This window comes from Novosphingobium sp. KA1, from assembly GCF_017309955.1.
Classification (GTDB): Bacteria; Pseudomonadota; Alphaproteobacteria; order Sphingomonadales; family Sphingomonadaceae; genus Novosphingobium.
The window spans coordinates 3,657,987-3,714,431 of the sequence record NZ_CP021247.1 but is presented as its reverse complement, the minus strand read 5'-3'; the positions used below and the strand labels follow the sequence as shown (position 1 = coordinate 3,714,431).

The 56,445-nt window shown below is 67.0% G+C and carries 51 protein-coding genes (2 of these 51 running past the window's edge); 18 read left to right on the top strand and 33 right to left on the bottom strand.

Features of this window, described 5'->3' with window-relative positions; genetic code table 11:
• Positions 1–574, top strand: the 3' portion of a protein-coding gene (locus CA833_RS17765) for a sulfite exporter TauE/SafE family protein (RefSeq protein ID WP_207078813.1). The gene continues 206 nt to the left of window position 1, outside the view; the window shows 574 of its 780 coding nt (coding positions 207–780); its start codon lies off the left edge, out of view; the stop codon is at positions 572–574.
• 63 nt (positions 575–637) lie between these two features.
• Here CA833_RS17765 and CA833_RS27190 read toward each other — a convergent pair whose 3' ends face one another.
• Entirely contained in the window at positions 638–769 is a 132-nt protein-coding gene (locus CA833_RS27190; RefSeq protein WP_255535844.1) for a hypothetical protein, read from the bottom strand.
• A gap of 19 nt (positions 770–788) precedes the next feature.
• Positions 789–1,424: a hypothetical protein gene (locus CA833_RS17760; RefSeq protein WP_207078812.1), complete on the bottom strand. Its 636-nt coding sequence runs from the start codon at positions 1,422–1,424 to the stop codon at positions 789–791.
• A gap of 206 nt (positions 1,425–1,630) precedes the next feature.
• Between CA833_RS17760 and CA833_RS17755 the strand changes: the two genes are divergently transcribed.
• On the top strand, positions 1,631–2,317 hold the full coding sequence (locus tag CA833_RS17755) for a pentapeptide repeat-containing protein (protein WP_207078811.1): 687 nt from the start codon (positions 1,631–1,633) through the stop codon (positions 2,315–2,317).
• Between the two features lie 30 nt (positions 2,318–2,347).
• Here the strand turns inward: CA833_RS17755 and CA833_RS17750 are convergent, their stop codons facing one another.
• The 11 genes from CA833_RS17750 to CA833_RS17700 form a co-directional block, all read right to left on the bottom strand.
• Complete coding sequence (locus tag CA833_RS17750) at positions 2,348–3,028, bottom strand: Fe2+-dependent dioxygenase (RefSeq protein WP_142632895.1); 681 nt, start codon at positions 3,026–3,028, stop codon at positions 2,348–2,350.
• A gap of 114 nt (positions 3,029–3,142) precedes the next feature.
• Entirely contained in the window at positions 3,143–5,512 is a 2,370-nt protein-coding gene (locus CA833_RS17745; protein WP_207078810.1) for a TonB-dependent siderophore receptor, read from the bottom strand.
• A gap of 356 nt (positions 5,513–5,868) precedes the next feature.
• On the bottom strand, positions 5,869–8,088 hold the full coding sequence (locus CA833_RS17740) for a TonB-dependent receptor (RefSeq protein WP_207078809.1): 2,220 nt from the start codon (positions 8,086–8,088) through the stop codon (positions 5,869–5,871).
• A gap of 153 nt (positions 8,089–8,241) precedes the next feature.
• Complete coding sequence (locus CA833_RS17735) at positions 8,242–8,946, bottom strand: glutamine amidotransferase (protein WP_142632901.1); 705 nt, start codon at positions 8,944–8,946, stop codon at positions 8,242–8,244.
• A gap of 17 nt (positions 8,947–8,963) precedes the next feature.
• Positions 8,964–9,137 (bottom strand): YezD family protein, encoded by a 174-nt coding sequence (locus tag CA833_RS17730; RefSeq protein WP_207078808.1) that lies wholly within the window; start codon positions 9,135–9,137, stop codon positions 8,964–8,966.
• Positions 9,138–9,148: 11 nt separating this feature from the next.
• Positions 9,149–10,102 (bottom strand): sulfate/molybdate ABC transporter ATP-binding protein, encoded by a 954-nt coding sequence (locus CA833_RS17725; protein WP_242526182.1) that lies wholly within the window; start codon positions 10,100–10,102, stop codon positions 9,149–9,151.
• Entirely contained in the window at positions 10,099–10,938 is an 840-nt protein-coding gene (cysW, locus tag CA833_RS17720; protein ID WP_207078806.1) for a sulfate ABC transporter permease subunit CysW, read from the bottom strand. The genes CA833_RS17725 and cysW overlap by 4 nt, the downstream gene beginning before the upstream one ends.
• Positions 10,935–11,786, bottom strand: coding sequence for a sulfate ABC transporter permease subunit CysT (gene cysT / locus CA833_RS17715; protein ID WP_207078805.1), 852 nt, complete (start codon positions 11,784–11,786; stop codon positions 10,935–10,937). The genes cysW and cysT overlap by 4 nt, the downstream gene beginning before the upstream one ends.
• A 56-nt stretch (positions 11,787–11,842) precedes the next feature.
• Positions 11,843–12,895: a sulfate ABC transporter substrate-binding protein gene (locus CA833_RS17710; RefSeq protein WP_207078804.1), complete on the bottom strand. Its 1,053-nt coding sequence runs from the start codon at positions 12,893–12,895 to the stop codon at positions 11,843–11,845.
• Positions 12,896–13,093: 198 nt separating this feature from the next.
• Positions 13,094–14,059 (bottom strand): FAD:protein FMN transferase, encoded by a 966-nt coding sequence (locus CA833_RS17705; protein ID WP_242526181.1) that lies wholly within the window; start codon positions 14,057–14,059, stop codon positions 13,094–13,096.
• Positions 14,059–14,703 (bottom strand): PepSY-associated TM helix domain-containing protein, encoded by a 645-nt coding sequence (locus CA833_RS17700; protein ID WP_242526180.1) that lies wholly within the window; start codon positions 14,701–14,703, stop codon positions 14,059–14,061. Before CA833_RS17700 ends, CA833_RS17705 begins: the two co-directional genes overlap by 1 nt.
• A 490-nt stretch (positions 14,704–15,193) precedes the next feature.
• On the opposite strand from CA833_RS17700, the gene CA833_RS17695 reads away from it, so the two are divergent.
• Both CA833_RS17695 and CA833_RS17690 read left to right on the top strand, forming a co-directional pair.
• The gene (locus tag CA833_RS17695; protein WP_242526401.1) at positions 15,194–15,895 is read left to right on the top strand and encodes an energy transducer TonB; all 702 of its coding nucleotides are present in this window, start codon (positions 15,194–15,196) and stop codon (positions 15,893–15,895) included.
• Positions 15,896–15,952: 57 nt separating this feature from the next.
• The gene (locus tag CA833_RS17690) at positions 15,953–17,023 is read left to right on the top strand and encodes an alpha-hydroxy acid oxidase (protein ID WP_242526179.1); all 1,071 of its coding nucleotides are present in this window, start codon (positions 15,953–15,955) and stop codon (positions 17,021–17,023) included.
• Between the two features lie 42 nt (positions 17,024–17,065).
• Here the strand turns inward: CA833_RS17690 and CA833_RS17685 are convergent, their stop codons facing one another.
• The 6 genes from CA833_RS17685 to CA833_RS17660 form a co-directional block, all read right to left on the bottom strand.
• Complete coding sequence (locus CA833_RS17685) at positions 17,066–18,448, bottom strand: amino acid permease (protein WP_207078803.1); 1,383 nt, start codon at positions 18,446–18,448, stop codon at positions 17,066–17,068.
• A gap of 131 nt (positions 18,449–18,579) precedes the next feature.
• The gene (locus CA833_RS17680) at positions 18,580–19,365 is read right to left on the bottom strand and encodes an SDR family oxidoreductase (RefSeq protein WP_207078802.1); all 786 of its coding nucleotides are present in this window, start codon (positions 19,363–19,365) and stop codon (positions 18,580–18,582) included.
• A 15-nt stretch (positions 19,366–19,380) separates the two neighbouring features.
• Positions 19,381–20,163 (bottom strand): SDR family NAD(P)-dependent oxidoreductase, encoded by a 783-nt coding sequence (locus CA833_RS17675; protein ID WP_207078801.1) that lies wholly within the window; start codon positions 20,161–20,163, stop codon positions 19,381–19,383.
• Complete coding sequence (locus CA833_RS17670; RefSeq protein ID WP_207078800.1) at positions 20,160–20,966, bottom strand: NAD(P)-dependent oxidoreductase; 807 nt, start codon at positions 20,964–20,966, stop codon at positions 20,160–20,162. The genes CA833_RS17675 and CA833_RS17670 overlap by 4 nt, the downstream gene beginning before the upstream one ends.
• Positions 20,959–21,741: a carboxymuconolactone decarboxylase family protein gene (locus tag CA833_RS17665; RefSeq protein ID WP_207078799.1), complete on the bottom strand. Its 783-nt coding sequence runs from the start codon at positions 21,739–21,741 to the stop codon at positions 20,959–20,961. Before CA833_RS17665 ends, CA833_RS17670 begins: the two co-directional genes overlap by 8 nt.
• Positions 21,742–21,752: 11 nt before the next feature.
• Positions 21,753–23,225, bottom strand: a complete 1,473-nt coding sequence (locus CA833_RS17660) for an aldehyde dehydrogenase (protein WP_207078798.1) — start codon at positions 23,223–23,225, stop codon at positions 21,753–21,755.
• Between the two features lie 157 nt (positions 23,226–23,382).
• Between CA833_RS17660 and CA833_RS17655 the strand changes: the two genes are divergently transcribed.
• The 4 genes from CA833_RS17655 to CA833_RS17640 all read left to right on the top strand — a co-directional run bounded on the left by CA833_RS17655 (position 23,383) and on the right by CA833_RS17640 (position 27,151).
• Positions 23,383–24,090, top strand: a complete 708-nt coding sequence (locus CA833_RS17655) for a FadR/GntR family transcriptional regulator (protein ID WP_207078797.1) — start codon at positions 23,383–23,385, stop codon at positions 24,088–24,090.
• Positions 24,091–24,266: 176 nt separating this feature from the next.
• Positions 24,267–24,578 carry a hypothetical protein gene (locus tag CA833_RS17650; protein ID WP_242526178.1) on the top strand — a complete coding sequence of 104 codons (312 nt, stop codon included), beginning with the start codon at positions 24,267–24,269 and terminating at the stop codon, positions 24,576–24,578.
• Positions 24,579–25,021: 443 nt separating this feature from the next.
• On the top strand, positions 25,022–25,867 hold the full coding sequence (locus CA833_RS17645) for a hypothetical protein (protein ID WP_242526177.1): 846 nt from the start codon (positions 25,022–25,024) through the stop codon (positions 25,865–25,867).
• Positions 25,868–26,140: 273 nt separating this feature from the next.
• Positions 26,141–27,151, top strand: coding sequence for an endonuclease/exonuclease/phosphatase family protein (locus CA833_RS17640; protein WP_207078796.1), 1,011 nt, complete (start codon positions 26,141–26,143; stop codon positions 27,149–27,151).
• Positions 27,152–27,153: 2 nt separating this feature from the next.
• Here the strand turns inward: CA833_RS17640 and CA833_RS17635 are convergent, their stop codons facing one another.
• Both CA833_RS17635 and CA833_RS17630 read right to left on the bottom strand, forming a co-directional pair.
• Complete coding sequence (locus CA833_RS17635) at positions 27,154–28,281, bottom strand: aminotransferase class V-fold PLP-dependent enzyme (protein ID WP_207078795.1); 1,128 nt, start codon at positions 28,279–28,281, stop codon at positions 27,154–27,156.
• On the bottom strand, positions 28,278–29,021 hold the full coding sequence (locus CA833_RS17630) for a tryptophan 2,3-dioxygenase family protein (protein WP_207078794.1): 744 nt from the start codon (positions 29,019–29,021) through the stop codon (positions 28,278–28,280). The genes CA833_RS17635 and CA833_RS17630 overlap by 4 nt, the downstream gene beginning before the upstream one ends.
• 138 nt (positions 29,022–29,159) lie before the next feature.
• On the opposite strand from CA833_RS17630, the gene CA833_RS17625 reads away from it, so the two are divergent.
• Positions 29,160–29,621: an Lrp/AsnC family transcriptional regulator gene (locus CA833_RS17625; RefSeq protein ID WP_142632939.1), complete on the top strand. Its 462-nt coding sequence runs from the start codon at positions 29,160–29,162 to the stop codon at positions 29,619–29,621.
• Here the strand turns inward: CA833_RS17625 and CA833_RS17620 are convergent, their stop codons facing one another.
• The 8 genes from CA833_RS17620 to CA833_RS17585 all read right to left on the bottom strand — a co-directional run bounded on the left by CA833_RS17620 (position 29,622) and on the right by CA833_RS17585 (position 41,514).
• Positions 29,622–30,593 carry a glutathione S-transferase family protein gene (locus tag CA833_RS17620; RefSeq protein ID WP_207078793.1) on the bottom strand — a complete coding sequence of 324 codons (972 nt, stop codon included), beginning with the start codon at positions 30,591–30,593 and terminating at the stop codon, positions 29,622–29,624. It lies immediately after the preceding gene.
• Positions 30,594–30,941: 348 nt separating this feature from the next.
• On the bottom strand, positions 30,942–34,148 hold the full coding sequence (locus tag CA833_RS17615) for an autotransporter outer membrane beta-barrel domain-containing protein (protein ID WP_207078792.1): 3,207 nt from the start codon (positions 34,146–34,148) through the stop codon (positions 30,942–30,944).
• A gap of 974 nt (positions 34,149–35,122) precedes the next feature.
• Entirely contained in the window at positions 35,123–37,531 is a 2,409-nt protein-coding gene (locus CA833_RS17610) for a TonB-dependent receptor (protein ID WP_207078791.1), read from the bottom strand.
• Positions 37,532–37,535: 4 nt separating this feature from the next.
• Complete coding sequence (locus tag CA833_RS17605; RefSeq protein ID WP_242526176.1) at positions 37,536–38,477, bottom strand: FecR domain-containing protein; 942 nt, start codon at positions 38,475–38,477, stop codon at positions 37,536–37,538.
• A gap of 38 nt (positions 38,478–38,515) precedes the next feature.
• Entirely contained in the window at positions 38,516–39,040 is a 525-nt protein-coding gene (locus tag CA833_RS17600) for an RNA polymerase sigma factor (RefSeq protein ID WP_142632949.1), read from the bottom strand.
• A gap of 148 nt (positions 39,041–39,188) precedes the next feature.
• A complete protein-coding gene (locus CA833_RS17595; protein WP_207078790.1) occupies positions 39,189–39,593 on the bottom strand; it encodes a DoxX family protein in 405 nt (134 codons plus the stop codon).
• Positions 39,594–39,905: 312 nt separating this feature from the next.
• Positions 39,906–40,370 carry a helix-turn-helix domain-containing protein gene (locus CA833_RS17590; protein ID WP_207078789.1) on the bottom strand — a complete coding sequence of 155 codons (465 nt, stop codon included), beginning with the start codon at positions 40,368–40,370 and terminating at the stop codon, positions 39,906–39,908.
• A gap of 214 nt (positions 40,371–40,584) precedes the next feature.
• On the bottom strand, positions 40,585–41,514 hold the full coding sequence (locus CA833_RS17585; protein WP_207078788.1) for a LysR family transcriptional regulator: 930 nt from the start codon (positions 41,512–41,514) through the stop codon (positions 40,585–40,587).
• A 149-nt stretch (positions 41,515–41,663) separates the two neighbouring features.
• Here CA833_RS17585 and CA833_RS17580 point away from each other — a divergent pair, with 149 nt between their 5' ends.
• The 6 genes from CA833_RS17580 (at position 41,664) to CA833_RS17555 (ending at position 48,280) form a co-directional block, all read left to right on the top strand.
• On the top strand, positions 41,664–42,362 hold the full coding sequence (locus CA833_RS17580; protein ID WP_207078787.1) for a pirin family protein: 699 nt from the start codon (positions 41,664–41,666) through the stop codon (positions 42,360–42,362).
• A 70-nt stretch (positions 42,363–42,432) separates the two neighbouring features.
• Positions 42,433–43,329 carry a pirin family protein gene (locus tag CA833_RS17575; protein ID WP_142632958.1) on the top strand — a complete coding sequence of 299 codons (897 nt, stop codon included), beginning with the start codon at positions 42,433–42,435 and terminating at the stop codon, positions 43,327–43,329.
• Positions 43,330–43,340: 11 nt separating this feature from the next.
• Positions 43,341–43,724 carry an OsmC family protein gene (locus tag CA833_RS17570; protein WP_207078786.1) on the top strand — a complete coding sequence of 128 codons (384 nt, stop codon included), beginning with the start codon at positions 43,341–43,343 and terminating at the stop codon, positions 43,722–43,724.
• A gap of 324 nt (positions 43,725–44,048) precedes the next feature.
• Positions 44,049–45,383 (top strand): dicarboxylate/amino acid:cation symporter, encoded by a 1,335-nt coding sequence (locus tag CA833_RS17565; protein WP_207078785.1) that lies wholly within the window; start codon positions 44,049–44,051, stop codon positions 45,381–45,383.
• A 180-nt stretch (positions 45,384–45,563) separates the two neighbouring features.
• Positions 45,564–47,195: an NAD-dependent malic enzyme gene (locus CA833_RS17560; protein ID WP_207078784.1), complete on the top strand. Its 1,632-nt coding sequence runs from the start codon at positions 45,564–45,566 to the stop codon at positions 47,193–47,195.
• A 5-nt stretch (positions 47,196–47,200) separates the two neighbouring features.
• Positions 47,201–48,280 (top strand): oxidoreductase, encoded by a 1,080-nt coding sequence (locus CA833_RS17555; protein WP_207078783.1) that lies wholly within the window; start codon positions 47,201–47,203, stop codon positions 48,278–48,280.
• A 254-nt stretch (positions 48,281–48,534) separates the two neighbouring features.
• Here the strand turns inward: CA833_RS17555 and hutU are convergent, their stop codons facing one another.
• Genes hutU through hutI form a run of 4 tightly spaced genes read right to left on the bottom strand, consistent with a single transcriptional unit; the run spans position 48,535 to position 53,758 of the window.
• Positions 48,535–50,199: a urocanate hydratase gene (gene hutU, locus CA833_RS17550; protein WP_207078782.1), complete on the bottom strand. Its 1,665-nt coding sequence runs from the start codon at positions 50,197–50,199 to the stop codon at positions 48,535–48,537.
• A 16-nt stretch (positions 50,200–50,215) separates the two neighbouring features.
• On the bottom strand, positions 50,216–51,016 hold the full coding sequence (hutG, locus tag CA833_RS17545) for an N-formylglutamate deformylase (protein WP_207078781.1): 801 nt from the start codon (positions 51,014–51,016) through the stop codon (positions 50,216–50,218).
• Between the two features lie 13 nt (positions 51,017–51,029).
• Complete coding sequence (hutH, locus tag CA833_RS17540; protein ID WP_207078780.1) at positions 51,030–52,559, bottom strand: histidine ammonia-lyase; 1,530 nt, start codon at positions 52,557–52,559, stop codon at positions 51,030–51,032.
• On the bottom strand, positions 52,556–53,758 hold the full coding sequence (hutI, locus tag CA833_RS17535) for an imidazolonepropionase (RefSeq protein WP_207078779.1): 1,203 nt from the start codon (positions 53,756–53,758) through the stop codon (positions 52,556–52,558). Before hutI ends, hutH begins: the two co-directional genes overlap by 4 nt.
• Positions 53,759–53,853: 95 nt before the next feature.
• On the opposite strand from hutI, the gene CA833_RS17530 reads away from it, so the two are divergent.
• From CA833_RS17530 to CA833_RS17520, 3 genes are all read left to right on the top strand, one after another.
• The gene (locus CA833_RS17530) at positions 53,854–55,245 is read left to right on the top strand and encodes a formimidoylglutamate deiminase (RefSeq protein WP_207078778.1); all 1,392 of its coding nucleotides are present in this window, start codon (positions 53,854–53,856) and stop codon (positions 55,243–55,245) included.
• A complete protein-coding gene (locus CA833_RS17525) occupies positions 55,236–55,943 on the top strand; it encodes a UTRA domain-containing protein (RefSeq protein WP_207080163.1) in 708 nt (235 codons plus the stop codon). The genes CA833_RS17530 and CA833_RS17525 overlap by 10 nt, the downstream gene beginning before the upstream one ends.
• A 109-nt stretch (positions 55,944–56,052) precedes the next feature.
• On the top strand, positions 56,053–56,445 hold the beginning of the coding sequence (locus CA833_RS17520) for a tryptophan halogenase family protein (RefSeq protein ID WP_207078777.1). 1,143 nt of this gene lie beyond the right edge of the window; 393 of the gene's 1,536 nt are visible here — the first part of the coding sequence; it begins with the start codon at positions 56,053–56,055; the stop codon falls past the right edge of the window.

The window sequence follows — 56,445 nt, the reverse complement described above, 5'->3', positions numbered from 1 at the left end:
TGCGGGCACGGTAAAATGGCGCTGCGGCGGGTTATACGCGGTGGCGGGCGTGCTCGGTGCCTTTGCCGGATCGACGCTGGGCAAGGCGATCGACGGGCAGAAGCTGCTCTTCGCCTTTGCCCTGCTGATGGTGGTCGTCGGCGTCCTGATGCTGCGGGGGCGCGGCAATCGCGGTGTTCCCGGCGCTCAGTGCAACCGCGAAAATGCCCCCAAAGTCCTTGCATTCGGCCTTGGAACCGGAGCCTTTTCGGGCTTCTTCGGGATCGGTGGAGGTTTCCTGATCGTACCGGGGCTGGTCGCCTCTACCCGCATGCCGATGATCAACGCGGTGGGTACCAGTCTTGTCGCGGTGACGGCCTTCGGACTGACGACGGCGTTCAACTATGCGCTGTCCGGCCTCGTTGACTGGACGCTGGCGGCGGTGTTCATTGCCGGAGGCGTGCTGGGCGGTCTTGGCGGTACCGTGCTCGCCAGGCGCCTGTCGGGCAGCGGGGCGCTTACAGTGGTGTTTTCCGCGCTGATCTTTGTCGTGGCGGCCTACACGCTCTATCGCAGCGGTGGCTGGGCAGGGTGACGGTGCCGGGGTTTGCGGAACCGGGTCTTGGTTAGGCCAGAACGGCGGACGCCGGATTTCCCCTCAGGCGATTTTCCGGCTTCGCGCCCTTACCATGGCGGCGCGCCTGGTGGTGACGGCCATGCGTCCGAACATCAGCAGGACCATCGCGGTGCCGGTGATGAGAGCTTCGAGCGTCAGCAGATCTGCTTGCATGGCGTGCCCCTCGGTCAGATCAGGAGCGACGAGCTCCCGATTCCCTGAAAATGCTATCATTGCGTGACGTCGTTTCACAGGTAATTCGTTCAGCGGCAGGACCGGCGTCCGTGTCATTTCCGGACATGTCGCCGCGGCGCGCCAGTGCATCGACGAGGACATCCCCCAGCGATCGGTAGAATCCGCATAGCGCTCGGATCGTCGTTTCATCGAGCTGGCAGGGGCCGTTGCCGGCCCATGTTTCCGGCAGGTCGGCGGCACGGCACAGATCCTGGCGGAGGCGCTCCTTGCAGAACGTCCCGAACGGGCGCCGCAGCGCCGCGGCGGCCCGCTGCGCGGCGATCAGCCGAGGTTCGGCGCCGAGGTCCAGTCCGAACAGCCGTTCGGCCGTGCGCAGCCGGCGCAAGGTGCTCGTCTCGCGCAGGGCTTTGGGGGCTTCGGGCTGCGGAACCCCGGCAGCGGAGAGAATGTCGGCAATAAGATGGCTCAGGAAGCCATCGAGTTCGCGCAGGCGATTGCTGTTCAGGCGCGCCAGTACCGCAGAGCCCTGCCGGGAGACCGTGCCGGGCAGGGCTGCATGCGCGGTCCAGAACGCGCAGCCGGTCGACAGGGTTCGATGCGATGTGGAAATCGCGTCAGAAGACGCGGCAGGCACGGCCTGGCGGGATGGCGGGGAGGGTCGCAATCGCTCGATGTCGGTGACGCCTTGTGAATTCGCCAAAGTCTGTGGGACACGGAAAGCATCCTGCCGGCTTGGCCTGCGCCTAACACAGCATTATCCGGTGGGCTAGGCGGCCGGGACAAGTTCCGCACTGCATCGGGGGCGTTGTGTCGCTACGGCGCGGTGTTCATAGAGGCGGGATGAACGATCCGGCGGAAAGCAGCGCAACGATTTGTGGCCTCGAGATCAGGCGGGCCGATCTCGCAGAGCCTGCCGGCGGGCGTGTGCTGGTGGAGTGCACGCTGGATGAAGGCGATTTCCATGATCTCGACTTGAGCGAGGTGGTGTTCAAGCGCTGCTCGCTGCGCCGTGCCCGCTTCGACGGGGCGCGGCTTGGCGGGGCCCAGTTTCTCCAGTGCCGCGGCGGGGAAGCCTCGTTTGTCGGGGCCGACCTCGACGAAGCCGTCGTGACGGGCGGCGATTTCAACAATGCCTCGTTCCGGCGTGCGAAGCTCACTTCGGCGCGTTTGCAGCGCTGCAAGCTGACGGGCGCGGACTTCACCGATGCCGGCATGCTGGGCGTCGTGCTGGAGGAGGCGCTGCTGGCTTATGCCCGTCTGCCCGGCATGGCGTTCCGCAAAAGCACGTTCCGGCAGGTCGATTTTTCCGAGGCCGATCTGCGCAAGTGCGATTTCCGGATGGCGGTGTTCGAGGATTCCTCGCTGCGCAATGCCTCGCTCGACGGCTGCCGCTTCGAGCAGGCCGACTTGCGCGGCGCTGACCTTGGCGGCGTGGAACTGATGGACGCGCGGTTGTTTCGCGGTGCGGTCATTTCGCGTGTGCAGGCCGCCGAGTTATTGTCGCAGCTGGGACTTCGGGTTCTGTGAGCAAGCGGCCTGCCGATGCCGGCTGGGTTTTCAGGTCACCGACCACTGTCGCAGCAGGTTGTGGTAGACCTGTGTCAGCGTATCGATGGACCCATGTTCGGGATGGTCGGTTGCCACCGACTGGATGGCGCCGTCGAGTTCGAGCAGCAGCCGCCGTCGTTCGGGGGAGGCGACAAAGCTCTGGGTCCAGAAGAACGAGACGAAGCGCACGCCGCGCGTGACCGGGGTGACGCGGTGCAGGCTGCTGCCGGGGTAGACGATCATGTGGCCGGCCGGCAACTTGACCGTGTGGGTGCCGAACATGTCTTCGATCACCAGTTCGCCGCCGTCGTATTCGTCGGGATCGCTGAGGAAGAGGGTGCTAGAGACATCGCTGCGCAGATGCTCGCCGGTGCCGGGGATCGGGAAAATCGCGTTGTCGACGTGATTGCCGTAGTGGCCGCGTCCGTCATAGCGCGAGAAGCGCGGTTGCAGCACACGCTGGGGCAGGGCGGCGGCGATGAACAGCGGGGTCTGGTAAAGACGCGTCTGCACGCGCTCGGCCAGTTCCCTGGCCAGCGGATGGTCCAGCGGGAGCTGTTCGTTGTCCTTGACGCGGGCAGCGCGGTGCCCGGCCGTGGCGCGCCCGTCCGCCCAGTCCGCCGTTTCGAGGGCGGCGCGCAGTTCGCGCACTTCTTCGGGGCGGAACAGTTCCGGAATTTCGATGACCATGCAGCGTCTCTTGCCCAATAATCAGGGCCTGACAATGATCGCGGTCAAGAATTGCCGCGAAAGAAACCCGGCGGACGCACTGGAGAGGGCATCCGCCGGGCCGTTGGGAGAAGGTTACATCTTCGCGGTCAGGGTCAGCACCGCCGAACGCGCATCGCCCGGGGTCGCCCAGCCGTTGTTGCGGACGCGCTGGAAGTAGAGCTTGTCGCCGATGTTCTTGACGTTGAGCTGCGCCGAGAGGTTCGGCGTGAACTCGTACGAGAGATAGGCGTTGTGGATCAGGTAGTCGTCCGAGCGATAGACGACCGCCGAGGTCGCCGTGGGGGTATTGAGCGCGAACGAGCCCTGGTAGGTGGCGCTATAACCGATCGTCAGGCCGAATGGCAGGCGATAGGTGGTGAACAGGCTGGCCGAGTTCTTCGGCGTCTGAGTCAGGTCCGAACCGCCGCCGGGGTTGGGAACGGCCACCGTGTTGGTGCAGGTGCCCTGGCCGGGATTGGCAAGGCAGAAGTCCGACACCGACTGCACCAGCTTGCTCTTGAGGTAGGTGTAGTTGGCGGTGACCGACCAGTTCGGCGTGATCTTGCCGGTTGCCCCGAGGGCAATGCCGTCAACGCGCGAATGCCCGTCAAGCTGCTGGTCGACTACCGTCGGGTCGTTCGAGGCGACGGCGTACTTGTCGCGCTCGTTGCGGAAGGCCGAGGCGGTGAGCAGCAGTCCGCCGTCGAACAGTTCGGCCTTGGCGCCGATCTCGTAGTTCGTCGCGGTTTCCGGGGAAATGTTGCAGGTTGCCGCCGTGCACGAGCCGTTGACCGAGGCCTTCGACGGGGTGCGCGAGTTGCCGTAGGCGGCATAGAGGCTGACGGTCTCGACCGGCTTGTAGACAAGGCCGACGCGGTAGGAGAACAGCGTGTCGGCGTTCTTGAACTGCGTGCCCGGGGTCACTTCTCCCAGCGTTGCGGGCACCGCCGAGATCGTGTCGCTGCGATAGGTGCCGCTGTTGCGCTCGATGCGGGCGCCGGCGTTCAGTTCGAACTTGCCCAGCTTCATCGTGTCGAACAGGTAGGCGGCGACATTGGTCTGCTCGCCCATCTGGTGGGCCGTGCGGATGAAGTTCAGCGCGCCGGTGTAGACGTTGCTGCCATAGGTGAAGCCCGCAGGGCCGGTGATGACGGCATTCGGGTTGTCGATATTCATCAGCGGGTAGGCGGTGTAATAGGCGGTGCCGTCCGCATTGCGCAGCGAGCTGCCCGAGAACAGGTCGTACTTTTCCCAGGTTGCGGCGGCGCCGACGTCGACGGTGTGCTCGATCGCGCCGGTGTTGAACTTCGCCGTCAGGTCGACCTGATCGAACAGCAGCTGGTTGCCGCTGTCACGCGTGTTGCCGCGCGGGCCGGAGGGCAGGTAGTAACCGGCCGGAACCGTGGCGGGGCAGGCGGCACCCGCGGGCGTGACGCCGCTCGACAGGCAATAGGTGCCCTGGGGCGGATCGACGCGCGAGAACTGCGTCACGTCCTGCCAGCGCGCCAGGTTGCGGATCGACACCGCGTCGCTGAAATCATGCTCGAAGGTTGCGGTCAGCTGGTCGACGTTGATCTTCTGTTTGTCGACGTTGCGATAGCCGAAGTAGTCGCTGCGATGCACGCCCGGCACCATGCCGGCGTTCGTGGCGGTCTGGTAATAGGGCAGGCCGTACTGCGGAATATTGGTGTCCTCCTGGTGGAGGTACTGGAGCGTCAGGCGGGTCGGGCCGTCGATGCCGATGGTGACCGAGGGGGCGAGGCCCCAGCGCTTGTAGTCCTCGACATCGCGGCCGGGCACGTCGTTGCGGTGCCACATCGCATTGAGGCGGACGGCGACGAGGTCGTTGACGCGCTTGTTGAGGTCGGCGGTGGCGCGATAATAATTGTCGGTGCCAACCCCGCCGGTGACAATCATCTCGTCATCCGCCTTGGGGCGCTTGGTGACGAGATTGATGTTGCCGCCCACCGAGCCTGCGCCGGACATTACCGAGTTCGCGCCGTTGGTCACTTCGATCTGTTCGAGGTTGAACGGGTCGGAACGGGTGTACTGGGCGCTGTCGCGCACGCCGTCGACGGTGATGTCGTTGTTGGCGCTGTAGCCGCGGAAATTGATGCTGTCGCCATAACCGCCGCCGCCTTCGCCGGCACCGAAGGTGATGCCCGGGACGGTCGAGAGGACATCGCGCAGGGTCAGCAGGTTCTGCTGTTCGATCACTTCCTTGCCAAGCACGGTGATCGTCTGCGGCGTATCTCGGACCGGGCGCGTGCGCTTGGGGGACTCCAGCGTGCGGCCGGGCTGCGTGTCGATCGCGGTATCGCTGACGGTCACGCCGCCAAGCACCTGCCCGTTATCGGATGGCGCCGTATCGGCGTGGGCCAGCGCGGGCACCAATGCGGGCGCAAGGCAGGTAAGCGCCAGAAATGAGCGGCGCGCAGCCGCCGGCGAAGGCTTCTTGGACATGATTCCCCTCGTGGTGTTCGAAGTTCCCTGAGGGCGTGCTGTTAATGAGAGTCATTCTCATTCGCAAGATGAGATTGCAGGGATGAGGCTGAAATATTTCAGGACGGGAGGGCCGCTATGCGGCGTGGACTCATCCCGGCCCGGCGGCGACGCTTGCGGCACCAGCACGGCGATCCAGCGGACCAGGATGCCGCGGCGGCGGGTGTCGATGATGGGCCGCTACCACGGCGGTTTTCCGTGCGGCACGGAGGGGCGGCTGCGGCAGGCTTGTTCCAAGCTGTCCAGCACGTCAGGTGTTGATCGGCACGAGGGGGCGCTGCGGATGGTACGCCCTCTCGTGCCTTATCGTGCCAGTCTCAGTACTTGACGCCGAGCGTCACGCCGTAGGTGGCGGGCGCTGCCCAGACGCTGCCGATGCCGAGCGATGCGTAGTTGACCGCTGAACGGTAGCGATGGTCGGTCACGTTCTCGCCGAACACGGCGACCGAGTATTTCTCGCTGGCGTCGGTCCATTCCGCGCGCAGGCCCAGCAGGGCATAGCCCTTCTGCCTGAACTGTTCGGCGATGCCGAAATAGAACGAGGACGTGTAGTAGAGATTGCTCGACAGGTTGAGCCGGCCTTCCGCCAGGTCGATGCCGTAGGAGGCGGCGATGTTGCCGGTGAATTCCGGCGTGCGCTGCATCTTGAAGCCGCTGGCGTTGGTGGTGGTCTCGAACAGGAAGCCGCTATCGCCGAACTGGTAGTAGGGCGCGTTGGGGAACGACTTGTAGCGCGCATGGGTCCATGCCGCACCGGCCGAGACGGTGAAATCCGAAGTCACGCGGGCGCTGACCTGGCCTTCGATGCCGTAGATCTCGGAACTGGCGGCATTGGTGATCCGTGCGGTCCCGGCCTGGAAGCTGGAGACCTGCAGGTTCTTGTAGTCGTAATAGAAGCCCGAGAGTTCGGCGGTGATGCTGTTCCGGGCGTACTTGTAGCCCAGCTCATAGGCATTGATCGTCTCCGGCTTCACCTGCCGGTAGGAATAGCCGCCGACATTGAGCAGCCCCGCCTTGTAGCCCTGGGTGAACGAGGCATAGAGGCTGGAGGAATCGTCCGGCTTGAAGCGGATCACGAAGCGCGGGGTGACCCGGTCGTTGGTGAGCTTGGGTACGTAGAACCTGGTGTAGAGCGGCACATCGGCGGGGAAGGGCACGGCATTGCCGTTCGCATCCTCGTAGACCGAGGCGGTCAATGCGCGTTCGAAGAAGGCCTGATCGACCCAGTCGTGGCTATAGCGCGCGCCGGCGGTGACGAAGAGCTGCGGGGTGATCTCGTAGGTCGCGTCGCCGAATACGGCGATCGCCTGCGAGAGCGTGCCGGATTCGCCGTTCTTGACGAAGGGAGCGGTGCCCAGCTTCGCCTCGGTCGGCCAGGAATCGCGGTTGCGGAAGTAGTAGACGCCGGTGGTCCATTGCAGGCGCGAGCCGGCCTTGGAGTTGAGCAGCAGTTCCTGCGTGAAGGTCTTGCTGTTGGAGCCGATGCCGATGGTGAAGATCGGCAGTGCGGTAGCGTCAAGATCCTGCACGCTGTTCACCCGCTCGTTGCGCAGCTGCGTGTAGGAGGTGAGGTTGGCGAATCCGAGGTCGGCCTTGATCGTGCCCTGGACCACATCGGTGTTGGTTTTTGCGCCGATGCCGTCGCCCGGCTGAAGCGCCACTTCGTTTGGCTTGGTCGCGTAATAGCCGGTCGGCGTGTATTGATAGACCCAGCGGGTGCCGTCGCCATCGACGAAGGCATTGTGCATCAGCGCGGAGGGATCGTCGCTCTGCGAATGGGTATAGCGCAGCACTGCGCTGACGTCGGGCGAGATTTCTACTTTCAGGCCGGTGCGGACCGACCAGCGGTTATACTTGCCGATCTGGTCGTTGCCGTCGACGATGTTGGTCTGGAAGCCGTCGCCGCGCCGGTAGAGGCCCTCGACGTCGAGCGCGACGCCCTTGGCGAGCGCGCCGGTGGCATAGGCCTGTGCTTCCACGGTGTCGAAGCGGCCATAGGAAACGCGCATCTCGCCGCCCGGCGTCTCGCTGGGATCGGCCGTGGTGACGAGGATCGCGCCGCCGGTGGTGTTGCGCCCGAACAGCGTGCCTTGCGGCCCCTTGAGGACCTGTACGGACTGTACCTTGAGCAGCTGGAAGTCGGTGGCGGCGGCGCTTGGCAGGAAGAAGCCGTCGACATACGTGGCGACGTTGGGGCCGCCGCCCGAAGTGGCGATGGCGGTGCCGACACCGCGAATGGTCGGCTGGGTGTAGACGCCGGACTTGTCGAAGCGCAGCGCCGGCACGACCTTGGCCATGTCGGACAACTGGCGCACACCGGCATCGTCGAGCGTCTTGTCACTCAGCGTGGTGATGGTGATCGGCACGTCGAGCGAGCGTTCGGAACGGCGCTGCGCGGTGACGACGATCTCGCCGACCGGTGATTGTTCGGCGGCTGCGGGCGCCTTCGCCGTATCCTGCGCCAGAGCCGGGTTGGTCAGCAGCGTGCTGGCAAGCACGCCCATTGATGCTGCGCAGCGCAGCATGACAGTCGACATGTAGTCCTCCCTCGATCGTCCTGACCGGCCTTCTCGGTTCGGGCCGGACCGCGACAATCGCACCCAAATGCTTGAGAACGAAGTTCCCTTGCCGCCATATCGTCATGGCGGTGTTGGGGGGAGGAGTGTGGGGAGCGCGCGGGAAGTGCGGGGTTAGCGCAGGCCTTTCAGCCACTCGCCGATCATCGCCCGTCCGGCAGCGACGGCAACGGGACCGTGTTCGGCATGGGCGGCGCGCAGCGCGGTTTCGCTGCCGCCCGCCTCGACGACGGCTTCGGGCCATTGCTCCATCCAGGCGTCGAAGCGCGGGTCCATGCCCATCTCGGCGTGGAACTGGAGTGCGAGGATATTGCTGCCGCGCCGGAAGGCCTGATGGTCGTAGACATGGCTGGATGCCAACAACTCGACATTGCCCGGCAGGGTGAAGGTATCGCCGTGCCAGTGCAGCACCGGGACCCCGGCGATATGGCGTAGCGGGCTGTCCACGATATGGTCATGCACGCGGACGGGGTGGAAGCCCACTTCCTTGGAAGGGCCCGGATAGACGTCCGCACCCATGGCCGCGGCGATCATCTGCGCGCCGAAGCAGACGCCGAGCGTCGGCCGGTCCGCTTCGAGGCGGCGGGCAAGGCGGCGCATCTGGCAGGCAATCCAGGGATGCGCCTCCTGCTCGTAGACCCCCATGGGCCCGCCCATCATGATCAGCAGGTCGGGCTCGGCCAGATCGAGCGAGGCAAAGGCCGGGTCGGTCACATCGATGCGATCGACCAGGTAGCCGTGATCCTCGATCGGCTGGCGAAACCCGGCCACACCTTCGTGCGGCACATGGCGGATGATCAGGGCGTTCTTTTGCGGCATGGGGAAAGGGCTGGGGCCTACTGGAAGCGTTTCTTCTCGGTGACGTCGATCTGCACCACGCGGCCGTCGTGCACGGTCAGCGCGATATTGCCGTATCGCAGGTTCTCGAGCGCGTCACGCACGGTGGCGATGTTGTCCTCCAACTGGCGCTGGGCGGCGGAGGTCGGTTCGGGAGGGGGACTGCTGGTCATCGGAAAGCTCCTCAGCTTGCGAAAGTGAGCGAACGGCGAGCGGCGATAAATACCGTTTCGCCGATGGCGGGAGGCTGGCGATCGCTCGAAAGGTCGAGTTCGACGATCGTGTCATTGCCGGCGAGGCGCCCTTCCACGCGCCACACCGCGCCCTTGCGGAACACGTTGTCGACCGCGATCGCCTCTCCCCCTTCGGTGACGATATCGAGATCGTGTGGGCGCACATGGCGGCCATCGGGAAAGCGGTTGGTTTCGCCTACGAAATGCGAGACGAAAGCGGTTGCCGGCTTCATGTAGACTTCCTCCGGCGTGCCGATCTGGTCGATCCGGCCGTGGTCCATCACCACCACCCGGTCGGCGAGTTCGAGCGCCTCTTCCTGGTCGTGGGTGACAAAGATCGAGGTCAGGCCCATCTGCTTGTGGAGATCGCGCAGCCAGCGGCGCAGATCCTTGCGGACCTTGGCGTCGAGGGCACCGAAGGGTTCATCGAGCAATAGCAGGCTCGGTTCGATGGCGAGTGCGCGGGCCAGTGCCACGCGCTGGCGCTGGCCGCCCGAAAGCTGTCCGGGATAGCGTCCACCGAGCCCTTCGAGCTGGACGATGCGCAGCAATTCCTCGGCGCGGGCCTTGATCTCGGACTTCGACGGGCGGTGCCTGCCCTTGCGCACATTGAGGCCGAAGGCGACGTTGTCGGCCACGGTCATGTGTTTGAAGAGCGCATATTGCTGGAACACGAAGCCGACGTTGCGCTTGCCGACCGGGATGTCGGAGACGTCCTCGCCGTCGAAGAAGACATGGCCCTCATCCTGGAATTCGAGGCCCGCGATGATGCGCAGCAGCGTGGTCTTGCCCGAGCCCGAGGGGCCGAGCAGGGCGATGAACTCGCCGGGCTGGATCTCGAGGTCGATGCCGTGGAGCGCGGCGTAGTCGCCAAAGCGCTTGGTGATGTTTTCAACGCGGATCAATGTCTTGCTCCCGAGTGGAGATCGAAGCGCCATTCCAGCACGGTCTTGAGGACGAGCGTGACGAGGGCGAGCGCGGCCAAGAGCGAGGCGACCGCGAAAGCTCCGACAAAATCGTATTCGTTGTAGAGAATCTCGACATGGAGCGGCATCGTGTTGGTCTCGCCCCGGATATGCCCGGAGACGACCGAGACCGCGCCGAATTCGCCCATGGCGCGCGCGTTGCACAGGAGCACGCCGTAGAGCAGGCCCCAGCGGATGTTGGGCAGGGTGACGTGCCAGAAGGTCTGCCAGCCACTGGCGCCGAGCGAGACGGCGGCTTCCTCGTCATCCTTGCCCTGTTCCATCATCAGCGGGATCAGTTCGCGGGCGACAAAGGGGAAAGTGATGAACACGGTCGCCAGCACGATGCCGGGCACCGCGAAGATGATCTTGAGGCCGTGTTCCGCCAGCCACGGCCCCAGCAGGCCCTGCGCGCCGAACAGCAGCACGAAGATCAGGCCCGAGACCACCGGCGAGACCGAAAGCGGCAGGTCGATCAGTGTCAGCAGCAGGTTCTTGCCGGGGAAGCTGAACTTGGTGATCGCCCAGCTTGCGGTGATGCCGAAGACCAGGTTGAGCGGCACGCTGATGGCGGCGATGAACAGGGTCAGCCGGATCGCCGCCAGTGCGTCGGGGTTGGAGACGGCGTCGAGGAAGGGCGCGATGCCCTGCTTCAGCGCCTCGCTGAACACGGCGATGAGCGGCAGCAGCAGGAAGAAGGCAAGGAATGCCAGTGCCAGCAGGATCAGCACGATCTGCGTGGCGCGGCTTTCGGTTCCGACGGAGCGCTGTGTCATGCGCCGAGCCTCCTGCGCCGGGCCGACTGCAAGGCATTGAGCGCGAACAGCACGGCAAAGGAAATCAGCATCATCACCATGGCGATCGCGGTGGCGCCGTCATAGGCGTATTGTTCAAGCTGGGTGACGATCAGCAGCGGGGCGATCTCGGTCTTGCCGGGCATGTTGCCCGAGATGAAGATGACCGAGCCATATTCACCCACGCCGCGGGCAAAGGCCATGGCGGCGCCTGTGAACAGGGCAGGCATGATCGCCGGGAAGATCACCCGGAAGAAGGTCTGGAAGCGGTTGGCGCCGAGCGTTGCCGAGGCTTCCTCGACGTCCTTGCCGAGGTCCGCCAGCACCGGTTCGACCGAACGGACCACGAAGGGCAGGCCGATGAAGACCAGCGCCACGGTGATGCCGGTGGCGGTGAAGGCCACCTTGATGCCCAGCGGATCGAGATATTGTCCGACCCAGCCGCTCGGTGCGTAAAGCGCGGTGAGCGCGATGCCGGCAACTGCGGTGGGCAGCGCGAAGGGCAGGTCCACCAGTGCGCCGACCACGCCCTTGCCGGGAAACCGGTAACGCACCAGCACCCAGGCGACGAGCAGGCCGAACACGGCATTGACCAGCGCGGCGGTGGCGGCGGTGCCGAAGCTCAGCCGGTAGGCGGCCAGCGCGCGGGGGGAGAAGCCGACTTCGAGGAAGGCGTGCCAGCCCATGCCCGCCGATTTCAGGAACAGCGTCGAAAGCGGGATCAGCACGATCAGCGAGAGCCAGGCGATGCTGAACCCGAAAGTCAGCCCGAAGCCGGGCAGTACCGATGGCGTGCGCCATCGGTACTTGCGCGAAGCGATTGAAGTCATCTGCAGTGGCCTGCTCGATTGGGGGCGCGCCGGTGCGGGAGCCCGGCGCCGCCGGTTTACTTCTTGGTGTAGATCCGGTCGAAGGCGCCCCCGTCGTCGAAGTACGCTTTCTGGGCCTTGGTCCATCCGCCGAAGTCCTTGTCGATGGTCACCAGGTCGATCTTGGGGAACTGGCTGGCGAATTGCGCGGCGATCTTGGGATCGCTCGGCCGGTAGAAGTTGCGGGCGATGGCGACCTGCGCCTCGGGCGAGTAGAGATATTCAAGGTAAGCCTTTGAAACCTCTTCGGTTCCGTGACGCTTGGCATTGGCGGCCACCACCGCGACCGGCGGCTCGGCGAGGATCGAGATCGACGGATTGACGATTTCGAACTTGCCTGCACCCAGCTTCTTCTCGGCCAGCAGCGCCTCGTTTTCCCAGGCCAGCAACACGTCGCCGATCCCGCGTTCGACGAAGGTCGTCGTCGCGCCGCGGGCGCCGCTGTCGAGCACCGGGACATGGGTGAAGAGCTGCTTCACGTAAGCCTCGCCGGCCGCTTCCGAACCGCCGCCCGCCTTGCGGCCATAGGCCCAGGCGGCGAGGAAGTTCCAGCGCGCGCCGCCGCTGGTCTTGGGGTTGGGAGTGATGACTTCGACGCCCGGCTTCACCAGATCGCCCCAGTCATGAATGCCTTTGGGATTGCCCTTGCGCACGAGGAACACGATCGTCGAGGTGTAGGGCGAGCTGTTGTCGGGCAGCGCCTTCTGCCAGTCTGCCGGGAGCAGCTTGGCCTTGCTCGAAATCACGTCGATGTCATAGGCGAGCGCCAGTGTGGCGACGTCGGCCTCAAGCCCGTCGATGATCGCGCGGCTCTGCTTGCCTGAGCCGCCGTGGCTCATGCGGAAGGTGACGTCCTGCCCGGTCTTCTTTTTCCAGTACGTGGCGAAGGCAGGATTGATCGCCTGATAGAGTTCGCGCGTGGGATCGTAGGAGACATTGGTGATCTCGACGCTGTTGCCGGACTTGCCAGCGCCCGAACAGCCCGCCAGCGAGGCGGTCAGTGCGGCCCCTGCAACCGCTGCAAGGAACAGGCGGCGGGCATAGTGGGGGCGATAGTTCCCGTCATTCATCTTCGAGTCTCCCGTGAATGTCGCCGACCTAAACTCAAGTCATTTGGTTGACATTAGAGTTCTTGTTGCAGCCTGACAAGCTGCGCTTTGTGCAGGGGCAATCCGCTGTCCGGCGTAGGAGTTCCTCGAGCGAGGCAGAAGCGTCATGACGGCGCGCCGATACGGGCGCGGCGTGCGACAAGACCGTTCGGGAAAGGGTTAGTCTGCCAGCATGGCATGAAGCGCCGGGGACAGCGTTTCGGTCTGCGCCGTCACGAAACGGGCGGCCAGTCCGCGCTCGGCGGCAAGGCGCGGTCCGGCGACCGGGCCCAGTACCGTCAGCGCCGAGGCCCAGGCGTCGGCCAGCATGGCACTGGCGGCCACGACGCTGACTGACACGAGGCCGTTTTCGGTCGGCCTGCCGCTGCGCGGATCGATCGTGTGTTCGCCGCGGCGATAGGTGCCCGAGGTGGCGACGGCGATGCCGTGGAGTGCGAGGCGCAGCGGCCGGGCGCAGGCGTTGCCGGGCGGCGTTTCGAGGTCGACCCACCAGGGTTCGCCGTCAGGGCGCACGCCGCGGCCGACGAGTTCACCGCCGATCTCGACAAGGACGTGGCGCAGGCCCATTTCGCGCAGAAGGTCGGCCACGGCGTCGACCGCATAGCCCTTGGCAATGCCCGAGAAGTCGAGCGCGAGGCCGCCCGGCTGGCGCAAGCGGCGGTTCGCCGCGTCCCAGGCGAGGCGCGACCAGCCGGATACTGCGCGGGCTGCGGCGAGCCTATCTGCATCAGGCGCGGGGCAGGGGCCGGGTGGTCCATAGCCCCAGAGGTCGACCAGATGGCCGATGGCGGGGTCAAAAGCACCGCCACTGGCCTCGGCCACGGTGAGGGCGGTCTCGATCACCGCTGCAAAATCGGGGGGCAGCAGGGTCCAGCTTGCCGCCTCCGCGCGGTTGAACCGACAGAGCAGCGATTCCGCTTCCCAGTGGCTCATCTCGGCGAGGATGCGCTCAAGGCGTCTCTCGACAGCTGCGCGGATCGCCGCATCGTCGGTGCCGTGCGGAGAGGCGAAGCGCAGGCTCCACGTGGTGCCCATGGTACGGCCGTCGAGCCGGCCTAGCGGAATCGCGGGGTCGCATTCGGCAAAGGCATGGGCATCGATATGCGCAGGCAGTGCGATCCGCATCAGTGGACAAAGATCATCGCGAGCACGACCGGCAGCGCGATGCCGGCGATGACGATCGGCCATGTCGAGCGGCGGTGGCGGGCATGGACCTGCAGCAGGAACAGGCCGGTGATCGTGAACAGCAGGCAGGCGACGGCGAACAGGTCGATGAACCAGAACCATGCCGAACCGGAATTGCGGCCCTTGTGCAGGTCGTTGAGGTAGGAGATCCAGCCTCGGTCGGTCACTTCGGCACTCACTTTGCCGGTCGCGCGGTCGATGCTGACCCAGGCGTCGCCGCCGGGGCGGGGCAGGGCGACGTAGACTTCCGCATCGGACCATTCGCCGGGCTTGCCGGCGGCATCGAGGCCGACTGCATTGCGCACCGCTTCGGCCACCGGGGCGGGGAGCGGCGCGTCGTCCGACTTTGCGGTCAGTGCGCGCAGCACGGAGGGTTCGAGCCGGGCACTGCGCTCGGTGACGATGGGCTCAGCCGGAATCGAGGCGGCGTGGTTGAGGGTGATGCCGGTGACGGCAAAGAACAGCATCACCGCCAGCGAGATCGCCGCGCTGATCCAGTGCCAGGAGTGCAACTGCTTGACCCACCAGTTACGCCACTTGCGCGACTTCTTGCGGGGCAGGGTCTTGGTCTCGGAAGGGTTCACGAAAAAGTCCGGCAGGAGAGTGAAAGTGCAAGCTGTTGCGAGGCATTAGCAGGATCGCCCTTAACACAAGCCGGCGATTGCGCCAGAGCATTAATGCGTTTTGGCGAAGATGGGGCGGCGATGGAAGCATCGTTGCCGCATTGGCCCGTGGGCGCCAGGGTGCCCCGGATGGAGGGCGGCGGCAATCGTCACGGCCGTGCCCGGTGCCCGGTGCCTGGGGCCTGTGGCGGCAAGTTGCATGACTGTACGGCGCGCTGCAGCGATTTGCACGGAGGGGCCAAGGAAAGCATCTCGACGCGCCGACTTGTTACAGCTATGAGAATGCCTCGCAATAGCCGGGGCGGGGCCGCCGTCCCAATGGGGATTACCCAAGTTGACTGGATTGGCTTCAATTCCGCAATCGGGCCTGCTCATGCGCTCCGATCCCGTTGTTTCCGTGCCCGATCATGGGCCGGGCACAACAACGGAGGAGCGCGGTTTGGTGATCGCGATGCCGCAGGTTTCCGCGGGTTCCTGGCAGTCGGCAGGTCGCTATGGTGAAAACAGCAGGCCGAATTTCACCGCGATCGGGGCTTCGGTTGCCGTCGTCGCCGGGCTCATGGCAACGATCATCTCGATGAATGTCGTGAGCTTCCAGAAGCAGCCGCACCAGCGCATCGTCGTCGCCAATCTCGAGTCGCCGCCGCCCCCGCCGCCCCCGCGGCAGGAGGTGAAGCCGGTGCCGGTGGTGCCGCCGCCAGCCTCGCCGATCGTGGCGCCGCCGCCGCCGATCGTGCTGGTCGACAATCCGCCGCCTGTCGCCACCTCGCCGGTGCCGGTTCCCGCCCCTGCCGTGTCGGCCGTGGCTTCGGCCCCGGTAACGTCGACCAACGCGGCGCCTGCGGCTCCGGCACCGGCGCCCCGTGTGGAGAATGCCGGCGATCTTTCCTCGAAGATGATCTCGGCCACGCCGCCGCGCTATCCGCTCGATTCGCGCCGCAAGCGCGAGCAGGGCACGGTGGTGCTGGCCGTCATGCTGGGGCTCGACGGAACGGTTTCGGATATCTCGATCTCGAAGAGCAGCGGGTTCGAGCGTCTCGACCATGCGGCACTTTCGGCCGTGCGTCGCTGGCGCTGGTCGCCCACGCGGCGGGACGGCGCGCCGGTGATGGTGCGCGGACTGGTCGAGATTCCCTTCGTCCTCCAGACCTGACAGCGCCGGGAGCCGGACCTGACCCACCTGCCGCCGCTCACCGCGATCCCCGCGGACTTGCGCTCGCTTGCCGATTACGAGCGGCGAGCCAGGGATCATTTTGCCCCCGATGCCTGGGAGCATGTCCAGTCGGGCGCCGACGCCGGACTGACGCTGGCCGACAACCACGCGCAGTTCGATGCCTTGCGTTTCGTGCCGCGCATGCTGCGGGATCTGACCGGCGGCACGACGGCGCTGGAGCTGTTGGGCCGTCGCCATGCCGCGCCGATCCTGCTGGCGCCGGTAGCCTATCACCGCCTTGCCCATCCGGACGGCGAACTGGCTTCGATCCAGGCCGCGACCGCGCTTGATACGACGATGGTGGTCAGCACTCTTGCCAGCATCACGCTGGAGGAGATCGCCGAGGCCGCGCGCGGCGCTGCGCACGAACTGGCGCGCGACCTGTCACCGCTCTGGTTCCAGCTCTATTTCCAGCCTGACCGGGCGCACAGCCTCGAACTGGTGCGCCGTGCCGAGGCGGCGGGTTATCAGGTCCTGATGGTCACGGTCGATGCCGCGATCAAGCGCTCCGAATTCGCGCTTCCGGCCGGGGTGTCGGCGGCGAACCTTGCCGCCTTCCCGCGCACGATCCAGTGCGCGCAGGCGGCGGGCGGGCAGATCGTGTTCGGCACGCCGCTGGCCGATGCCGCGCCGACCTGGGACGATATTGCCTGGCTGCGGGGGCAGACGCAGTTGCCGATCGTCATCAAGGGGCTGCTGTCGCCCGAGGATGCGCGAGAGGCGGTGCTGCAGGGGATGGACGGGATCGTCGTCTCCAACCACGGCGGGCGCGTGCTCGACGGGCTGATCACGCCGATGGCGGCCTTGCCCGCGATGGCGGTGGCGGTCGAAGGAAAGGTGCCGCTCCTGCTCGACGGCGGGGTCCGGAAGGGGACGGACGTCCTCAAGGCACTGGCGCTCGGTGCGAGCGCGGTGCTGATCGGGCGTCCCCAGCTTCATGCGCTGGCGGTGGCGGGGATGCCGGGGGTTGCGCACATGCTGCATATGCTACGCGCGGAATTGGAACTGGCGATGGCGCAGGCCGGATGCCGGGAACTCTCGCAGATTGGCGCGGGCTTGCTGGCCTGACCGGCAGCGGGCGACGTGCCCGCTGCCGGTCGGCATGGCGTTTCAGGCGGCCTTTCCGCGCAGGGTTCCGGCAACCGCGTAAAGCACGAATCCGATCACGTTCCACACCACGAAGAACTCGATCGTGCGCAGTTGCAGGCTGGTGAAGAGGTAGGCGCAGCCCAGGATCGTGGCGGGGCCGACCAGCCACACCAGCGGGGTCACGAAAGGCCGCTCCAGTTCGGGCGAGCGGCGACGCAGCACCATCACTGCGATGGCAGTGGCGATGAAGGCCGCCAGCGTGCCCGCGTTGGCCAGCGAGGCGATCTCGTCGAGCGGCATCAGGCCGGAAATCACCGCCGCGACCAGGCCGGTCAGCACGGTGACGGTGACCGGAACGCCGCGCTTGTTCACCGTGGAGAGGCGCCGCGGCAGCAGTCCGTCGCGGGCCATGGCGAAGAATACGCGGCTCTGGCCGAACATGAAGACCATGATGACGGTGGGCATGGCGATGACCGCAGCCATGCCGATCAGTGCGGCGGCGGCGGGGTGGTTCAGGCTCTTGAGCACATAGGCCAGCGGTTCGGGGCTCGGCGCAAACAGCGTGAACGGCACGGCGCCAAGGGCTGCCGCGGCGACGCCGACGTAGACCAGCGTGCAGATCACCATCGAACCGACGATGCCGATGGTGAGGTCCCGCTTGGGGTTCTTGGCTTCCTCGGCCGCGGTAGAGATCGCGTCGAAGCCGTAGAACGCGAAGAAGATGATCGCGGCCGCGCCCATCACGCCGAACTTCTTGCCGTCGATATCGGCGGCGCCATAGCCGAACGGGGCGAAGGGCTGGAAGTGGGCAAGGTCGAACGAGGGCAGGGCGAGCGCCACAAAGGCGGCCAGCGCGACCATCTTAACGATGACGAGGATGAAGTTGAGCGTTGCGCTCTCGCGCGTGCCGGCCAGGAGCACGCCGGTGACGGCCAGGGCGATGAAGATCGCGGGAACGTCGATCACGCCGCCTGCCAGCAGCGTGTCCGGCACGCCCCATCCTGCCTGGCGGATAAGGCCGGAGGCATAACCCGACCAGCCGACCGAAACCGCCGAGCAGACCAGCGTATATTCCAGGATCAGGCTCCAGCCGATCACCCAGGCGAGCGCTTCGCCGACCGCGACGTAGGAATAGGTGTAGGCGCTGCCTGCCTGCGGCGTGAGGCTGGCCATTTCGGCGTAGCACAGCGCCGCGCAGGCGCAGACCGCACCGGCAATCGCGAAGGAGAGTACCACCGCGGGACCGGCAAGACCCGCCGCCACGCCGGTCAGCGTGTAGATGCCGGTGCCGATGATGGCGCCGACGCCCAGTGCCATCAGATGCGGCCAGCCGAGCGACTTTTTCAGTCCGCTGGCATGATGCCCGCCCGGAACGAGCGGCTTGCGCCGGGTCATGAAGTTCATCGCTCTTGCCTCTCACCGTGATTTTTGACCGGCGGCAGGCAGCAGGATTTGCCGAGGAACGCAAGATATGATTGCGTCCCTCGTGCAAATTGTTGCGCGCAGGATCGTATTTATTGCGCGGATTTCGAGTCTTATGGCCGCAGCACCCAGCCGCCGTCGACGTGGATGGTCTGCCCGGTGATCCACTGGCCCGCCGGTGAGCACAGCAGCAGGGCAGTGCCGACCAGTTCGTCGGGGGTGCCGCGCGGGCGCATGGCGCAGGTCATCTCGAGGAACTTGATGAACGGCGAATCGTCGGGGACAAGCATCTTGCCCGCGTCCGAGGTGACATTGCCCGGGGCGATGGCGTTGCAGGTGATCCCGGCCTTGCCGAATTGCTTGGCGAGCGTGGTGGTCAGGCCGACGAGCGCGAGCTTGGTGATGCCGTAGAGGCCGGTTGCCGGGAAGGCGCCGCCCGACGTCTGGTTGATGATCCGCCCGCCGCCGCGTTCACGCATGGACGGGATCACCGCCCGGGCGCAGAGCAGCGCGCCGTTGAGGTTCACCGCAAAGGCCTTGTTCCAGGCGTCGAGGCTGACGGTCTCGCAGTTGTCGTAGGAGACATCGACCATCAGCGCGGCGTTGTTGACGAGAATGTCGACGCCGCCGAACGCCGCTGTCGCCGCCGCGGCCATGGCCAGCGTGGAGGCCTCGTCGGCAACGTCGACGCGCACGCCGATCGCCTTCCCTCCGGCCGCGACGATTTCCTCTGCCACGGCCCTGGCGCCGTCTTCGTTGAGGTCGGCGACGACGAGCGAGGCGCCGGCACCGGCGAGGCCCAGCGCATAGGCCCGGCCGATGGAGTTGCCGCGTCCACCGGCACCGGTGACGACCGCGACCTTGTCGTCGAGGCGGAACTGATCGAGTGTAAAGGTCATTTCGTGAAATCCTTTTCAGCCGGCGGTGATGCCGGCGTCGAGCGTGATGCAGGCGCCGTGGAAGCCGCGTCCGGCGGGCGAGGCGAGCAGGACGATGGTGTCGGCCACGTCCTCCACCTCGACCTGGCCGCGCATGCCGGAGAAGCGCTTGAGCAGTTCGAAGTCGCAGTTCTCTGGCGGGGCGAAGTTGCTGATGATGTTGGTAATCATGCCGCCGGGGGCGACGGCGTTGATGCGGATGGGCTGCTTCTGGAATTCCATGGCCATGGCCTTGGTCATCCCCAGCAGACCCCACTTGCTGGCGCAGTAGGCGGCGGCATAGGCCTCGCCGATGTAGGAGGCGCAGGAGGTGACGTTGACGATGGCGCCGCCACCCTCGGCATCGCTTGCGAGCAGGTGCGGGATCGCCGCCTGCGAAAGGAAGAATGGCGCGTTGAGATTGACATCGATGGTGCGCTCGTACTGCACCTGCGGCATCTGCGGGGTGTTGGCGAGGTAGATCAGCCCCGCGACGTTGCACAGCGCATCGAGACGGCCGAACTTTTGGAGCGCGTGGGCAACGACCGCGTGGCAGGCCTCCGGGCTGGAAAGATCGGCAACCTCGCTGCCCGCCGCGCGGCCGCTCGGGGCGAGCAGGGCGATGGTCTCGGCAAGACCGGCCTCGTTGATGTCGACCAGCCAGAGGTCGGCGCCCGCTTCGGCGAGCTTGAGCGCGGTCATCCGGCCGAGGCCGGAAGCCGCGCCGGTGACGATCGCGACCCTTCCGGCCATGGCGAGGTTCTTGAAGATCACGCTCATGTCGTCGGTTCCGTCTCGTTGAGGGCCGCGTGAAGGAAGGGATCGGCGGCCTGCGCCAGTGCATTGCCGGTAGAGGTTATGGCGCCAAGCAGGTCCACGTCCTTGCGCAGCAGCTTGCCGCCGTGGGCGAAGGCCGTGGGTGCGGGCAGGCGGGCGTAGACTTCGAAGCCAAAGCTGCGGCCGCTGGAATGCCTGACCAGATCGGCCAGCGCTCCCCGCTCGATGCCGAGTTCCTCGCCGAGTGACAGCGCGGCGTGGGCAAGGCCCATGTTCGCCGCCATCAGCGCGTTGTTGACGATCTTGGCGCGCTGTCCGGCGCCGACCGGCCCCAGCAGCACGATCTTGCCGGCAAAACTCTCAAGCGCGGGCAGGGCCTTGTCGTAGGCCTCGGCACTGCCGCCGCACATGACGGTGAGCGTGCCTGCCGCCGCGCCCGCGCCGCCGCCGCTGACGGGCGCGTCGAGCAGCAGGACGCCGCGCGCCGCCGCCGTCTCGGCGAGGCGTTCGCAGGTCTGCGGCAGCACCGTCGAATGGATCACCAGCACGCTGCCAGGCGCCATGGCCGGGATCAGCTGGGCCGCGACGGTCTCGACCCCGGCATCATCGACGACGCAAAGTCCCACAAGGTCGCAAGCGGCGCCGAGTTCGGCAAGGCTGCCGGCGCGCACGGCGCCCTTGGCAACGAGATCGTCCACCGCCTCGGGCCGCCTGGCCCAGACGGTGAGCGGAAAGCCTGCCGAGAGCATGCGTTCGGCCATCGGCGCGCCTTGCGAGCCAAGGCCGATGAAACCTGTCCTAACCATGCCAGGGGAGCCCTTCCTGTACTTTCCGGATCATTTCGAGGACGACCATCTGCATGCGCGAGGCCTTGGGCCAGCCCGCATGCGTGCCGTATTGCAGGCAGAATTCGAGCATTTCGTCGGGCTTGCAGTTGCCGCTCGCCATGGCGGCGTGGATGTGGCTCTTGATCGGGATGTCGGCCCCGGATTCGCAGACCCCCACCAGCGTGATCCAGCGGCGCGAGGGCTCGTCGAGGCCGCGGCGGCGCCACATCTCGCCGAACACGAAGTTGTTGATGCCCAGCAGATAAGGCGTGGCCGGTGGGCCGGGCGGGAACGTCATGACCTTGGCGAATTCGTCATGGCCCTGCTGGATGCGCAGATCCGGGTCCCAGGGCTCGGCGCGGATTGGCGGCACTGCGGCAGGAGGAAGGCCGAGTTCGGCAGCCACGCGGCTCACCGAACGGTCTAGCCGTCCGCCGTTGCCCCAGCCCGAATAGACCGCCAGGTGCAGCGCTGCCTCGCGCAGTTCGGCCAGTGTCAGTTCGTTCGAGGTCAGCGCGCCGCGCACGAAATCGTCTAGCTCGCGGTCCTCGAGGCCGCAGATCGCCGCGCTTGCCATGGCGACGAGAAAGCGCGCGCGGCGGGGCAGGCCAGGGCGTGTCCAGACTTCGGCAAAGACGAAGTCACGCCACGATTCCTCAAGCAGCGTGGTCGGGGCATCGGCCGCGCGGCCGGTCGCCTCGGCCGCGGTGGCAAGGCCGCGCGCGCTGCGCTCAGCTGGGTCGAGAAGCGTCATGTCCTCTCTCCTCAGTCCTGAAGGTTGACCCAGACGTTGCGCACCTGCTGGAACTCGCGCAGGCCCTCGATCCCGCCGAGGCGGCCGTGTCCGGAGTGTTTCATGCCGCCGAAGGGCACACAGGGGGTCATCGCCTCGCCGGAACCGTTGACCTGCACTTGCCCTGCCATCATCTGCCCGGCGACGCGGTGGCCGCGGGCAAGATCGGTGGTGTGGACATAGGCGCCGAGGCCGTAGTCGCTGTCGTTGGCAAGCTGGATGGCCTCGTCCTCGCCGTCGAACGGGGTGACGACAAGGACCGGGCCGAACACCTCGTTCCGGGCGATCTCGCTGCTCGGGGCGACGCCGGCGAGAACGGTGATAGGGTAGAAATAGCCCTCGGCGTGATCGCCTTCCATTCGCCCGCCGCCGCAGAGCGCTTCGGCGCCGGCGGCAACGCCGCGCTGCACCATGCCGTCGATGCGTTCGAGCGCGGTTTGCGAAATGACGGGCCCCATGAAGGTGTCCATCGCAAAGGGATCGCCGACCTTCACGTGCGCGGCCATGGCTTTCAGTATCTGCAGGTAGGCTTCGTAGACCCCGCGCTCGACCAGCAGGCGCGTGCCGTTGACGCAGCCCTGTCCGTTGGCGCTGACCGCGCCCGAGAGGCCGCGCCTGGCGGCGGCCTGCAGGTTGGCGTCGGCAAAGACCATGACCGCCGACTTGCCGCCGAGTTCGAGGCCCACGGGCTTCAGGCTTTCGGATGCGCTGGCGAGGATCTTCCTTGCGGTGGCGCCGCTGCCGATGAATTCGATCTTGTCGATGCCGGGATGGCTGACCATCGCCGCGCCGACGTCCGGCCCGCCGGTGACGAGGTTGACCACGCCTGCCGGGAAACCGGCCTCGTGGACCGCTTCCATCAGCTTCATCAGCGACCAGGGGGCGAGTTCGGGCGCCTTGAGTACCACGCAGTTGCCTGCCGCCAGCGCCGGGGCCATGACCATGGTGGCGGCGAACAGCGGGCCGTTCCAGGGCACGATGATACCGACGGTGCCGTAAGGCTCGTACATCACGTAATCGAGCGCGGGGCCGCCCCAGGTGGAGACGGTGCGGCCGTCGACCTTGTCGGCCATGCCGCCGTAATAGCGGAACTTCTGCGCGGCATCCTGGCTCATGTGGCCGCCCGCGATCAGGATCGAGCCGTTTTCGGCGGTGAGCAGCGGGCTCATTTCCGCGGCCTTGCCCTCGATCACGGCGGCAAGGCGGAACATCAGGTCGCGCCGCTTGTCGCCCGCAAGCGCGCGCCATGCGGGCTGCGCGGCCTTGGCGGCGGCAACGGCGCGGTCGACGTCGGCGGGGCTGGCGAGACGGATCTCGCGGGTGACGCGGCCGGTGCCGGGGTAGACGTGCGCCCAGTCGGCACCGCTGCCGGCACGCGCGCGTTCCTCGCCAATGACCAGTGAAATCTCGGGAAATGCCGAGATGTCAGGATGTTGGAAGCCCATCCTCGTTTCAATCCTCTCCAGTGGGGCGCTTGCTGCCGCTCGGTGGTGGATGGAGAGTATGGAGGCAAATATACGCGGTCAATTGACTTGAATTTGCCGAAAACGTCGTGAAAATGCCGAAAATTTTGCAATAATGTGCTTACTATCGGAGTGATGAATGGTGCGCACACCGGGGCGAAAAAAGGGCACCAATCTGGTCGCCCGCACTACCGAGACCTTGCGCGAACGGATCTTTGCCGAGGCGCCGGGGGTCTTGCTGGGCGGGTTGCATGAACTGGCGCGGGATCTTGCGGTGGGCATCGTCACGCTCCAGCAGGCTGCGCGGGTGCTGGAGCATGAAGGCCTGCTGGAAGTGCGGCGCGGTCCCGGCGGGGGCTACTACGGTGCACGGCCCGATGCGGCGGCGCTGGAACGCGCGCTTTCGTCCTACATGCGGATGAATCCGGCGGGCTATGCGGAAGCGCTCGACATGACGTCGCTGCTGTTCACCGAACTGGCGACGGCGGCGGCGCGATGCAGCGATCCGACCCTGCGAGGGCGGCTCCGCGCCATGGGGGACGAGGCGGCCCACTATTCCACGATGGCCGAGTTCGGGCAGTTCGAGGAAGCCTTTCAGGAACTGCTGTTCCAGATGGTGCGCCGTCCGCTGTTCGAGATGCTGACGCGGGTCACCCTGAATCATGCCGCGCGCCGCGACGGCGCGGTCGTCGGGGTTTCCGGCATCGGGGTGGAGACCTGGCGCGAGGGACGCTTGCGGATCATCGCCGCTATCCTGGCGGGCGATGCCGATCTCGCTCGCTTCGAGGCCAATCGGCAGAACCGGGCGGTGGTGATGGGCGGGACGAGGCCGACGCGAATCGGGTGATTCGAATCCGGGAGGTGAAAAGACTGCTCCGAAGGAGGGCGTGGTCAAATCGGTCCGGCGCTAGATCCTACATCCAATTGGGGAAAAATTCTTTGCGCCATCTCAAAATATAGCATTCTTCCCTAAGGGGAATCAGTTAAGATCGTGCGTGCAACTTAACAGGGGTTTCCTGCCTTATGTCGAAAGATGCACGCATCTATTCCATTGATGGTGGCGCGATTGCGGCACAATCGGACGCAAAAAGCTTGACCGAACAACTTGATGACATCCTGCGGATGCTTCGGGAGGAATTCCCCGAGGCTGCGGCGATCAGTCTTGATTTCAACGGCAAGCTGCATGTCCACATCGATGTTCGCAAGGGGGAGGATGTCCCGCTGCTCGAAGCGCGGCTGTCCTTGCTCGACCCGGGCCTGTTCACGCACATTTCGCGTGGGGCAACGCCGGGTCATCCGTTTTCCCATCGCATCAGCGCAGTGATAAACCGCTGATGGGTTCGGCCGGGCAGGATCCTCGGCCCAAGACATAGGAAAGCGCCGCGCGAGACGGTGCCTGAAGGTTCAGGGACAGCACGCAGAGGTGTCATCTTCCTGGCGGGAAGGTGAGAGGATGCCTGCAGGCGATCGCACCCGATCGCACCCGTTTGCAAGACACTCCGGCAGACCGCTGGCCTCGGTTGAGGGCCCGGTTGCGCCGCGATGCAACAGTGTCGCCAAACCATAATCAAACGGTGATCATTCCGTCATCCACGCCGCCTACGGCGTTTCGCCATTGGCGGCAGCGCGCAGATCCTGCCGCGTCTCAACCTGTTCCTGGAGGGACGAAACTTGACCGACGAGCCGGTGAGACTTTATTCTGGCGCCATGCGCGATTGGAGTGTTCCGAACGACTGCTACGGCCGCACGATCTTCGGCGGCCTGCAGGCCCGTTACTGATGGCGCCGCTGCTTCTGCTGGCCGCTGCGCTCTCCGCCCCCGCCGCAAGCGAGCCCTCTGCGCTTGCCGCCACCGAACTGCGCCGCCTGCCGGCCGAGGAGGCGCGGCAAGGGGCGACTGCCAGCCGCGGCCGGGTCTATGCCATCGGCAATCATGAGATCGGTCGCTACGATGCGCGCAGCGGCAAGCGGGTGGCCGCCTGGTCGGGCGATCCGGTCCGCTATCCGCACATCAATTCCTGCGAAGTCGACGGCCGCGAACTGGTCTGTGCGGCATCCAACTATCCGCAAGTGCCGATGCGCAGCGAAGTGCTGTGGTTCGATGCGAAGACGCTGAAGGTCCTGCGCAGCCAGTCGCTCGGCCATGGTCACGGCTCGCTCACCTGGCTGAGCCGCCACGACGGCGCCTGGTATGCCTGTTACGCGAATTACGACGCCAAGGGCGGCGAGCCGGGGCGGGATCATCGCTTCACCACGCTGGTCCGGCTCGACGACAGGCTCGCCGAAACCGGGGCATGGACCTTCCCGCAGAGCGTGCTGGAACGCTTTGCGCCGCGCAGTTCCTCCGGCGGTTCGTGGGGGCAGGACGGGTTGCTCTACGTGACCGGGCATGATCGGCCCGAGGCCTATGCGATGCGGCTTCCCGCGAAGGGCAGCGTGCTGGAGCATGTGGCCACCATCGCCCTGCCGACTGACGGCCAGGCGGTGGGCTGGGAGCAGGGCGCCAAGGGGCCAGACCGCGTGCTCTGGTCGATCGAGCGCAAGACCTCGCAAGTGGTAGCCAGCAGGATGCCGGTCGTCATGCCCGGCGGGAATTCCGGCGTGGCAGTGGTGTCGCCAAGATAGAATCGGCTTGGATCGTTAAAGATCGCCATCTCGCCAGCCGGGGCTCCGGATTGGCGCTACGGGCGGCGTCTTGGATTGCGTGGCCATGCCGCAAGGGCTGAAACCGAACTGACGCGGCTTCATCGTCGCCGTGTCAGACCGGTTGCCTGGGCGTGCGGGCGGGCGGAAACCCGAAAGGGAGCGACAATGACGGATGGATCGGAAGCAGCGGGCGCACCAATCAGGGGCAGGCCGCATGAGCGGCGGCGTGTACGCATGGCGGGGGCGGGCTGCATGGCCCTGATGCTGGCGGGCCTGTTTGCGGGGCTGTTCGACGGTCAGCCTGCCACGGCGGTGACTGCGCCGCATTCGGCGGTACCCGTCTCGCCGGCGGCAGTGCGGCCGGGTGATCTTTCGGTCATGACCTACAACGTGAAGGGCCTGCCCTGGCCGCTCGCCAGTGGGCGGCCGGCGGCGCTGGCAGCGATTGCAGAGCGATTGGCGGGGCTGCGCCGGGAGGGCCTTCAGCCGCATGTCGTGGTCCTTCAGGAAGCCTTCATTCCCGAGGCCAAGGCGATCGGCCGGCTGGCAGGCTATCCTTACGTCATCGAGGGGCCGCAGTCGCGCCAAGGGCCGTCACTGGCACGCTCGCTCTGGCGCGAATGGCATCTGGGCGAGGGAGCGCCGGCGCAAGTCGACAGCGGGTTGGTGCTGCTGTCCGACCTGCCGGTCCGCAAGGTCGAGCGCGCCGCGTTCCCCGCAGAGGATTGTGCCGGCTACGATTGCCTGGCCGCCAAGGGGGTGCTGATCGCCGATCTTGCTCTGCCGCGCGGTCGCACCGTGCGGGTGGCGACGACCCATCTCAATTGCCGCAAGGCGTCGGGCACCTCGAACGGTCGCAGCGATGCCGCGTTCGGGCGGCAGGCGGCATTCCTCGGGGCGATGCTGGCGCGGCTGCGGGTCGACGGGGTGCCGACGGTGCTGGCGGGCGACTTCAACCAGGGCCAGCGGGCAGACCGTATCGCGATGCTGCACGGCGCGCTCGATGGCGTGCCCGGCGCCGAGCGTCTCGATGCGCTGAGCCGCCGCTTTGTCGCCGATCCTGAAGGCATGGCCCGGCTTTCCGGCGCCGAGTGGATCCGCGAGCGGGCGCGTGACTTGCAGTTCGTGTTTGACGGCGGCGCCGCGCGGCTGGTGCCGACCCGGGTGGACGTGCCGTTCGGTCCGCGGGCCGACGGCACGATGCTGTCCGATCACATCGGCTACACCGTGCACTATGCGTTGCAGCCCACGAACAGGACGTGACGTCAGCGGGCGGGGGTGATGGCCGCTCCCGCCTGCTTGACGAAGCGGGCGAGCGCGCGTGCTTGCGCCTCGGTGTTCCAGGCATGGAACGAGGCGCGCAGCACGTTGCCGCGAAAATCGTGCGCGTAGTCGGCGGTCTTGAGGATTTCCGAGAGAGCCTGCGGATCGTCGCAGGCAAGGCAGAGGGTGCCGCCCCGGTTCGACCAGCCAAGCGATTGCCCGCACTCGTCCTCGAAAGCGGCGATGCAGGCGCGGTTGTTGGCGAGGATCTGCTCCTGTCCGATCGACCGAACGGTGCGAATGCCCTGGGCGGCCAATGCAAAGGGGGCGACCGAGGGGGTGCCGCCCTGGAAGCGGCGCGCGTCGGGGGCATAGCGGAAGTCGCGGATGTCGAAAGCGAAGGGATTTTCGTGCGAAAACCAGCCGACGTCGAGCGGGGCCAGCGCCGGGATCAGGGTTTCACGGATATGGAGGTAGCCTGCGCCGGGCCCGCCGCAGAGCCATTTCACGCAGGATCCGATCACGGCATCCACGCCCCAGTGGGCAGGCGAAAGCGGCAGGATTCCGGCGGACTGGGCGGCATCGACGATACTGACGGCGCCGTGACGGCGGGCCAGCGCCGCGATCTCGGCCAGCGGCGCGACGAGGCCGGTGTTCGAATGGACATGCATCGCGATCACCGCGGCGACCGCACCGTCGCAGTAGCGTTCCCATGTCGCCGGATTGGACGGGTCTTCACAGGCGGGAATGAAGCGGGGCGTGATGCCGAGCCGCGTCAGTGGCGCCAGCACGAAACCGATCGTCGGGAACGCCTGTTCGCTGAGCAGTACCACCTTCTTGCCGGGCGCGAGGTCGAGGCCCGAAAGCAGCGTGAACAGGGCGGCCGAAACGCTGGTCTGCGGGGCGACGCTGGCCGGCTCGACGCCGAGCAGGGCGGCGACCTGCTCGCGGAAGCCGTCGATCGTCTCCAGCCAAAGCGGCCAGGCATCGCCGCCTGCCTGCCGCCAGGGCACCAGCATGCCCGTGTCCAGCGCGGCGGCGGCGGCGCGGGGCTGGCAGCCGACCGAGTGGGCCAGCAGGTAGGCGCCGTTTTCGGCCGGAACGTGGAACAGGTCGCGCAGGTCGCTCATGCGGCTTTGGTGCCGATGCTGGCGCGTACGCGGCCGTAGTCCTGGCCCCAGTCGTCGGTCATTTCCACCCGAACGTCCCACAGCGCGGGGAAGAAACGGTGCCTGGCGCCTGCCTGCAGGAGATCGACAGAACGACCCTTAAGCGATGCAGAACCCATGCCTATCGACCGATGGATCAGGAAAATGTGGTGCCAGCGGAACTTGCCGAAGAGTTCGTCGAGTTCGATCAGCGCTTCGGCCAGGACATAGGCCTCGTCATGGGCAAAACCCTGGTCGTAGAGCTCGCGCACGGTGCGTCCGGCGCCCGAGACATAGGCCTTGTCGAAGCTGTGCCACAGCTCGGGAATGATGCGCAGCAGGATGCGGAAGCCGGGCGATTCCTGCCCGCTGCCGTTGCCGAGCTGGAGGCGGATTTCCTGGTATTCGCGCGGCGACATCGTTTCCAGCAGGTCGAGCTGGGCAATCATCATGCGCATCAGCCGGTGGCAGCGGCCGAGCAGGGTATTGGCCTGGAGGGCGCGCCCCGCGGCGATGCAGTCGTCGATGTCGAGCACGGTCGCCGCCATCAGCTTCATCCACAGTTCCTCGACCTGGTGGACGATCTGGAACTGGAGCTCGTCGGCATTGCACAGCGCGTCCCACGGCTTCTGGCAGGCGAGCAGGCGGTCGGTCCTGAGATAGACTTCGTAATCCAGCGCGGCAGGCGCGGCGAGCTGTTCGTATACCTTGGCGCGATCCATGATCTCTCCCCTTGGTGGCTGATTGTCGGGAGGACGATAGCACCGATGCTTCGAAACATTGGTCTTGATTGGACGGTGATTGCGGGGATCCGGGGAACAGATTAGAGACTTGGGGAAATTCTGTAGGACATTCGTTTCATGCCCGATCTCGATTCCGCCGACATGCGTCTGCTGCGCGCGCTCGAACATGACGCGCGGCTCTCGTTCGCCAGCCTCGGCGAGGCGGCGGGCATGTCCAAGACGCCGACATGGAAGCGTGTGCAGGCGATGGAAAAGGCCGGTGTCATTGCCGGGTACCGCGCGGTGATCGATCCGGCCGGGATCGGCCTGTCGACCAGCGCCTTTGTCCATGTCTCGATCGCGTTCGACCGGCACGAGGCGTTCGAGCAGGCGGTGCAGGACGAACCCGCAGTGCTCGCCTGCCACGCGACGGTGGGGGATTTCGACTATCTCCTGCAGGTCGCCACCGCCGGGGTTCCCGAGCTTGACGACCTGCTGCGCAACCGCCTGCGCCGCCTGCCGGGCGTGCGCCACTTCACCACGACACTGGCGATGCGCGACGTGAAGCCGCGCGCCTACCTGACCGACGCGGCGGGCTGATCAGCCGCGCCCTTGCGGCGTCTCCAGATCGAGCTGCGGTCCCGCCGGCACAATCCCGGTCGGATTGATGCTGCGGTGGCTTTCGTAATAGTGGCCCTTGATGTGCTGGAAGTTGACCGTCCCCGCCACGCCGGGCGTCTGGTAGATGGCGCGCAGATAGGCCTGTAGCGCGGGATAGTCCGCGATCCGGCGCAAGTTGCACTTGAAGTGGCCGACATAGACCGCATCGAAGCGGATCAGCGTGGTGAACAGGCGGATGTCGGCCTCGGTCATGGCATCGCCGACCAGCCAGGGCTGGCGGGACAGGCGGTCCTCCAGCCAGTCGAGGCTCTCGAACAATTGGCCGAAGGCTTCCTCGTAGGCCTCTTGCGAGGTCGCGAAACCGGCCTTGTAGACGCCGTTGTTGACGGTGTCGTAGACCCGCGCGTTCACCGCATCGATCTCTGCGCGCAGGGCTTCGGGATAGAAGTCTCCCGCCCGCGCGCCGAGGCCGTCGAAGGCCGCGCCCAACATGCGGATGATCTCGGCGGATTCGTTGCTGACGATGGTCCCGGTCTGCTTGTCCCACAGGATCGGCACCGTCACCCGGCCGGTATAGTGCGGGTCGGCCTTGACGTAGACTTCGTGGAGGTTGGCCGCGTGGTTCACGCTGTCGGCAATGACGCCGGGGGCGGGATCGAACGTCCAGCCGCGTTCGAGCATCAGCCAGTTGACCACCGAGACGTCGATCATCGCCTCCAGCCCCTTGAGCGCGCGGACGATCAGCGTGCGGTGGGCCCAGGGGCAGGCGAGGCTGACGTAGAGGTGATAGCGCCCCGCCTCGGCCTTGAAGCCGCGCCCGCCTTCGTGGATCGGGGCGCCGTCCGCGGTTACCCAGTCGCGGAACGCGGAATCCTTGCGCACGAACCGGCCGCCGGTCGATTTCGTGTCGTACCAGACGTCGTGCCAGACGCCATCGACCAGCTTACCCATTGTTCTGCCTCGATTCTCTATTGGATTCAGTGAGTATCGGGCATCAGGGCTTGTTCGTAAACCGGTACGAGTCTGTTTGAAAATCCGCCGTGGGCGGATTTTGGCGGCACCGGCCCGCTCCCGTCCCGAAGAACACGAAAAGGTCTGGGGGACCTTTTCGCTGAGGGGGCCGACCACCCACTAAGGTACAATCGTTGGGTGGTCGGGTGGGGGAGCGGGCCGGTGCCGCGGCGAAAATGCCACATGGCATTTTCACAAACAGGATGCGGCGCGCCGGGAGAGAGGCGGGAAGGGCGGGGGGAGCCGCTCTGCCCGGCGCGCCGCAGGCGGTTCGGAAAGGCGAAAGGCTTACCAGCCGATCGCCACCGAACCGCGCAGGGCAAGGTTGGTGTGGCCGTGGCGATCCTCGGCCGAGAGTTCGCCGCCGAGAGTGAGGCCCACGGTGCCGCCGATGGCGCGCAGGCGGGCGTACCAGCCGCTCGTCGCGTCGTCGCCGGTGAGACGGAAGTCCTGCCCGCCGTCGAAGCGGGCGGTGGTCGCGCCCACGCCGCCGCTGACGACCTCGCGCCAGCCGCCTTCGGTTTCCATGCGGAACCAGTTGTCGTCACGGCCCTTGGCGCCCATGAAATCGATGCCCACGGTCATGCCGCCGTTGACGCCGAGTTCGTCGCTGGTGCGCGAGGCGACCGTGAGGTCGAGCGCCTTGCCGCCGCCGGTTTCGGTGTAGCCGTCTTCCTTGAGGCGGATGTAGTCCACCGAGACGCCCGGGCGGAAGTAGAAGTACTTGCCGCCGCCTTCCCACGAGGCGCCGCCCGCGAAGGTGACGAAGTTGCCGTTCCAGCTGCCCTCGATCGCGCGGTTGATCGTCGCGGCGTCCGCCACGCCGACGAACTTGCGCTCGCTGTCATAGCTCGCCCGGCCGATCGAGCCGCGGGCATAGGCGGCCACCGGGCCGCTTTCGTGGCGCCAGTGACCGGCCAGTTCCCACGAGTTCGACTTGATCTCGCTGGCCGCGCCGCGCGTGTAGCGGTTCCACAGGTAGGCGAGGGTACCACCGAAGTAGCCGATATTCGTGGCATATTCCGCGCTGAGCGACATCGCGTAGCCCTGCAGGTTGTAGGCGGCGCTGGCGCCCGTGCCCTTGTCGCTGCCCCAGAACGAGAGGTTCGCGCGGGTGACCAGGCGGGAATCGCCAAAGACCGGGCCCTGCGGGTCCTGAAGCTGGCGGGTCAGCGTGCGCACGCCCATCGAGATGCCCTCGAAGGCGCCGCCGGCATGGTCGGGCAGCATCTCGCTCACATGTTCGCGGAAGGCATCGCCGCTGGTATCGCCGAGGAACACCTTCTCGATGTCGTCATCCTTGGCGAGCGCGGCGAAGATCGCGTTGTAGGCGGTGGACTGCGAGCGGTTGAGGCCCAGTTCCTGCACGGTGCGGCGGGCGACGTCGACAACGATCACGTTGGCCGGGGCGTCCTCGTCGAGCGTGGCCTTGAACATGAAGGGCACGAGGTCGGTCGCGGTTTCCAGCTTGTCGCGGCCGGTCAGCGAACCGGCGGTGAGGACGGTATAGTTGCCTTCGGCGGTGGTGACGTCGGCAAGCCGCAGCGAGAGCTTGGCGCCCTCCGCGAAGGCGGCGTTGCCCGCGACGGTGAGCGCCGTGCCTTGACCCGCCGCCTTGTCGAGCGTGACCGCCAGAACGCCCTTGGCGCCCACCTCCAGCGAGGCGATCGAGGCCGGTTTGTTGACGTCCAGGGTACCGCCGGTGACCTTGACGGCAAGGCCGCCGGAATTGGCCAGCGCGCCCGAGAACACGGCGCTGTCGGCCAGCGTCAGGCTATCGGCGCCGCCGCCGAAATCGGCCGTGCCGGTAAAGCGGGAGGTGCCGGCAAGGCGCATCGCGTCGGTGCCCGAGCCGAAAGTGACCTTGCCGGTCTGCACCGCATCGCCCGAAAGCGCGAGGGTGTCGTTGCCGCCGCCGAAAGTGACGTTGCCGGTCACGGTGCCGTCGGCAATCGTGAAGGTGTCGTTGCCGGAGCCGAGGCGCACGTCGCCGGTGATGGCGGGCGCGGTGTAGGTGGCGGCGACTTCGGTCTGGCGGATGGTCACGTCCGAGGTGGTGCCCGACAGGTCGATGGCGATGTTGCGCCCCGTGTCCGCCTTGGCGCCGGTGGCCGAGATGGTGCCGCTGTTCTCGATCAGCGTGAGCGTGCCGGAGGCATCGCGGATGGCAACCGCGGTGCCGTTCTCGCCGGTCGCCGCCTTGATCGTGCCGGAGTTGCGCAGCGCGGGCAGGCTCGCGCCGGCTTCGATCTTCACGGCGGTGGCGAGCGAGGCGGCGGTGTTGCCGCTGGCGGCGGAGATGGTGCCGCCGTTCTGGAGCTGCGGCGTCGATGCGCCGGCGCCGAGGCGGATCGCGGTGGCGGCGGCGTCCTTGGAATTGCCGGAGACCGAGCCGGTCACGCCGATGCCGTTGGCGATGGTGACGTTGCCGCCCAGACCTGCGATAGAAAGGCCGTTGCCGTCGACGCCGGTGTAGACGCCGTCACCCAGCACCGAGCCTTCGATCTGGAGGCCGAAGCCGCTGGCGGTGCCGGCAACCGGCCCGATCGCCACGTCGCGGCCCGCCGCGCCGATCACCATGGCCGGGGCCTTGCCGTAGGAGGCGATCTTGGCGGTGCCTTCCTTGGCGTCGTCGATGCCGTCGCCATCCTCGTCGGCCTTGTTGGGATCGCTGTCCTTGGGCGGCACGGCGAGCACGATGCCGCCGGAGACATTGCCGCCGATGACCAGCGCCGAGCCGCCTTGCAGCAGATCGTCGGCATCGAGCTTGGAAGGATCGGCGGGGGCGGCGGTGTAGCGATAACCGGTCGAGGCGACAGTGCCCTGGATCACCATCGCGCCGGTCACGTCGCCGCCGAAGCGGGCGGCCACGGCGTTGGCGCCCTGCGCCGAGACCGATCCTGCCAGGCGCACGTTGCCGTTGACCGCGCCGGTCTCGACGCCGACGGTGTTGTCGCCCAGTACGCTGGTGGTGCCGTCATGCAGGAAGGCGCCGTTCAGGGTGCCGCCGATGCGGATGCCGGCCGAATTGTTGCCCTTGACGGTGATCGTGCCGCTCTGGGTGAGCTTGCCGGTGTGATCGCCATCGATCCTGATGCCGGTGCGGTTCGCGCCGAGCGCGAAGGGGCCGTCGAGGTCGCCGTCCTTGTCGGTGTCGGTCGGCGTGTAGGTCTCGTCGATGGTGATGGTGCCGGTGTTGACGATGTCGCCGCTGGTCCCGGCCAGCGCGCGGATGCCGGTGGCGCCGTCGGCGTTGCTGATCGACAGGGTGCCGGCATTGGCGACGGCATTGTTGCTGTCCATCGTGATCGCGGTGCCCGAAGTGAGCACTACCGAGCCGTCCTTGGTCACATTGATCGCATCGGCGGCGCCGCTCTTGATGGTCGAGGTGAGGAGGGGGGCGGTCTTCTTGGTCGTCACGTCTTCCGCGTGAGCGGCATTGGCGGCGGCGGCGACAGCCAGCAGCGCGGTGGAAGCAAGCAGGTAGCGAGGCATCTTCGTCCCTTCAGATCGATCTCGAAGGGGAAGACGGAGGCCTTGCCGGGCGGCCTTGGAAAAAGTTGGGGGCGGGGGCCGGGGGAGGGCTGCTTACGGCCAATTGCGGACTTTCGTTGAACCCGGATGGCTTGCCGATTGTTCACTTCATTCGTCATTCCCGCGAAGGCGGGAATCCAGTAGCAACCTGGCATTGAAAGACACTCGAAGGCAATCCACAGTGGCGCGATCTCGCCACCGACGTTGGCTTCGAAGCGCTGCGTTGACTGGATTCCCGCCTCCGCGGGAATGACGAAGATCTGGGTGCGGATTTGGCATCGGCAACTGGTGTTTTAAAATCCGAACCGGACGGTCGGCTCTCCACCCTTTAACGCTGAAATGCGGACGATCTGTGAGCGCCCCATTGCAGTCGTAAGCGGCACAGATATGTTCAACCGATGAGCGCAAAATTGGAATGGGATGGCGACTGGTCGGAGGTGTCCAGCGAGACGGAGCGAACGTGGCTGGAGGAAGAGCTTGCGCGCGAAGTATGCCCAACGCACTCCCTGTACGGCGTCCGTGCCGTCGCTCTTGGTCGTCGGTGGCGGCGAGACGACGTCCTGTTCCATCTTGAGGACGGGCGCTTTGCCCAAGTGCACCTAACACGCCGTCCAGAGAGCAATCCGCTTTGGCCCTCAACCGAGTTTTTCGCCAGCTTCGACGCTTGGCTAGCGATCCCAGTAGAAGATCGTTGAAGGTCCGCTAACCACCCAAAATCGTCGTCCCCGCGAAGGCGGGGACCCCGCTTTTCCTTCAAGGGTGGAGGTGTGCCTCCAGATAGCGGGGCCCCCGCCTTCGCGGGGGCGACGGGCATGGGAAGGGCAACTTTCCACTGAGGCGCGACATTTCAGCCAGCATGGGCGTCGTCCGGTTATCTTGACCTCTCCACCCGCTCAGGATGAGCGGCGTGGGCGGGGCGATGTTTCCAAGCCCGCCTAGAACTTCGCGTCGAAGCCCAGCCGCACCGTGCGCGGGCGCAGCGGCGTCACCTGTTCGCGCCCGGTCGCCAGCGGGGTGCCCAGCGCGAAGCGGTTGCCGCGCGTGTCGGCGAGGTTGGTGACGCTCAGCGTCACGCCGTGACCGGCATTGCCGAGCCGCACATCGAAGCCGCTGTCGAAGTAGTTGCCCTGCAGCATGCCGAGGTCCGGCCCGATGCCGAGGCGCGATTTGCCGAGGTAGCTCGCCCAGGCATTGCCGGTGAGGGCAAGGTCCTCGCTCACCTCGCGGTTCCAGGTCAGCGCGGCGCGTCCGGCGAAGCGGGCGATGTTGGGCACCTGCATCGCCAGCGCTTCCACGGTGCTGGCGGCAAACGCATATTTCAGCGCGCCTTCGTAGTCGGGCTTGTCGATCCGGCTGTGGTTGAACGCCGCGCCCGCCTCGAAGCGCAGGCCTTGCACGATCCGCACGCCGCCCGAAAGGCTGGCCGACCAGACGCGGCCGTTGCCGATGTTGGCGGTGCTGGGCAGGCCGGCGCTGTCGGTGAAGTCGGCCTGGATGTCGCGCCAGCGGGTGTAGGAGAGGCTGAGCGCCAGATCGAACGGGCTGACCCCCGCGCGGCCATGGCGGGCGCCGATCTCGGCCGTGCCGGTGCGGTCGTTGCGGAAGCGGCGCACGTAGTCGCTCTCGATCGCGAAGCCGCCGGGGCGGAAGCCCTGCTGGTAGCGGAAGTAGAGCTGGTCCTCGGGCGAGAACTCGGCATGGAGCGCGAGCGAGGGCAGGAAGGCGGTGAAGGTGCGCCGCGCCGTCACCCCGCGCGCGGCAAGCACGACGGCCATCTGGTCGCTCACGTCCTCGCCGTTGCCGCCGAGCCGGGCACGGGTGAAGCGCCCGCCCGCGGTGGCGGTGAAGGGGCCGGTCAGGTGCAGGCTGGCTTCGCCGTAGAGCGTGAATTCGCCGACGGTATTGCGCACGCCGGTGGCGGAACTGCGCGCGGCGAGTGCCTCGAAATCGCGCGTCAGCCGGGTGCGGTTGTGCGTGTAGCTGGCGCCGAGCAACCAGCCGAAACCGTGGCTCTGGGGCTGCCAGATGCGGGTTTCGTGCGCGAACATGCGGGTGGCGTTGGCTTGCTCGAACAGGCGCGCCGGGCCGTCCGGCTCGCTGGCGTCATAGCGCTCGTGGAGGTTCTGCCGCACCGCGCCGGTGGTCGAGCGCAGTTCCAGTCCGCCGATCCGGCCCGAGAGCACCACTTGCCCCAGCGCATAGTCCGCGTTCGAGCCCTCGCGCACGCGGGCGGAACTTTCCAGCGCCTTGCCGTCGCGGTCGGCATACTGGCTGTCGTCGGCCTCGGTGGACTGGGCGAGGCCGATCACGTCCACCGTCCACTCCGGCGCCAGCTTCACCCGCAGCGCCGCCCGTCCGCCGATGAGGTCGGTGCGGTTGACGTTCTTGCGGTCCATCAGCGGCTTGTCGATGTAGCCGCCGTAGCTGGCGGTATCGAGCGTGGCGCGAAAGGCGGCGACGTCTTCCACCACCGGCAGGTTGACGGTGGCGCTGAGGTCGGCCGAAGGCGCGCCGTGCTGCGTCACCGCGCCGCCCATCATGATCGCGCCGCCGGTACGCGCCAGCTCCGGCGCATTGGGGACGAGGCGGATGATCCCGCCCAGCGATCCGGCACCGTAGAGCGTGCCTTGCGGGCCTTCCAGAACCTCGACGCGGGCAAGGTCCGAGAGGCGCAGGTCCGGATCGGGGGCATTGTAGGTCAGGCGCATGTCGCCGAGATACTGGCCCACGGTCGCCTGGGTCGGGCCGGTGAAGCTGGAATCGGCGATGCCGCGGATGAACAGCTTGTTGCGCCCGCTGCCAAGGTGGGTGGAGGCGACCGTGGCAAGGCGGCGGACGATCTTCTCGCTGCCGCCGATGCCGCCGCTCTCCAGCGTGTCGCCGCCGATCACGGTGACCTGTGCGGGGATCTGCTCCAGCCGGAGGTCGCGCTTGCTGGCGGTGACGATGATCGGCGGATGCGGCGCATCCGGGATGCGGATGGCGACGGGGGCGGCATTGGCGGGCGGTTCGGCCACGACGCGCCCTTTGGGCGGCAGGGCTTCGAGCCGCCAGGCCGCCTTGCCGACCGGAACCGCACGGGCGCGGGCCGCGCGGGCCAGACGCGCCACGGCGTCGCGCGCGCGCATCCGGCCGCGCAGGGCCGGGATATGCCGCCGGGCCAGCGCGGGATCGGCGATGACGATGCTGGTTCCGGTCTGGCGGGCGAGATCGCTGGCGGCGGTGCCGGCCTCGCCCTCGCGCGTGGTCACCATCCCGGCGTCGTCGGCGGCGGCCCGCGCCGGCGCGCCGAGCGGCAGTTGCAGGACCATCGCGGCCGTCAGCAGGAGAGGCGCGCGGCGCATCGGGTCAGGGCTTGCCGATCATCCAGCGGTCGCCCTCGCGGCGCACGTCGAGGCCGAGCAGGGCGCCGATCATCTGCGGATCGTCGCGCACCGGGGTGACGAGGATGCTGCCCGAAATCGCCATGTCGGCGCCGGGGCGGGCGGCAAAGGCGATGCCGGTCGCGCGGCTGAGGCGGTCGGCGACCTCGCGCAAGGGGGCGGCGTCGAAGGTCAGCCGGCCTTCGCGCCATTCGCCGACTTGCGAGGGCGCGACTTTGCCGAGGGTGACGGCGCCCGCCTCGGCCACCAGCCGGTCGCCGGGGGCGAGGCGCAGGTTCTCGGCCCCGGGATTGTAGCCGACCGCGCCTTCGGCAACGCCGACACTGAGGTGCGCGCCCTCGCGGGAGACGTCGAACACGGTGCCGAGGTCGACCAGCGTGGCATCGCCCGCCTCGACATGGAACGGGCGCGCGGCATCGTGGCGCACGGTGAACAGCGCCTGTCCCTTGTCGAGCACGGCGTAGCGGGCGTCCTTGTGATCGAGCTGGATCACCGTGCCGCCGGCAAGATCGACGCGGGTGCCGGCTTCCAGATCGAGCGTGCGCATCTGCCCCGGCGCGGTCTCGACCGTGTAGAGATCGCGCGACGAGGCATGCCACACCCAGATACTGCCGATGACGGCGAGCGACGCGGCCACGGCGCCGCCCAGCCAGAGGCGGCGGGGCGCGGCGGGTACTTCGTCGTCGTTGGCGGCGGGGCTGGCGGGCTGGGGTGCCTGCGCCGCAAGTTCCGCGGCTTCCGCCGCCGCTGCGCTGACCGCGTCATAGGCGCGGGCATGGGCCGGGTCGGCCTCAAGCCACTGCATGAAGCCATCCCAGTCCTCGAAACCGGGGTCGCCGGTCAGCACTGCCCACCGGGCCGCGGAATCGCGGATCGCATCGTCGCGCATCGTATCCTTACCTGTCATCGCGCGGACCTCCTGCAGCGATGACGGAGACAAACGGCTCAAGCCTCATCGCGGCGTTCCTTCCATTCGCCGAGCGCGCGATAGGCGATGCGCAAGTCGCTTTCCACCGTGCTGAGGCTGACGCCGAGTTCCGAGGCGACCTCGCGCTGCGCCACGCCGTCGATGCGGTGGCGGCGAAAGGCGCTGGCGGCACGCGGGCCGAGCCGGTCGAGCACGCGCAGGACCGCGGCGGCTTCCTGTGCGGCGGCGGCGCGGCGCTCCGGCGAGGGTTCGGCGGACACCCCGGCAAGATCGGAGTGCACCTCGGTCCAGTCGCGGTCGCGCTTGTCGGCCTGGCGCTGCGAGCGGTAGCGGTCGATCATCAGCAGGTCGGCCATGCGCATCAGGTAGGGCAGGGGGGAGGCAACCGGGCCGGGAGTGGTCGCCTGGATGCGCAGCCAGACTTCGTGCAGCAGGTCCTCCGCCGCATCGCCTGCGCCGCGAGCGCGCAAAAAGCGCAGCAACGCATCGCGGTGTGCAAGGAAGGCGGCTTCGAGGCCGGCACCGGGGGAGGGCGAAGTCACGGAAATGGCTGGGTCGGTTCTTGTAGTCGCGGCGCTTCAGATAGACGTTCGCGGCGCTGAGGGGAAGAAGTCGTTTTGCTGCAAGTACGCAGGAAAAAGGCGGCTCCTTTCGAAGCCGCCTGCTCGCGTTACTTGTGATGGTGTGAAATCAGTCGCGGCTCTTGCCGAAGGCGACGATCTGCAGCAGGCCGCCGGCCATCGCCACGTTCTTGAAGAAGTGGATGAACTGGTTCTGGTCGGCGAGGTCGTTGTGGAAGAAGGCCGCGGTGACCAGGCTGAAGACCGCCAGCACTGCCGCCACGGTGCGGACCCGGTAACCCGAGATCAGCACGAGGCCGCCGATCACTTCGACCACCACTGCGCCCGCCAGCGCTGCGGCGGGGAGGGGCAGGCCGGCCGAGGCGATATAGGCCATCGTCGCTGTGGGGGCGGCCAGCTTCGAGAGGCCGGAAAGGATGAAGATCGCCGCGATCAGCACGCGGCCGACCAGCGGCAGGTGGCGCACGAGCGTGGTTTCGGTGGCGGTGGATGCGGTCTGGGTAGCAGTGTTCATGGCATGATTCCCTGTGTGTTCGGTTGCAGCAGGGCCGGCCATTCGTCGCACCGGCGCCTCTTGATGGGCAGAAGATGGCGCGGTTCGGCGATTTCGAAAATGCTTATAAAGTCATCTCGATTGTTCGAGGATATGGAATAGTCTGAGGGAGAAAAGGGACCGGCAGCGCGACGGGGGGTGGGGTGCTGCCGGTCCCGAGGTGTTCGGAAGATGGCCGGGGCCGGGTCCGAACGGGGTCTTGGCGCGCTTGATGCCAGGACCGTAAGAACAACAAGTCTGCGCGGCGGGCGGAGGCCGCTGCCGTAAAAGGGTTCAGGCCGACTTGCGGGCCAGCCGGTCGATCCGCCAGGCCCGCGGGGTGGTGCCCACGGCCTTGCGGAACAGCCGCGTCAGGTGCGCCTGGTCGGTCAGCCCGCAGGCGCAGGCGATCTGCGAGAGCGAGTCCCGGGTTTCCATCATGAGCCGCTGCGCGCGGTGGATGCGCCGGCGGATCAGGTAGCTGTGCGGCGGTTCGCCGACGCTCGACTTGAAGGCGCGGCTGAAATGGCCGGTGCTCAGGCGCACCAGCGCGGCGAGATCGTCGCAGCCGAGCGGGGCGGCGAGGTTCTCGTCGACGTGGCGGATCACCTTGCGCAACTGCCATTCGGCCAGACCGCCCCGGGCCAGCGGTTCGGAGCCGGGTGCCCCGGACGAGGGGAAGGCCGGAACCCTTGCGGCGATGGCGGTTTCAAGACCTTCCGGTCCGGCCTGGCCGGGGGAGGGAAGCGGTTGAAGCATGGGGGATTACTCCAGTCTCTGCTTGCCGGATTACAGTGGATTGATCCGGGAAAACGAAGTGATTCGCCAGTGCTTTGTTTGTACTTCAATTGCTACGATTGATTTTCACTTTAAAAACAACTTTTAATTAACGCGAATTTTACCATCCTCTTCGGCGCTCTTCTGCGGGAATGTTTGGGAGGCGCCCTTCGGGCATTTTCGAACAAACGGCCTCTCAGATATCGGGCAGTTCGGCGCTCGACGGGTCCAGCGCGCTTTGTGCGACGAAGCGGTCGATCAGCCAGGCCGCGGCGGGGCCGGGCGGGGTGTCGCGCCGCCAGATGCCGGCGAACCGGTAGATGCCGCCCGGCTGGTCGGGCATGCTGAGGCGGATCAGGGTGCCGGCGACCAGGTCGGGCTCGATCATCGGCAGCGGCATGTTGCCCCAGCCGATGCCCTCGCGCAGCAGCGCGTGCTTGGAGCCAAGGTCGGCGAGGCGCCAGGTCTTGGGGCTCATCACCGCGAAGTCGCGGCCTTCGGTGAAGCGCGAGCGGTCGGACAGCACCAGCTGCGTATAGTCGCGCCCCGCCCCCGGCGCGATCTCGGTCATGCGGCCGAGCGGATGGTCGGGCGCGGCGACGGGGACCATGGCGACCGATCCCATCGAGACGCTTTCCAGCCCCTCGACCCCGGCAAACAGCGGGCCGGACAGGCCGATCGCGGCGGTGCCGTCGAGCACCATGGCGGTCACCGCGCCGAGCGCCTCGACATGGAGGCGCAGCTGCACGGTGGGAAACTCGGCGGCAAAGGCGCGCAGGATCACGCCGAGCCGCTCGGCCGGGTACATGACGTCGACAGCGAGATCGACTTCGGCTTCCAGACCGTCGAGCAGGCCTTTGACTTTGGCACGCAGCCCGTCGATCCCCTCTGCAACGCCGCGCGCCTCGGCGAGAACCGCGCGGCCGGCGACGGTCAGCTGCGGCTTGCGGGTGCCTTCGCGGTCGAACAGCATCAACCCCAGTTGCCCCTCGAGGTTGGAAATCCCATAACTGATCACCGAAACCGCGCGGTTCAGCTTGCGCGCCGCGCCCGCGAAACTGCCGGTGTCCACCACGGCAAGGAAGATGCGAAGCTGGTCGAAGGTGGGCGTGCCCGGGTTGCTCACGTAATTACCGCTCCGCTTTTCAACTTGGTGGAATAGTACGGTCGATTTTATCCATCTGATCTGGAAAGATGGCAAGGGCTATATGGGTCTTCGACGAGGCGGACACCGGATTTGACCGGTATCCCCGCCAAGACAGGAGATTTAGGACCATGATCGAACTTCGCCCCTTCGACAGCCTCGGCGGCGCCAACCACGGCTGGCTCGACGCCAAGCACCACTTCTCGTTCGCCGGCTACCACGATCCGGCCCGCGTCCACTGGGGCAACCTGCGCGTCTGGAACGACGACGTGATTGCGCCCAAGACCGGCTTCCCGCCGCACCCGCACCGCGACATGGAAATCATCACCTATGTCCGTGAAGGCGCGATCACTCACCAGGACAACCTGGGCAACAAGGGCCGCACCGAGGCCGGCGACGTTCAGGTGATGAGCGCGGGCACCGGGATCCAGCACTCAGAATACAACATGGAAGACGTCGAAACCCGCATCTTCCAGATCTGGATCATCCCCACCCGCAACGGCGAACAGCCGAGCTGGGGCTCGCGTCCCTTCCCCAAGGGCGAGCGTTCGGGCCAGTTCGTGACGCTGGCTTCCGGCTACGAGAACGACAACGATGCCCTGCCGATCCGCACCGACGCCAAGGTCGTGGCGGCCACGCTGAAGGCTGGCGAGACCGCCGAATACCCGCTGGGCAAGGACCGCAAGGCCTACCTCGTTCCGGCCACCGGTGCGGTGCAGATCGATGACGTTCGCGTCAACGCCCGTGACGGCGCCGCGATCAGCGATCTCGACGTGCTGCGGGTGACCGCGATCGAGGACAGCGAAATCGTCCTCGTCGACGCCGCCTGATAACAAAAGCCTGATAACAATAGGGGCGGGCCCCACGGGTGCCCGCCCTGCCTTTTACGGAGAGCCGATCATGTCCGTGCATTCTTCCGATGTCGAAGGCGTTGACCTCGTCATCCTTCCCTCGGTCCGCGACCTTGGCGACGGCTTCAAGGTCCGCCGCGCGCTGCCGGTCGCGCAGCGCCGCATGGTTGGCCCCTTCATCTTTTTCGACCAGATGGGCGAGGCGGTGTTCAAGTCGGGCGAAGGCCTCGACGTGCGGCCCCACCCGCACATCGGTCTTTCCACGCTCACCTATCTGATCGAGGGCGAGATCCTGCACCGGGATTCGCTGGGCTCGGTCCAGCCGATCCTCCCCGGAGAGGTCAACTGGATGACCGCGGGCAGCGGCATCGTCCATTCCGAGCGCACCTCGCCGGAAAACCGCGCCAGGGGCGGCAAGCTGTTCGGGTTGCAGACCTGGGTGGCGCTGCCGAAGGAGCACGAGGAAATCGGCGCCTCCTTCGCGCACCACAAGGCGGACGAGATGCCCGTCAGCGAAGATGCCGGCACGCGCTTCACGCTGATCGCCGGTACGTCCGACGGCATGACCTCGCCGCTGAAGACCTATTCGGACATGATCTATGCCGACATCGTGATGCTGGACGGCGCGCGCTATCAGCTCAAGGCCGAGCATGTCGAGCGGGCGGTCTACGTCGTCAGCGGGGCGGTGGAAGTCGTCGGCCAGAACGGCACGTTCGGCGAGGGCGAACTGGTGGTCTTCCAGCCCGGCGCCGAACTGGTGCTGCGCGCCAAGGGGCACACTCGGTTGATGCTGCTCGGCGGTGAGCCGCTGCCCGAACAGCGCCATATCTTCTGGAATTTCGTGTCCTCGTCGAAGGATCGCCTCGAACAGGCGAAGGAGGACTGGAAGGCCCAGCGCTTCCCCGCCGTGCCCGGCGAACCCGACTTCATTCCGCTTCCTGCCTGAAAGGCCCGGCCATGACCCAAGCAACCGCCACCATCGGCCAGACCCCCTGGCGCACCGAAATCGTGGTGGGTGGTCACGCCATCACCGCCGACGAACCTGCTTCGCTCGGCGGGCAGGGCCTGGGGCCGGCGCCTTACGACCTGCTGCTCGCCAGCCTCGGCGCCTGCACCGCGATCACGCTGAAGATGTACGCCGCGCGCAAGGGGTGGCAGTTCGGCGAGTTGACCGTCGACCTCGCGCTCAAGGGCGGGAAGGGCGATCTGCACATTGCCCGCACGCTGACCATCACCGGGCTGGATGACGAACAGAAGGCCCGCCTTGCCGATATCGCCGAGCGCACGCCGGTGACGCTGACGCTGAAGAACGGCCTGCCGATCGAGACGCGGCTGGCGTGACCGGGCGGGGTGACCGGCTAACGCTCCACCCACACCAAACACTTCGTCATCCCCGCGAAGGCGACGGGGTGTTGTTGGACGAATGATTTGCACGCTATCCTTCAACCCCGCTCAGCCTGAGCTTGTCGAAGGCCCCGGAGGCTGGGCGCAACGCATGCACTCTTCGACAGGCTCAGGATGAGCGGGCGGGGTTGGAAAGCACGCGCTGCAAGCGGCCATTCCTGCATAAAAAGCGCTTGGAACCGGCCCGCAAATCGCACAGGGTCCGGCGATGGCCGCGCCTTTCGGGGGGTGCGCGGCGCCAAGGAGCACAAGACGGGTCCCATGCATATCGCTTCATCCGAGCCGGGTGAACGTGCCAAGCCGCAGCGCTGGTACAGCCACCTCTATTTCCAGGTTCTCGTCGCCATCGCGCTGGGCGTTTTGATCGGCCATTTCCGCCCCGATGCGGGCGAGGCGCTGAAGCCGCTGGGCGATGCCTTCATCAAGCTGGTGAAGATGGTGATCGCGCCGGTCATCTTCCTCACCATCACCACCGGTATCGCGGCGATGCGCGACCTCAAATCGGTGGGCCGCGTGGCCGCCAAGGCCTTTGCCTATTTCCTGTTCTTCTCCAGCCTGGCGCTGGTGGTCGGCCTGATCGTCGCCAATGTGGTGCGGCCGGGGCACGGGCTCAACATCGATCCCTCCACGCTCGATGCCTCCAAGGTCGCGCTCTATTCGGAAAAGGCGCACGAGACCTCGCTCACCGGTTTCCTGATGGCGATGATCCCCGAGACGTTCCTCTCCTCGATGACCGAGGGGAACATCCTGCAGGTCCTTGTCGTCGCGATCCTGTTCGGTGTCTCGCTCGCCATGCTGGGCGACCGCGGCGCCCCGGCGCTGTCGCTGCTGGAAACGATCTCGCTGGTCTTCTTCAAGCTGGTGTCGATCGTCATGAAAGCCGCGCCGATCGGTGCGTTTGGCGCCATGGCCTTCACCATCGGCAAGTACGGCGTGGAAAGCCTTGCGAACCTCGCGGGGCTGGTGGCGACCTTCTACCTGACCTCGGCGCTGTTCGTTTTTGTGGTGCTGGGCACGGTGGCGCGTCTGTGCGGGTTCTCGATCTTTGCGCTGGTCGCCTACCTCAAGACCGAACTCTTGCTGGTGCTGGGCACTTCCTCCTCCGAAAGCGCGCTGCCGCTGCTGATGGAAAAGCTGGAGCGCGCGGGCTGCCCGCGCCCGGTTGTCGGCCTTGTGGTGCCCACCGGCTACAGCTTCAACCTCGACGGCACCAATATCTACATGACGCTGGCCGCGCTGTTCATCGCGCAGGCCTGCAACGTCCACCTCTCGCTGGGTGAGGAACTGCTGCTGCTGGGCGTTGCCATGCTCTCGTCCAAGGGCGCGGCGGGGGTGACCGGCGCGGGCTTCATCACGCTCGCGGCCACGCTCTCCATCGTGCCTTCGGTGCCGGTGGCGGGCATGGCGCTGATCCTGGGCGTCGACCGTTTCATGTCCGAATGCCGCAGCCTGACGAACTTCATCGGCAATGCCGTGGCGACGGTGGTGGTTTCGCGCTGGGAACGCGCGATCGACATGGAGCGCTTCCGCGCGGTCATCGGCAATCGCGGCGAGGGCCATTCTGAAGCGCCGCCGCCGGCGGTCGGTGCCGGGTAACCGCAGGTGCATTAATTGCAATCGTCACGGCGTGACACGGCATCGTCTGCGGTCTATCGCTCAGCCGCGAGCCCGTGCCGTCCCCCCCCAACTCCAAGGGAGGACAGTTCCCATTGCGCCGCCGTCCGGCGGCGCCGTCCTTCGCGGCCGGGCATCTGGAAGTTTGAGGAAAGGTCGCCGATGTCCCCCACCCGCCACGCCGCAGCCCGCGCGCTGCTCTCCGATCCGCTGACCAACAAGGGCACCGCCTTCACCGAGGAGGAGCGAGACGAGTTCGGCCTGCACGGGCTGCTGCCGCCGCATGTCGGCACGCTGGACAGCCAGATCGAGCGCCGCCGCAACGCCCTGGAGGACAAGGAAAGCGACTTCCAGCGCTACGCCTTTCTGCGCGAGCTTCAGGACTCGAACGAAGTGCTGTTCCACGCACTGGTGCAGAGCGACCTGCCGCGCATGCTGCCGCTGGTCTACACGCCGACCGTGGGCGAGGGCTGCGAGCGTTTCAGCGAGATCTACCGCCGCCCGCGCGGCCTGTTCCTCAGCTATTCCAACCGCCACCGCATTGCCGATATTCTCTCCGATCCGGCCTATGACCGCGTGAAGGTGATCGTCGTCAGCGATGGCGAGCGTATCCTCGGCCTTGGCGATCAGGGCGCTGGCGGCATGGGCATCCCGATCGGCAAGCTGGCGCTCTACACCGCCTGCGCGGGCATTCACCCGGCCGAAGTGCTGCCGATCCTGCTCGACCTCGGCACCGACAACCATGCGCTGCGCGAAGACCCGCTCTACATCGGCTACCGGGCGCCCCGCGTGCGCGGCAAGGACTACGACGATTTTGTCGAGGCCTTCGTCTCCGCCGTGAACGACCGCTTCCCCGGCGTGCTGCTGCAGTGGGAGGACTTCGCGGGCAAGAACGCCTACGACCTGCTGGTGCGCTACCGCGACCGCCTGCTGAGCTTCAACGACGACATCCAGGGCACGGCCGCCACCGCCGTCGGCACGCTGCTTTCGGCGATCCGCAAGACCGGCGTGCCGATCACCGAGCAGCGCGTGGTGCTGTTCGGCGCGGGCGCGGCGGGCAGCGGGGTTGCCGAGATGCTGGTGCAGGCCATGCAGCTCGAAGGCCTCGGCGAAGCCGATGCGCGCGCGAAGATCTGGGCGGTCGACCGTGACGGCCTGATCCTCTCCGACGTTCCGCGCATGCCGCCGCAGCAGGTGAAGCTGGCGCACGATCCCGCCGATATTGCCGGCTGGAACCTCTCGGGCAGCAACATGATCACGCTGCAGGACACCATCGCCAACGTGAAGCCCACCGTGCTGATCGGCACCTCGGGCCAGAAGGCGGCCTTCGACGAGCGCGCGATCCGCACCATGGCCGAGCATGTCGAACGCCCGGTGGTGTTCCCGCTTTCCAACCCGATCTCGCGCGCCGAAGCCCACCCGGCCGACGTGCTGGAATGGACCGGCGGCAAGGCCATCGTCGGCACCGGCAGCCCCTTCGGCATTGCCGGGGTGACGCAGGTCAACAACGTCTACGTCTTCCCCGGCATCGGCCTCGGCGCGCTGGCGAGCGGGGCGACCACGGTCAGCGACGGCATGTTCATGGCCGCCGCGCGCCGTCTCGGTGAACTGCATGAGGGCGACGAGGGCCTGCTGCCGCCGGTCACCGCGCTGCGCGAAGTGGCGCTGGAAATCGCCGTTGCCGTCGTCGAACAGGCGGTGGCGGAAGGCCTCGCCACGGCCGAGCCCGAAGCGCTCACCCGCGAGAGCATCGCGGCGAGCATGTGGAAGGCCGAATACGCCCCGGTCGAGTAAGCGCGGTGGGCGAGGCGCATGAGCGCGTGAGGGTCGGCCTGATCGGCTACGGCTATGCCGGGGCGACCTTCCATGCGCCGCTGATTGCGGCGGTGCCGGGGCTCTCGCTCGGCGCTTTTGTGTCGAGCAGGCCCGCGCCCATCCTGGAACGCTACCCGGAGGCGACGATCCACGCAGAGGCCGAGGCGCTGCTGGCCGATCCGGCCATCGATCTTGTCGTCATCGCCGCGCCCAACTCCATGCATTTCCCGCTGGCGGCAGCGGCGATGCGGGCGGGCAAGCATGTCGTCGTCGACAAGCCCTTTACGCTGGACCTTGCCGAAGCGCGCGCCCTGATCGCCCTTTCGCAGGAAACCGGGCGTAACCTGACGGTGTTCCACAACCGCCGCTGGGACAGCGACTTTGCCACCGTGCGCAAGACCATCGCTGACGGACTGGTGGGCGATCCCGTCCACCTTGAAACCCGTTTCGACCGCTTCCGCCCGCAGGTTCGCGACCGCTGGCGCGAGAACGCCGGGCCGGGGGCGGGCGTGTGGTTCGATCTGGGGCCGCACCTTGCCGATCACGCGCTGCTGCTGATGGGCCTGCCGGAGCGGGTGACCGCCTCGCTCGCGCTCCAGCGCGAAGGCGCGCAGGCCGATGACTGGGCCCATGTCGTGCTCGAATTCGGCGGCAAGCGGGCGATCCTTCACGCCTCGATGCTGGTATCGGGCGGCTCGCCGCGCTTCGTGGTCCACGGCACCGGCGGCAGCGCCGTGAAGCAGGGCATGGACATGCAGGAGAGCCAGCTTGTCGCAGGCATGACGCCCGGCGCCGAGGGCTGGGGCGAAGACCCCGATCCGCTCGTGCTGCATAGGGCCGGAAACGCTCCGCGCAGCATTCCCGCCGAGCGCGGCGACCAGCGGGAGTTCTACCGCCTCGTGGCCGAAGCGGCGCAGAGCAGGGCGGCGAACCCGGTGCCGCCGATCCAGTCGCTGGCGGTGATGGCGGTTATCGAGGCGGCGCAGCAATCGGCTGCGGAAGGGCGCTGCGTGGAACTGCCGCTGACCGAGGCAGAGCGGCGGGCATGGGCTGAAAGCCGTTAAAAAATGGGGATTCTGGGGGATGATCCCCCAGACCCGCACAATGTCTGCGTCGCGCCTGGGCTAAGCCCTTGCGCAGGCATTCCGGCTTCGAATGGCCTTCGGCCGGACTGGGGCAGGATAGCCTTCGAACCCAATAAACGCCGTCGCCCCCGCGTAGGCGGGGGCCCCGCTTTTTTGGCCACAACGCCAGGCCGGAAGAACAAGCGGGGTCCCCGCCTGCGCGGGGACGACGGGGTGATAGGATCAGGCTCGGATCAAAAAATTCCGGGAAGATCCAGACCCTTCTCCCGCGCACAATCCCGCGCGATCTCGTACCCGGCATCGGCGTGACGCATCACGCCCGTCGCCGGGTCGTTCCACAGCACGCGCTCCAGACGTTTCGCCGCCGCTTCGGTGCCGTCGGCAACGATGACCATGCCCGAATGCTGCGAATAGCCCATGCCGACGCCGCCGCCGTGGTGCAGCGAGACCCATGTGGCGCCGCTCGCGGTGTTGAGCAGCGCGTTGAGCAGCGGCCAGTCCGAAACCGCGTCCGAACCGTCGCGCATGGCCTCGGTCTCGCGGTTGGGCGAGGCGACGGAGCCGCTGTCGAGGTGGTCGCGGCCGATCACGACCGGGGCCTTGAGTTCGCCGTTCGCCACCATCTCGTTGAAGGCGAGGCCGAGGCGATGACGGTCACCCAGCCCGACCCAGCAGATGCGCGCGGGCAGGCCCTGGAACTGGATCTTCTCGCGCGCCATGTCGAGCCAGTTGTGCAAGTGCGCGTGGTCGGGCAGCAGTTCCTTCACTTTGGCGTCGGTCTTGTAGATGTCCTCGGGATCGCCCGAAAGCGCGGCCCAGCGGAACGGCCCCACGCCGCGGCAGAACAGCGGGCGGATATAGGCGGGCACGAAGCCGGGGAAGTCGAACGCGTTCTCGACGCCTTCGTCCTTCGCCATCTGGCGGATGTTATTGCCATAGTCGGTGGTGGGCACGCCCGCCGCCTGGAAGTCGAGCATGGCCCGCACGTGGACCGCCATGGAGGCCTTGGCCGCCCTGGCGACGGCTTCGGGCTCACGCTCGCGGCGCTCGATCCATTCGGCAACGGTCCAGCCGGCGGGGAGGTAGCCGTTGACGGGATCGTGGGCGGAAGTCTGGTCGGTCAGCAAGTCGGGACGGATGCCGCGCGCGTAGATTTCGGGCAGCAGCTCCGCCGCATTGCCGAGCAGGCCGACCGAGACCGGCTTCTTGTCGGCATTGGCCTTCGCGATGATCGCCATGGCTTCGTCGATGGTCTCGGCGGCGACGTCGAGGTAGCCGGTGCGCAGGCGCATTTCGATGCGGCTGGGCTGGCATTCGATGGCAAGGCACGAGGCGCCCGCCATCACGGCGGCCAGCGGCTGGGCGCCGCCCATGCCGCCAAGGCCGGCGGTCAGCAGCCACTTGCCCGAAAGGTCGCCATCGTAGTGCTGGCGGCCCATCTCGACGAACGTTTCGTAGGTGCCCTGAACGATGCCCTGCGTGCCGATGTAGATCCACGATCCGGCGGTCATCTGGCCGTACATGGCAAGGCCGCGCTTATCGAGTTCGTTGAAGTGTTCCCAATTCGCCCATTCCGGCACGAGGTTGGAATTGGCGATCAGCACGCGCGGCGCATCGGCATGGGTGCGGAACACCCCGACCGGCTTGCCGGACTGGACCAGCAGCGTCTCGTCATCGTTCAGGCGGCGCAGGGTCTCGACGATCTTGTCGTAGCTTTCCCAGTCGCGCGCGGCGCGGCCGATGCCGCCGTAGACCACCAGTTCCTCGGGCCGCTCGGCCACGTCGGGGTGGAGGTTGTTCATCAGCATGCGCAAGGGGGCTTCGGTGAGCCACGATTTCGCGGAAAGTTCGGTGCCGGTCGCAGGCTTGATGACGCGGCTGTTGTCGAGGCGGGTCATTGTGTGTTTCCTCAGGTCAGGATTGCGCGAAGGCGATGGCGGCCTTCAGCACGTCTTGCAGGATCGGGGTGAGGGCGGCGGCACGCGCCGCCGAATAGGGCAGCGGCCAGTTGGCTTCGTCCGGCACTTCGGGTTCGTCCATGTAGCCGCGAATGGCGAGTTCCATCTGGATCGCATGGACGCCGCTGGCAGGCTCTCCGTAGTGCCGCGTGGTCCAGCCGCCACGGAAGCGGCCGTCGAGAACGTGGGGGAGGCCGCTCGCCTTGCAGACTTCCACCACGGCGGCGGAAAGCGCCGGATCGCAGGTCTGGCCAAGGTTGGTGCCGATGTTGAACTGCGGCAGTTCGCCGCCGAACAGGCGCGGCACGTGGCTGCGGATCGAGTGCGCGTCGTAGACCACGACTTTGCCGTGAAGCATCCGCAGCCGCGCGATCTCGGCGCGGAGCGCGGCGTGGTACGGATCGAACCAGAGCGTGCGGCGGCGGGCGATCTCGGCCTCATCCGGGCCTTCGGCCTTGTAGAGCGGCTCCCCGTCGAACGTGGTCGTCGGGCAGAGTTCCGTCGTCGCCTGCCCGGGATAGAGCGAGGCGCCCGAAGGATCGCGGTTGAGGTCGATCACGCTGCGCGAAACGTGTGCAGCAATCGTCGTTGCGCCAAGCGCGCGGGCGAAGGCGTAGAGATCGTCCACCCACCAGTCGGCATCGCGCCGCGCCAGCCATTCCGAGCGGAACAGCGGGCCGACGTCGGCCAGATCGGTGCCGACATGCGGAAAGGCGACAATCAGCGGCGCCTGCCCATGGTGAAGGACGAAGCTCATCAGGCCCCTCCTGTCAAGCGACGCCGGGCAGCAGGTCGCCGCCGATGTCGACCAGCGCGCCCGAGCGGATCAGCGCATTCGCCGCTTCCATGTCGGGGTGGAAGTGGCGGTCTTCCTCCAGTGTCGGCACCTGCGCGCGCAGGCTTTCGCGGGCCTGTTCCAGCACCTTGCTCGATGCCAGCGGGGCGTGGAAATCGATGCCCTGCACGGCGGCGAGCAGTTCGATCCCCAGCACCGCGTCGGCATTGGCGACCATGCCGATCAGGCGGCGCGCGCCGTGGGCGGCCATCGAGACGTGGTCTTCCTGGTTGGCCGAAGTCGGGATCGAATCGACCGATGCCGGATAGGCCTTCTGCTTGTTTTCGGAGACCAGCGCGGCGGCCGTGACCTGCGGGATCATGAAGCCCGAATTGAGGCCGGGGCGCGGCGTCAGGAAGGCGGGCAGGCCGGACAGCGCCGGGTCCACCAGCATCGCCACGCGGCGCTCGGAGATCGAGCCGATCTCGCAGACGGCCAGCGCGATCATGTCGGCGGCGAAGGCGACCGGCTCGGCATGGAAGTTGCCGCCGGAGAGCGCTTCGTCCGCTTCCGGGAAGATCAGCGGGTTGTCGGAAACGCCGTTGGCCTCGATCTCCAGCGTCGTGGCCGCCTGGCGCAGCACGTCGAGCGCGGCGCCCATGACCTGCGGCTGGCAGCGCAGGCAGTACGGGTCCTGCACGCGGGCGTCGTTCTCAAGATGGCTGGCGCGGATCGCGGAGCCCTGCATCAGCGCGCGCAGGGCGTCCGCCACCTCGATCTGGCCGGGATGGCGGCGCAGGGCGTGGATGCGGCGGTCGAACGGGGTGTCGGAACCCTTGGCGGCCTCGGTCGAGAGGGCGCCGGTGACGAGTGCGGACTGGAACAGGCGCTCCGCCTCGAACAGCCCGGCAAGGGCATTGGCGGTCGAGAACTGGGTGCCGTTGAGGAGGGCAAGGCCTTCCTTGGCGCCCAGTTCGACCGCCGCGAGACCGGCCTGCGCCAGCGCTTCTGCAGCGGGCAGGCGCTTGTCGCCGACAAAGATCTCGCCGACGCCGATCATCGTCGCGGCCATGTGCGAAAGCGGGGCAAGGTCGCCGCTGGCGCCGACCGAACCTTGCGAGGGCACCACCGGCGTCAGGCCCTTGGCCAGCATCGCTTCCAGCAGTTCCACCGTCTCGACGCGCACGCCCGAGGCACCTTGCGCGAGGCTGGCGAGCTTCAGCGCCATCATCAGGCGGATCACCGAGACGGGCGAAGGCTCACCGGTGCCGGCGGCGTGGCTGAGCACGATGTTGCGCTGCAGCGCGGCGAGATCCTCGTCCCCGATGCGCACGCTCGCCAGCTTTCCGAAGCCGGTGTTGATGCCGTAGACCGGCTGGCCCTTGGCAAGAATGCGGGCGACGGCGGCGGCGCTTTCGGCAATCACCGGCATGCACGCGGGATCTAGCTTCACGCCGGCGCCGCGATAGATCGCGCGCCAATCCCTGAGGCTCACCGTGCCGGGGGTTAGCAGCACTTCGTTCATTGACCACTCCAGATGCGGGCATGGAGCGGATTGAGCCCCATGCGATAGACAAGTTCGGACGGATGCTGGACATCCCAGATCGCCAGATCGCAGCGTTTGCCGGCTTCCAGCGTGCCGCGGTCGGCAAGACCGAGCGCGCGGGCGGCATTGCGGGTGACGCCGGCCAGGCATTCATCGACGGTCAGGCGGAACAGCGTCGCGCCCATGTTCATCGTCAGCAGCAGCGAGGTGAGCGGCGAGGTGCCGGGGTTGCAGTCGGTCGCCAGCGCGATCGGCACAGCGGCGGCGCGCAGTTGCGCAATCGGCGGCAGCACGGTCTCGCGCGTGAAGTAATAGGCGCCGGGCAGCAAGGTGGCGACAGTGCCGGAAGCGGCCATGGCGTCGATCCCGGCAAGATCGAGATGTTCGAGATGATCGGCGGAAAGCGCGCCGAACCGCGCCGCGAGCGCCGCGGCGTGGAGGTTCGAAAGCTGTTCTGCGTGAAGCTTTACCGGCAACCCGTGGGCGCGGGCGGCGGCGAACAGGCGCTCGGTTTGCTGCGCGGAAAAGCCGATGCCTTCGCAGAAGGCGTCCACCGCATCGGCAAGGCCCTCGCGGGTCACTTCGGGCAGCATGACCTTGCAGATATGCTCGATGTAGCCATCGGCATCGCCTGCGAATTCGGGCGGGAGGGCGTGGGCACCCAGGAATGTGGTGGCGATGGCAACCGGCCGCTCGCGGCCCAGCCGCCGCGCGGCGCGCAGCATCCTGAGTTCGCTGGCAAGGTCGAGGCCATAACCGGACTTCACTTCGACGGTGGTCGCGCCTTCGCCGATCAGCGCGTCAAGACGGGGCAGGGCGCTGGCGACAAGGTCGTCCTCGCTGGCGGCGCGCGTGGCCGTCATGGTGGAGACGATGCCGCCGCCGGTACGGGCAATTTCCTCGTAGCTGGCGCCCGCCAGCCGCAGTTCGAACTCGCGCGCGCGGTTGCCGGCATGGATGAGGTGCGTGTGGCAATCGACAAGGCCGGGGGTGATCCAGCGGCCCTCGCAGTCGATGATCCTTGTCGCATCGAGGGCCGGAGCTTCCGCGACGGGCCCGGCGTAGACGATCTTGCCGTCCGTCGCCGCGATCAGGCCGCGCTCGATCGCGCCGATACCCTCCGCTTGCGGGGCCATCGTGGCGAGGCGGGCGTTGGTCCAGATCGTGTCGCAGAGCATCGGGGGGCAGTCTCTCCGGGCGGGTCTCTCTGGCGCGTCTTATTGCATCGGCCTGCTTTAATGTATAGACAAAAAGCCATCCAAGGGAGCGTCCGATGCCTCAACTCCAGCCGCGTCAGTCCTTTACGATCCATGCGGGGCATGCGTTTATCGAGTCCGGGTGCGAGTCCGGTTGGGCGCGGGATGTGCGCTTTACGGTCGTTGACGGGCGGATCGCGCGGATCGAATCGGGTGCCCAGCCGGACGCGGGGGACGAACGTCACGCTTGCTTGATTCCGGGCATTCCCAACCTCCACAGCCACGCCTTCCAGCGCGGCATGGCCGGCCTTGCCGAGCAGCGCGGGAATAGCGACGACAGCTTCTGGACCTGGCGCGAGGTCATGTACCGTTTCCTTGACCGCATGACGCCCGAGGACCTCCATGCCATCGCGGCGCTGGCGGCGATGGAGATGCTGGAGAGCGGCTTCACGCGGCTTGGCGAGTTTCACTACTTGCACCATGATGCCGACGGGCACGCCTATGCCGATCCCGCACGCATGGGCGCGGCGATTGCCGAGGCGGCGGCGGAAACCGGCATCGGGTTGACGCTGCTGCCGGTGTTCTATGCCCATTCCGGCTTCGGCGCGCTGGCGCCGAACCATGGGCAGCGCCGGTTCCTTCACGATCTCGACGGTTTTGCGCGCCTGCTGGAGGGCGCCCGCGCGGCGGTTGCCGGACTGGACGAGGCGGTGGTCGGCCTCGCGCCGCACAGCCTGCGCGCCGTGTCCCCGGAGGAACTGCTGCATCTGCAGGCGATGGCGGGGCAGGGCCCGATCCATATCCACATCGCCGAACAGATGAAGGAAGTGGAGGACTGCCTCGCCTGGAGCGGCCAGCGCCCGGTCGAATGGCTGCTCGATCACGCGGAAGTGGATCGCCGCTGGTGCATGGTCCACGCCACCCACATGACGCATGAGGAAACCACGCGGCTTGCGCGCAGCGGCGCGGTGGCGGGGCTCTGCCCGATTACCGAGGCCAATCTGGGCGACGGCCTGTTCCCGATGGCGGACTGGCTCGCCGCCGGGGGCGCTTACGGCATCGGCAGCGATTCCAACGTGCTGATCGACGCGACCGAGGAAATGCGCCTGCTCGAATACGGGCAGCGGCTGTTCACGCGCAGGCGCAACCTGCTGGCTGACGCTGCAACTGCTTCGAGCGGGGAGGCGATCTGGCGCGCCGCGCTGAACGGCGGCGCGCAGGCGCTGGGCGTCGAGGCCGGGCTGAAGCAGGGCAATGCCTTCGATGCGGTTTCGCTGGACCTCGATCATCCCTCGCTCTGCGCGCGGGGCGCGGAGCGCGTGCTTGACGGGCTCGTCTTCGCCTCGGGCCGTGCGGGTATCGATTGCGTCTGGCGCTTTGGGAAACAGGTGGTTAGCTCTGGCCGCCACCACGCACGCGACGGGATCGTCCGACGCTATCGGAAGACCCTGGACCGACTCTGCGCATGACCCTTTCCGAACGTATCCGCCACGATTTCGAGAGCCGCATCCTTGCCGGCACGCTCGCCCCCGGCGAACGCCTGCCGACCGAGCAGGACTTGATGGAACGCTACGGCTGCGCGCGGATGACGGTGAACAAGGCGCTTTCCGCGCTCGCCGCCGCCGGGCTGGTCGAGCGGCGGCGCAAGGCGGGCACGTTTGTCGCCCGGCCGCGCGTGCATTCGATGGCGATGGACATTCCCGACCTTGGCGCCGAAATCGCCGCGCGCGGGCAGGCCTATCGTTTTGAACTTGCGCGCCGCAAGCTGGTGCGCGCCGCCGATGCGGCGGTGAAGTGGGATGTGGGCGGCGAAGTGCCGCTGCTGGAGCTTTCGGGCATCCACTTCGCCGACGATGCGCCGATGGCCTGGGAGCACCGCTTCGTGAACGCCGCTGCGGTGCCCGAGATCGTCGAGGCCGGGTTCTCCTCGCCCGGCGGCTGGCTGCTGGAACACGTGCCCTGGACCGAGGCCGATGCCCGGATCACCGCCGCTGCCGCCACCGGCTTGGAAGCCAGGGCGCTGGCCGTCGCCAGCGGGGCGCCGTGCCTCAGCATTGAGCGGCGGACCTGGCGCGGCTCCGAGCCGATCACCTATGTGCGCCAGCTGTTTCTGGCCGGAGCCTATGAACTGAACGCCCATTTCGGGCCCTCGGCGGGTACCCGCTGATCATTCCTTGTGCCTGGGCCTCAGGAATTTTCCATAGTCGCCTGAATGGTTTAGGCATGCCACAAGGGCGGCTTGGCGGACTGGAACGGGGGCGGGGTTGAAAGGCGGCATGGATGAGGGGGCTCTGCGCTCGCTGGTGATCGTGGGCGGCGGCATGGCCGGATGGACGGCGGCGAGCATGATCGCGCGCAAGTTCCGCCCCGGTCCCTTGCGGATCACGGTGATCGAAAGCGAGGATGGCGGCAGAGCCGACCTCCTGGCCGACCTCCCCGCCAATCTTCTCGATGGTTCGGCGACACCGCTCATGCGCAAGTTCAACGCCGCGCTGGGCATCGAGGAGAACCGCTTCCTTGCCCAGAGCAGCGGCACCTTCCGGCTCGGCACCGAATTTCGCGACTGGCGCGAGGCGGGCAACGTCCATTTCCATGGGTACGGCGACTATGGCGAGGCGATCGACGGCATCGCCCCCCACCACTTCTGGCTGCGCCTGCGCGCCGGTGGC

What these genes read in the sequence shown, in the direction of transcription:
- CA833_RS17705 (WP_242526181.1), bottom strand. Translation starts at nt 14,059, where the DNA reads ATGCGGATCGCACTGCCTGCGCATATCGATGCCCATGCCTTTGCCGAA.
- CA833_RS17740 (WP_207078809.1), bottom strand. Translation starts at nt 8,088, where the DNA reads ATGTCGACTGTCATGCTGCGCTGCGCAGCATCAATGGGCGTGCTTGCC.
- CA833_RS17625 (WP_142632939.1), top strand. Translation starts at nt 29,160, where the DNA reads ATGCCCGATCTCGATTCCGCCGACATGCGTCTGCTGCGCGCGCTCGAA.
- hutI (WP_207078779.1), bottom strand. Translation starts at nt 53,758, where the DNA reads ATGCTCTGCGACACGATCTGGACCAACGCCCGCCTCGCCACGATGGCC.
- CA833_RS17605 (WP_242526176.1), bottom strand. Translation starts at nt 38,477, where the DNA reads ATGACAGGTAAGGATACGATGCGCGACGATGCGATCCGCGATTCCGCG.
- CA833_RS17675 (WP_207078801.1), bottom strand. Translation starts at nt 20,163, where the DNA reads ATGAGCGTGATCTTCAAGAACCTCGCCATGGCCGGAAGGGTCGCGATC.
- CA833_RS17670 (WP_207078800.1), bottom strand. Translation starts at nt 20,966, where the DNA reads ATGGTTAGGACAGGTTTCATCGGCCTTGGCTCGCAAGGCGCGCCGATG.
- cysT (WP_207078805.1), bottom strand. Translation starts at nt 11,786, where the DNA reads ATGACTTCAATCGCTTCGCGCAAGTACCGATGGCGCACGCCATCGGTA.
- hutU (WP_207078782.1), bottom strand. Translation starts at nt 50,199, where the DNA reads ATGACCCGCCTCGACAACAGCCGCGTCATCAAGCCTGCGACCGGCACC.
- CA833_RS17580 (WP_207078787.1), top strand. Translation starts at nt 41,664, where the DNA reads ATGATCGAACTTCGCCCCTTCGACAGCCTCGGCGGCGCCAACCACGGC.
- CA833_RS17620 (WP_207078793.1), bottom strand. Translation starts at nt 30,593, where the DNA reads ATGGGTAAGCTGGTCGATGGCGTCTGGCACGACGTCTGGTACGACACG.
- CA833_RS17615 (WP_207078792.1), bottom strand. Translation starts at nt 34,148, where the DNA reads ATGCCTCGCTACCTGCTTGCTTCCACCGCGCTGCTGGCTGTCGCCGCC.
- CA833_RS17685 (WP_207078803.1), bottom strand. Translation starts at nt 18,448, where the DNA reads ATGAACTTCATGACCCGGCGCAAGCCGCTCGTTCCGGGCGGGCATCAT.
- CA833_RS17755 (WP_207078811.1), top strand. Translation starts at nt 1,631, where the DNA reads ATGAACGATCCGGCGGAAAGCAGCGCAACGATTTGTGGCCTCGAGATC.
- CA833_RS27190 (WP_255535844.1), bottom strand. Translation starts at nt 769, where the DNA reads ATGCAAGCAGATCTGCTGACGCTCGAAGCTCTCATCACCGGCACCGCG.
- CA833_RS17595 (WP_207078790.1), bottom strand. Translation starts at nt 39,593, where the DNA reads ATGAACACTGCTACCCAGACCGCATCCACCGCCACCGAAACCACGCTC.
- CA833_RS17575 (WP_142632958.1), top strand. Translation starts at nt 42,433, where the DNA reads ATGTCCGTGCATTCTTCCGATGTCGAAGGCGTTGACCTCGTCATCCTT.
- CA833_RS17745 (WP_207078810.1), bottom strand. Translation starts at nt 5,512, where the DNA reads ATGTCCAAGAAGCCTTCGCCGGCGGCTGCGCGCCGCTCATTTCTGGCG.
- CA833_RS17630 (WP_207078794.1), bottom strand. Translation starts at nt 29,021, where the DNA reads ATGGATCGCGCCAAGGTATACGAACAGCTCGCCGCGCCTGCCGCGCTG.
- CA833_RS17590 (WP_207078789.1), bottom strand. Translation starts at nt 40,370, where the DNA reads ATGCTTCAACCGCTTCCCTCCCCCGGCCAGGCCGGACCGGAAGGTCTT.
- CA833_RS17680 (WP_207078802.1), bottom strand. Translation starts at nt 19,365, where the DNA reads ATGACCTTTACACTCGATCAGTTCCGCCTCGACGACAAGGTCGCGGTC.
- CA833_RS17610 (WP_207078791.1), bottom strand. Translation starts at nt 37,531, where the DNA reads ATGCGCCGCGCGCCTCTCCTGCTGACGGCCGCGATGGTCCTGCAACTG.
- CA833_RS17530 (WP_207078778.1), top strand. Translation starts at nt 53,854, where the DNA reads ATGCCTCAACTCCAGCCGCGTCAGTCCTTTACGATCCATGCGGGGCAT.
- CA833_RS17640 (WP_207078796.1), top strand. Translation starts at nt 26,141, where the DNA reads ATGGCCCTGATGCTGGCGGGCCTGTTTGCGGGGCTGTTCGACGGTCAG.
- CA833_RS17710 (WP_207078804.1), bottom strand. Translation starts at nt 12,895, where the DNA reads ATGAATGACGGGAACTATCGCCCCCACTATGCCCGCCGCCTGTTCCTT.
- CA833_RS17645 (WP_242526177.1), top strand. Translation starts at nt 25,022, where the DNA reads ATGGCGCCGCTGCTTCTGCTGGCCGCTGCGCTCTCCGCCCCCGCCGCA.
- CA833_RS17565 (WP_207078785.1), top strand. Translation starts at nt 44,049, where the DNA reads ATGCATATCGCTTCATCCGAGCCGGGTGAACGTGCCAAGCCGCAGCGC.
- CA833_RS17570 (WP_207078786.1), top strand. Translation starts at nt 43,341, where the DNA reads ATGACCCAAGCAACCGCCACCATCGGCCAGACCCCCTGGCGCACCGAA.
- CA833_RS17560 (WP_207078784.1), top strand. Translation starts at nt 45,564, where the DNA reads ATGTCCCCCACCCGCCACGCCGCAGCCCGCGCGCTGCTCTCCGATCCG.
- CA833_RS17730 (WP_207078808.1), bottom strand. Translation starts at nt 9,137, where the DNA reads ATGACCAGCAGTCCCCCTCCCGAACCGACCTCCGCCGCCCAGCGCCAG.
- CA833_RS17735 (WP_142632901.1), bottom strand. Translation starts at nt 8,946, where the DNA reads ATGCCGCAAAAGAACGCCCTGATCATCCGCCATGTGCCGCACGAAGGT.
- hutH (WP_207078780.1), bottom strand. Translation starts at nt 52,559, where the DNA reads ATGAACGAAGTGCTGCTAACCCCCGGCACGGTGAGCCTCAGGGATTGG.
- CA833_RS17655 (WP_207078797.1), top strand. Translation starts at nt 23,383, where the DNA reads ATGGTGCGCACACCGGGGCGAAAAAAGGGCACCAATCTGGTCGCCCGC.
- hutG (WP_207078781.1), bottom strand. Translation starts at nt 51,016, where the DNA reads ATGAGCTTCGTCCTTCACCATGGGCAGGCGCCGCTGATTGTCGCCTTT.
- CA833_RS17635 (WP_207078795.1), bottom strand. Translation starts at nt 28,281, where the DNA reads ATGAGCGACCTGCGCGACCTGTTCCACGTTCCGGCCGAAAACGGCGCC.
- CA833_RS17660 (WP_207078798.1), bottom strand. Translation starts at nt 23,225, where the DNA reads ATGGGCTTCCAACATCCTGACATCTCGGCATTTCCCGAGATTTCACTG.
- CA833_RS17695 (WP_242526401.1), top strand. Translation starts at nt 15,194, where the DNA reads ATGCCGCAGGTTTCCGCGGGTTCCTGGCAGTCGGCAGGTCGCTATGGT.
- CA833_RS17750 (WP_142632895.1), bottom strand. Translation starts at nt 3,028, where the DNA reads ATGGTCATCGAAATTCCGGAACTGTTCCGCCCCGAAGAAGTGCGCGAA.
- CA833_RS17665 (WP_207078799.1), bottom strand. Translation starts at nt 21,741, where the DNA reads ATGACGCTTCTCGACCCAGCTGAGCGCAGCGCGCGCGGCCTTGCCACC.
- cysW (WP_207078806.1), bottom strand. Translation starts at nt 10,938, where the DNA reads ATGACACAGCGCTCCGTCGGAACCGAAAGCCGCGCCACGCAGATCGTG.
- CA833_RS17650 (WP_242526178.1), top strand. Translation starts at nt 24,267, where the DNA reads ATGTCGAAAGATGCACGCATCTATTCCATTGATGGTGGCGCGATTGCG.